Source organism: Saccharopolyspora taberi (genome assembly GCF_039534165.1).
Lineage (GTDB): Bacteria > Actinomycetota > Actinomycetes > Mycobacteriales > Pseudonocardiaceae > Saccharopolyspora_D > Saccharopolyspora_D taberi.
Genome location: NZ_BAAAUX010000031.1, coordinates 1 through 57,671, shown reverse-complemented (window position 1 = coordinate 57,671; position 57,671 = coordinate 1). Strand labels below are relative to the sequence as shown.

Here is a 57,671-nt window from a genome sequence, read left to right as displayed (position 1 = left end):
GTCCGAACAAGAGGTGTGGTGAACCGAGCCTCGGGCCTGGCGGCGGCACCGAACCGAAGCCCGATGCCGCCCAGCACGCCAGCTACGTGTCCTGCCTGAATCTTGCGACCCTCGCCAGTCCGAGGACGGCGCTACGAAGAGCTTAATAACGCCTGGTTGGAGCTTCTCCTTCAGGAGAACTACATGCCCTGCATGAATGAAAGTCGCACCCTGCTATGGTTCTCGACACAAGGTGATCTTGACAGGGGTGTCTGTGGTGAACCTGGAGCTCAGCGTTGGCGTCAAAGTGGACTCGGCACCGGTCGGTGAACACGTGGTGCCCACGGTGTCGTGTGGTTGTGCTGGCCGTCGTCGCGGCTGGGTTGCGGTCGCGTTGGCTTTGCTGCTGGGCGGGGTGAGCTTCTCCTCGTGGCCTGGCTCGTCCATGGCGGTGTCTGGCCGTGATCAGAAGCTGTGCCGCGCTGGGTATCGGCCTGGTCGCGGCCGTTTGTCGGTGCAACGCGGTAGTCACTGACTGTCATGTCGATGGGATGGAAGGGATGGTGTGGTGAGCGACGATTTGCCGCGTTCGTCGGAGGGTGCGCCTCCGGTGAGTGTGCAGGTGTGGGGGCCAGGGGCGTTGTTCACGCGCCCCGAGTTGAAGGCGGAGCGGGTGTCGTACCCGGTGATGACGCCGACAGCAGCCGTGGGCGTGTTGGAGTCGATCTATTGGAAGCCGGAGTTCACGTGGGTTCCGGTGGCGATCGATGTGCTCGCGCCGATCAAGCAGTTCACGCAGCGTCGTAACGAGACCACCGACATCGCGTCGGTGTCTTCGGCGTTGGCCGGGCGGACGGTGGATACGGTCGAGCATCGCACTCAGCGGCACGCGGTGTGCTTGAAGGATGTCGTCTACCGCATCCATGCCCATGTCGAGCTTCGCGAGCGTGCGACGAAGAAGTCGGCGGCCTATCGGGATCAGTTCCGGCGGCGGGTCGATCGGGGGCAGTGTTTTCACCAGCCGTACCTGGGCACGCGGGAGTTCAGCGCCTATTTCGGTCCCGTGGACGAGCGTGAGCGGATCTCGATGAGTGCGAAGCTCGGGGTGATGTTGCACAGCGTCCACCACCACAAGTCGAAGATTCAGTTCTCGTGGTTCAAGGCCAGGCTGGATGAGGGGCGGATGTGGATTCCTCGGGACGGCATGCGTGCCGGGGATCTAGTGGAGGCGTGAATGCTGTTGCAGCGTTTGGTCCGCTACGCCGAGGAGAACGTCACCACGCCGCCGTTTCACCGGGAACGGGAGTTCCTCTGGCGGCTCGACCTGTTCACCGACGGCAGGGCACCGGAGCTGACCAGCCTTCGCGAGCAGGACGGGAAACGGCGGGGGCAGCGACATGTCTCGCCGGCGGTGACCCGCACGGTCGGCGTGGCGCCGCAGCTGGGGGCTGACGACCTGCAGTACGTGTTCGGGTGGGGTGATGACACCACCAAGCCGCAGCGCGTGGCGGAATGCCATGAGCAGTTCGTCGCGTTGTTGCAGGAGTGGGCCGACAGCGCCCCCGATGACGTAGCCGCGCAGCAGGTACTCCGGTTCTACCGGGACGAGAACTTTCCCGCGCGCCGTGAGGAAGCGGGTGCGAAAGAGGGTGTGTTGATCGCGGTTGACGGGGAGCTGCTCATCAAGCGTCCGTCGCTGGTGAGGTTCTGGACGACGGAGGTTTCCCGCCGCAAGGGTGGTAAGAGCCCACGGACTGGGCTGTGCCTGGTGTGCGGGAAGTCCCAGCCGCTTGTGGAGTCGATGCCGAGCACTATTCCCAAGCGCCTGGTACCCGGTGCCGGCAACGATGTCGCGTTGGTCAGCGTGAACGCCTCGGTGTTCGGCTACGACCTGACCACCGGACTGGAGCACACTCCGATCTGCTTCACGTGCGGCAACGCTGTGGGAAGTGGGCTGACCCACCTGCTGGGTTCGGCACACGCGATGAATCTGGCAGGGCAGGACAGCCGGATGGTCTGGTGGGTCATCGGCGCCGACGAGCCCGACATCCTCAGCGGCTTCTCCTCGGGACCGGATCCGGGGCAGGTCGACCGCCTGCTGGACCGGCTGTGGTCGGGCGACCTCGCGCGTGCAGCTGATCTCGCCGAGTCCGTAGACAGCGATGAGCGGTTCTGCTCGCTGACCGTCGGGGGCAACGCCTCGCGAATCATGGTTCGCGACTGGATCGACATGCCGCTGCCGGTTGCGCTACTGCACATGGCGCGCTGGTACCGCGACATGCTCATGGCCACCCCTGCCCAGGACGAACCGGTCGCCTTCGGCTTGTGGCAGCTCGTGCTCGCTACCGGGCGTTGGGAGAGTCAACGTAACGGGACGGGCCGCTACGTCGAGATCGGCAAAAAAGACGGGCGGCGTCGTGAACACGTGCAGCGGGACCTGCTCGCTCGCGCGCTGCGCGGTGTACCGCTGCCGCTGTCTGTTCTGCACCACGTTCTGCACCGGATCGCCGCGGACGGCCGTATCGACGCGCCCCGTGCGGCGTTGGTGCGCCTGGCCCTGTGTGATCCCCGAGACGAGGAGTCCTCAGTGTCCGCTGGCCTCGATGAGAACAACGACGACCCCGCCTACCTGTACGGGCGGATCTTCGCGCACCTGGAAAAGATCCAGTACAAGGCACACGGGCGAGATGTCAACACGACCTTTGGCGACCGGTTCATGGCCGCCGCGATGGGCAACCCGACGTCCGCGGTGATGGCTGGCCGCAAGCTCGCTACCGCCTGGCTGAGCAAAATCCGCCGCAACCCGAAAACCCGCACCGCCGAACTGGCGCTACGGGCCACTTTGGACGAACTCTTCTACAAGATCAACCAGACGCAGCCTCTCGCCGGGTACTTGCCGGTACGGCGCCAGGCCCAGTTCGTCCTGGGCTACCACCATCAGCGCGCCGAGGACGCCCGCCAGGCCCGCGCCTACCGCGAGCAGCACGGCGACGCTTCCGGCGACGGCCCTGACGACGCCTAAGTTCCGCCATTCCCGGTACCACCCAAGCTGTCCTGAAACTTTTGAAAGGCTTCGCTATGACTCCCGATGTGCATGTCGACCCCGCTGTGCGCCACGACATGGTGTTGCTGTTCGACGTCGCCGACGGCAATCCCAACGGCGACCCCGACTTCAGTAACCGGCCCCGCATGGACGAGGAATCCGGCCACGGCCTGGTCACCGACGTCGCGATCAAACGCAAGATCCGCAATACCCTGCCCTTGGCGGCCGACGGCGACCCGCGCTACGGCATCTTCGTCGAGGCCGGTCAGGCACTGAACACCCGCCTGACCGAGTCGATGACCGCCAACAACATCGCAGTCAAGGGCAAAACGCAGCCCACGGCAGAGCAGAAGCAGGCCGCCCGGTCCTGGCTGACCAATCGCTACGCCGACATCCGCTTGTTCGGCGCGGTGCTGTCCACAGGAGACACCAAAGCACTCGGACAGATCTACGGTCCGCTGCAGGTCACCAACGCCCGCAGCATCGACCCGGTGGTGCCCCAGCAGCACACCATCACCCGCGTGACCCAAACCCGGCCAGAGGACATCGAGAAAGGCGAATCCACCGAGATGGGCGGCAAGTGGACCGTCCCCTACGCCCTCTACAAGGCGGAGATCTACTACTCGGCCGCCCGCGGCGGTCAGACCGGTGTGGACAGCCGGGACTTCGAACTGCTCTACCGCACCCTGGAGATGATGTTCGATCACGACCGCTCCGCCGCGCGCGGCACCATGACCGCTCGGGGACTGTACGTGTTCAGCCACGACAACGCCTTTGGAAACGCTCCCGCGCACAAACTGACCGAACGCGTCGACGTGCGGCGCAATGAGCAGACCACGCAGCCTGCCCGGTCGTTCACCGACTACGTCGTGTCCGTCGCCGACGACGGTCTGCCGTCGGGCGTAACTCTGACCAAGATCATCGCCTGAGGTGGTGGCAGCAGACGAACCGCCCAGCGAGCAGGCGTGGGCCAGCATCCCGATTTCGGCGATCGAGCACTTCGCCTACTGCCCTCGGCAGGCCGCGCTGATTCACGTTGAGCGGTACTTCTCCGACAACATCGACACCCAGCGCGGGCACTTGGCGCACGAGGTCGTCGACGCGGGTGGGCCGAGTCGGTCACGCGACGGGATACCGACGTGGACCTCACTGGAGGTCAGTGACCCGGAGTTGGGTGTGCACGGTGTCTGCGATCTGGTGGAGATCCGCGACGAGGGGCCGGTGCCGGTCGAGCACAAGTCCGGCAGCTATCGCCCTGGTGGTGCGGCGGACCTGCAGGTGGCGGCGCAGGTGATGTGCCTGCGCCGCATGTTTGCCGCGCCGGTGCCCCACGGCGTGGTCTTCGCTGGCCGCCGACGCCGCCGCTACGAGATCCCGGTCGATGCCGACCTGGAGGCGCGGCTTCGTGAGGTACTGGCACGCCTGCGTCAGGTGTTCCGGTCGGCGTCGTTGCCAGCCCCGGTCAACGACGCACGCTGCGTCCGGTGTTCGCTGCGGGACGGCTGTATGCCCGAAGTGCGTCTGGATGCTTCGTCGCTGTTCGTACCGCAACCGTTGGGACGGTGGGATGACTGAACTGCTGCGGACATTGTTCGTCACGACTCCAGGCACGAGCTTGCACCTGGAGGGCGACACGGTCCGCATCTATCACCCGGAACGGCCAGGTCGGCACGTGTTGCCCCTGGTCCGCATCGAGCAACTCGTGGTCTGGAAAGGAGTGGATGTCAGCAACGATCTGTTGCTGCGTTGCACCGAAGACGCCCGCGGGGTGACGTGGTTGTCCCGCAACGGCCGATTTCTCGGGCGCATGGGCGGGGCACAGACCGGCAACCCGTTGGTGCGCCTGGAACAGACTCGTGCCTACGACGACCCGGACCGGCGACTCGGGATCGCACAGGCGATTGTGGCGGGCAAGCTGCACAACTATCGCCAACTACTGTTGCGGATCGCACGAGATGCCACAGGTCCGCGCCAAACAGACATCCGTGCTCTCGCCGATCAGCACGCTGAGGCCCTGACCGCCGTTGCCGCCAGCAGTTCGTTGACTGAACTGCTGGGCATTGAAGGCATGGCGGCACGCAGCTACTTTCAGGCGATGCCGCTGCTGGCGCCGGGCGTTCCGCCGGGCCGCACCCGGCGCCCACCGCAGGACCCGTTCAACTGCGTGCTTTCCTTCGGCTACGGGATGCTGCGCGTCGCCGTCGTCGGAGCGCTCGAACACGTCGGGCTCGACCCCTACATCGGATACCTGCACGGCGTTCGCTCCGGCAAGCCCTCCCTTGCACTGGACCTCATGGAGGAACTCCGCCCGCTGCTCGTGGACCGGTTCGTGCTGACCTTGTTCAACCGCAAACGCATCTTGCCCTCCCACACCCGAAGCGATCCCGCCGGCGGGATCGCACTCACCGAGGACGGACGCGCGTTCGTCCTTGGTGAATGGTCGAAGGCCCGGGAACGGGAATGGAAACACACCGGACTCGATCGGGACGTACCGGCAGGACTGCTCCCTGTGGTCCAGGCCCGACTTTTCGCCCGCTACCTCCGCGGAGACCAACCCGCTTACACGCCCTGGGTGGCAGGCTGACATGGAACTGCTCATCACCTACGACGTCGACACCACCACGCCCGCTGGCGCGCGGCGCCTGCGTCGAGTCGCGAAGGTCTGCGAAGCCTACGGGCTCCGAGTCCAGCAGTCGGTGTTCGAGGTCGTCTGCACCGAGGTGGACTGGGAACTCATGCGCAGGCGTCTACTGGAGGTCATCGACCCCAGGCAGGACAGTATTCGCGTCTACCGGCTTAACGCTGGAACCTTCACCAAAGCCGAACCCCTCGGCCACTCACCCCCAGCACCCCACGACACCCCGCTCATCTACTAGCCGGGACACCTCCTCGGAGACCCAAGCGTCCGACGACACACCATGGCCTCCCCAAGTGGGAGCCGGGCGTGTCGGACACGGTTGGGTAACATTCCAGCGCCATGGACACCAACATCCCTGTTCTCGCAGGGTGGCGTCGGCCGCTCGCGGCCGACGAGGATCGCAACTGGTCGTCGGTGATGGGCGAGGTGCGGGAGCTGTTGTGGCGTCGGCCGCTCGCGGCCGACGAGGATCGCAACGAGGTCGAGCAGGCCCTGCAGGACTCCTGGATCCAGTGGCGTCGGCCGCTCGCAGCCGACGAGGATCGCAACTCCTACGGCGTGGCAGGCGGTTGGAACAGGGGTGTGTGGCGTCGGCCGCTCGCAGCCGACGAGGATCGCAACAGCACCGACAGGAACTCGATCTCGACGCCGTCCAATGTGGCGTCGGCCGCTCGCAGCCGACGAGGATCGCAACGATGCCGGGGCGATCGAGTCCACCCTGACCCTGGACGTGGCGTCGGCCGCTCGCGGCCGACGAGGATCGCAGCTGGCTTTACAACCTGGACATGGTCAGGATCGACGCGTCGTGTTGGTCGCTAGTGGCCCGGCGAGGGTCGAGATTGGGCCGTCGAACTCCTGTGAGTAGGAAGGCAGCGGCATCGGCGCTCCGCGGAAGCGCGGCGACGACCACCAATTCAGAAAGCCACGGCCGGTGCGGGTCGACCTCGCCCACCTCTTCCCGTGCCCGGCGACGATCCGCCCGTTCCCCGAAGGCTGGGACGTGCAGGCCGAGGTCCCGGCGAGCAAACCGGATGGTTGCGCACCACGACCGGCGCGTGGATCGCCGCGGTCCGGTTCACCATCCGGCGCGGCGGTGGCAGCGACGGAGGCATGCCGCACACCACGTGGGTGCCCGCAGACGCGATCCGGCTCCGCCACGATGCCCCCGCCCGGAAAGACCAGCACCCACGCCGACGCCCCACGCCGTTAGCACTGGTCGGGTTCGGCGTGGGGCGCGTTCGTCGTTCCTTCGCGCTGGCGGTTCAGTCGAGGTCGAGGACTGCGTTCGAGGGGTTGTCGAGCCACACGCGGTGTTTCCCGGCGTCGACGGTGAGGCCGAGGCGTTCGCGGGCCGGGCTGCCGAGCGCTTGCCATTGCTTGTGGGCGTGCTCGATGGTGTCCCACAGCCGGGCGGGGCCGCCTTGGCGAACGAGGTGCTGGCCGGGCTCTGGGGTGGTGTGGCAGACCCATGATCCGTCGGGGCGGATGAGCCAGGTTTCCGGTGTCGAGCCGTCGGTGGATGTGAACCCGATCCGGCTGTAGGGGCCGGTGTGCAGGGCGGCGAAGAACTCGAACTCCCGCCCCGTGGCGACCTCCACTGCGAGGTTGGTGGGTTCGGGTTCGGTGGCGGCAGCGTCCCGGTGCGGGATGGTAGCGGCGGGCAGCTGCGTGTCGCGGGTGGGCATGAACATGCCGGCGTCCGGCAGGAATGTGCCCTCGGCCCGGCCGTCGTGGTCGACGGTGAGCCGGGCGAGCAGCCCTCCGACGGTCAGCGGGGCCAGGATGATGCCGCCGGGACGGGCCTGCCCGATCCATTCGGCGGGAACGCGTTCCACTCCGACGGTGGCGATGATGCGGTCGAACGGTGCGTGCTCGGCCCAGCCGTCGCGGCCGTCGACGGCTGCCAGGTGGGGGGTGTGGCCGAGCTTGGCGAGTCGGTCGTGGGCGAGGTCGACCAGCACGGGGTCGACGTCGACGCTGGCGACGCGCTCGCTGCCCAATCGGTGGCAGAGCAAGGCGGCGTTGTAGCCGCTGCCGGTGCCGATCTCCAACACCCGGTGCCCGTCGTGGACGTCGAGGGCTTCGAGCATCAGCGCCATCAGCGATGGTGCCGAGCTGGACGAGGTCGGCTGCCCGCTGACGGTGTCACCGCGCCGCGCGGCGTTCACCCCGTCCGGGTTGTTGTCGATCTGGGTGACGTGCGCGGTGTTGCGGTAGACCCCGTCGCGCCATTCGTCGGTGCGCTCCAGCAGTCGCCATCCGGGCCGGTCGGTGCGCGGTTCGAAGTAGTACGGGACGAACAGGCCGCGGGGTGTGTCGCTGAACGCGGCGATCCAGGCGGGGTCGCGGAGGTAGCCGTCGGTGGTGAGCTGGGTGACGAGCTGGGCCCGCAGTGCTTCGGTTTCGGTCGTGGTGGTCACGGTGTCTCCTGGGTGAGGGCTCGGCGAGCGCGGTGGTGATCTGATCACGTACCGGGTGGTCCCAGGCCCATTGACCCGCCGGGTTTGCCTCCAGGAACCACCATCGGCCGTCGTGGTCGACGGAGAAGTCACACGCGGCGAACCGCAGGCCGAGGCGATCGAGCAGCATCACCAGGCGGGCCCGCACCTCGGCCGGTATCTCGACGTGGTGCCAGGTGTTCGCCCCGTGATCGACCCGCCAGTCCAGCGGCACCGCACCGGTGTCGGTGTGCGGGGCAACCGCGAACACCTGCCCGTCCACCCGCGTGACGCGCGCGTCAAATGCCTTGTCAATGCTGCGCTGCAACAGGATCGGGGCCACCCGTACCGACTCGGCGCGGCACTGCTCCGGGGTGACCTCGGTGGCGTAGAACAGCTGCGGTTCCCCGTTGGTCTCCACCGGGTTTCCCCGGAACGGCTTGTAGAGCACTGGGTGCGTGCGCTCGGCGAATTCGGCGGCCTGCTCCGGATCGTTGGTGATCAGGGTGTCCGGGACGGCCAGGCCCGCCTCGGCGGCCTGGGCGAGCTGGTAGGGCTTGTGCTCGGCGGCGTGCACCGCAGGGGGCCAGTTCACCCACGCGGTGCGGGGAAGGCTGCGAGAAGACCTCGCAGCCCCCACCGCTGTTCGGTTTCGATCCACTGGGCGGCATCCCTGCTCGCACCTTCGGGCGCGGTCGGGTTGGTGGGGCGCCGGTAGTAAAGGCCCGTCACGTCGTCGATCTTCACCGCGTGATGGCCGGTGGCCAGAACCCCGGACCAGCGTGCGCCGTCGAGCTCGGCGGACACGGTGAGATCACCGAGATCCGCGCGCACGAGCGGAACGCCGCGCTGGTTGAGTTCGTCGATCACCACATCCGCCGTGGCGTCGAAACGCTGGGTCAGGACGAGTACCGCCACGGGATCAGTCCTCGGTCCAATCCGAGTCGGTCTCGGGGCCCTGGTGCCCATCGGCGTTGGAGTTGGTCGTCGTCTGCCCGTCGGAGTGCCGGCACCACGGCGTGTCCACCCCGTTGTCGCCTGGCGTGAGCATGATCTGCCGCTCCGGGTCGAAGACCAGCCGGGTCAGATCGACCTCGCTGACCGGAATCGGCTTGCGGGCGGCGACTTCCAACCCGAACGCGGTGACCGGTGCACTCATGCTGCCATCCCCTTCTCTTCCGTACTTTTCTTGGTGATCCTCGGCGCGTTCCACCGGAGCGTGTACCTCTAGGCGGGTGGCGGTCCGGCGCGGTACCGCACAGCGACGGCCAACTCCGCCGGGCGCGGCAGGACCCCGGCGCGGTGGGATCGGTTGCGGCGTCGTGCCGCTCGTCGACCCGATCACAGCGGCCGTGCGCGGCTGTGCCGCGCCGGGGCCCTGAGAAGCTGACCAGGCAGCTGGAACGTCACTCGACGCTGCCCGGCCAGCGAGTCAGAGTTGCGGCCCGACTCCTTCCCAGTGCGGGACGCCGTTCGCGTCGTACCAGGGCTCACCTTCGCCGCTGCTGTCCTGCTCGGTGTCGTCGGGTTCCGGGTTGTCAGCCATACCGTCCTATTCCTCTATGTCCATAGTGGTCGATCGTCGATCAGTAACCGGGCATATTGCGCATGTAGCGCTTGATTTCCGCTCTCGCGTACCGCTTGGCGTCTTCGTCGGACGTCGACTCCCGTGTGGGCGGCGACGTCCTTTCCGGCTCCGGTTGCGGTTCCGGCCCTGGCTGCGGTTCTGGCTCCACTGATCACCTCCCCGGTGTTCTTCTCGTCGGTCGACCTGGGAACCGGCCGGACGGCGCGCCTGCGGGCGGTGCACCGACCAGCCGGACGACCTGGTGCCTGTCGGGGGGCTCGCAGACACCGGGCCGGACCTAGAGCCGCTTCACGCCTGCCAGAAGGCGTTGCAGCAGCAGGAGGTTCGGCTTCTCGTCCTCCCGAGGCAGGAACTCGCGTGGCAGCGGCAGGATCTCGGTCTGCATGTCGTCGGCGAGGTCGCCGCGGAACGTGACCTGTCCGCACCGCTGAAGCTGGACGTCGGCAGGCTCGGCCTCGACGTACTCGGCCAGCTCCGGCGCTGATCCTGTTCTTTCGGCGCTTTCCGGCTCCGTGCAACAGCGCCTCGCCCACCACACCGCCGCCGCGATGGCGGTGACGCCGAACACCACGATCAGAACGTCCATCGCTTCTGCCTTTCCAGCTCGTGGTTGGTGGCCGGGCCAGTGCAACGGGGTGTGCTGGCCCGGCCGTCCCGCGTCGCCTCTCAACGCGGGAATCAGTGGGGGACCGGCTGGGCCGTGCGCGGCCAATCGCCGACGGTTGACCTGGGCCGGTAGGTGAAGGGCCGACCCAGGTTCGGGGGCAGGAAGCACAGCCGGTCCGGTTGTAGGACCGCGATGGGAGCCTGGGTGTGTCCCGGTTCGGGAAGCCCGAGCGCCGCCCGGAGGGTCCATACCGCCGACGAGTGGTACTTCCACGACACCAACTCGGGAGCGAACGGATCAGAACCCGGCGTGGCCGACGTGCGGAACGCGGTGGCGTCCTGCTCGCCGCGCAGCATCACCACGTCGGCACAGGCCGGCCACCAGCGCACCGCCGCCACGACATCGGGACCGGTCTTCGGACCGAACACCCACACACCCCACGACTGGCGACGCAGCTCGGCCAACAAGTGATCAATCTCGGAAGAGTGCACGGTGCGCCGCCTCCTGCCAGTCGTCCTCGATGTCTGCCTGGTCGGCGGATGCGTTGCGAAAGTCCGGTAGCCACCCCAGCAAGGACGCCCACCCGAGCGCGAAGCCCAACGCCAGCACGGCGAAGACGATCAGAAGTGGTTGCGGCATAAAACAACCCTCGCGCCGATGAGCGGTCGCGAGGGTTGCAGATCATGACCCTGCGTGAAGGGGTGCAGAGTGCACCCCTGGGCAGGGGGTTACACGGTGAGCCCCAGGCGAGTCGCCAGGTGCCGAGCGTCGCGCTCCACCAAGCGCCCGCCACTCGTGACGAGTTCCCCGGCGATCCCGCGGCTGAGTGGGTGGCAGCGCATGGATTCCTCGGAGATGTCCGCCGCCCGCTGCAACGTTTGCAGTGCGGCGAGATGGTCCTTCTTCTGGTGGTAGCTGCGGCTCATCTCCAACCACAACCGGGCTCGTCGGTCGACCGAGGGGACCGAGTCGGGATCGACGGCGTCAGCGCGTTCGAGGGCCGCCGCTGACTTCCGCATATCCACGTGCACGCTGACCCCTGTCAACTGCGCGTTGGCCGGGCCGAACAGCGTCCACGGATGCGTGTAGCCCTGCGGCATCTTCTGCGCCATCTCGTCGCCCCGGTCCAGCGCGTGCAAGGCGTTGCCCGCTTCGCCCATGCGGGCCGCGGTGATCGCGGCGTGCAGCTTCACCGACCCCCACAAGGCCCGGGTGCTGTCCTTGCCGTCCGCAAGGAACGGCTCCAGCAGGTGGGCCGCGTCTTCAGCGAGTCGGTAGGCGTCCTCCTCCCGGCCGGTCGCCCGCCACACGTTCCCGAGTACCCACGCGGCCCCGGCCAGCGCCTCAGGCTGGTCGGATTCCTCGGCCGCCGCCATGCACCGATCCGCAGACAGCCACAGCAGCGCCGAGTCCGACACCCAGGCGAGCACCTGTTCGGCCAGCGCGTATGCGGAAGCCAACACCATATGCGCCGTACGGCGCTCCTTGCCGCTGGTGACTCGGGCGGCGCGGCGTGCATCCCGGATGATCTGCGGGAGGACAGAACCGGCCGAAGCACGTGGCGTCGGCGAGGTGTGCCAGAGGTGCCAGGCGTCGGCAACGCGGGTCAACAATGCCTGCACATCTGGCTCCGGACCGTCCGGAAGTTGAAGCTGTGCGACCTCGATGGCCTCGCGCAGGTCGGCGACGACCGGATGGCCCGCACGGCGTTCAAGCACGGCGGGAATTCCACCGGACCCGGTCAGGGTCGCCACGTCGACGTTCAACACGCCCGAAAGAGCGACCAGCATGTCCCAGCGCGGCGGCAGTCTGCGACCGCGCTCCACGTCTTTGAGCCACTGAGCGGACCGTCCCACCAGACCCGCGACGACGGGCCGAGTCTTCCCCTGGCGTTCCCGGATGGCTTGAATGCGGGCACCGATCGACAGGCCCGCGAGTTCGTCAGCGTGCATCGTGATCACCTCATCCGCCGGACCCCGCCGAAAGCCCCCGAGCGTCCCCGGGGGCCGTCCTCCGGCGGGAGGTGTCAACGAGCGTAGCGGAGGATCACTCCGCGATCATCGATCTGATCAGGCTTCGAGACCTGCGCAGACGCCTGGGCAGCCCCGTAGGCACTCAGTACTTGGTGTCGCCCACCGCGGCCTGCCGGTAGGCGGCACGTGCCCGCTCGTCGGCGGCCGACTTCCCGTAGCGCCCGACCATCTGGATGGACTTCCACCCGTTCAACCGCATGAGGTCTTGCTCCCGGCCGCCGGCGGCCAAGTAGTTGTGCGAGAACAGGTGCCGCATCAGGTGCGGGTAGATGTGCATGATGCCCGCCTGCTTGGCGCGCCTGCGAAGGATCTGCGCCATGCCCGATTCGGTCATCGGGCCCTGCTTGCCGATCCACAGCCGCTTGGTCCCGGCCGCCTGCGGGTGGCGCGCTCGCGCCCGGATGTACCGGCGCAGTGCGTTGCCCGTCTTGTTCCCGAACGGGATGGCTCGGGCGCGGCGGCCTTTGCCCATCACATCCGCGACGTCGGTGTTGAAATCGAGGTCGTCGACATCCAGTGGCGTGATCTCTCCGGCCCGCGGCCCCGAGTCGACGAGCAACCGGATGTACGCATGGTCCCGGCGGTCCTCGAAGCTGGGGCCCTTGCACGTCGCCAACAACGCGTTGATGGCGTCGTCGGAGACCAGCGGCACCGGCTGCTCGGGGACCTGCGGCGGTTTCAACCGGTCGAACGGGTTGGAGGAGATCCCCTTTTCGACCTCGTGGAGCCACCGGAACAGCTGTTGCAACGAGCGGTAGTGCCTGGCCACCGTCGCATCCGACAGCCGCTTGCCGGTGCGCTGGTTCGGCCGCGTTTGAAGGTGGACGATGAAGTCCTCATGTGCTCGTGGGTGATCGCGCTGGCCGAGGTCGTCACCTCGAGGTCGACGAGGAACCCCACGAACTCCTCGCCGGTGCTCAGGTAGGAGTCGATCGTGCTCGGCGCGGTGTTCGTGGCGCGCAGGTGGCGCCGCCAGTCCGTCAGCAGCTCGCCGAGGTCGTCGGGCGCGTCACTCTGCGAGTCCTGAGTAGTTGGCATGACCCGACATTAAGTCGGAAAATTCCTTGCTCGCTATACGCTGTGCACTACCCTCTTGTTTTATTTTGCCTGGTGGCGCCCCCAGCAGGACTCGAACCTGCGACCTAAGGATTAGAAGTCCTTTGCTCTATCCAGCTGAGCTATGGGGGCCCGCACAGCTCTCCGAACTGCAGGAAGCAGGGTAGCGGTAGGTCGGGGTCGGCGAGGTACCGACGCAGCACCGTTGCCGAGCCGGTATCGAACGGCAAGCCGATCGACAGCGATCAGGCCGCCGGGAGCCTGCCCAGCGCGGCCTTCGTGAGCCGGAACAGCTGGTCGGAGGTGTCGGCGGCGGTCGCGCCCTGCTTCGACAGCAGGGTCACCAGCGTCTGGTCCCGGCGCACCGCGGTGGTCGCGGTGCACGTCTGGTGCGCCTCGATGTACTCGCAGTAGAGCCAGCTCGAGTACCCCTCGATGTCCACCGGCACACCGCGGGACTGCCGGGCCGCGGCCTCGGCGAGCGGCACGTGGTAGCCCGCCGCCGCGGCGTCCTGCGGACCGCCGCCGACCGGGTGCGAGCAGGTCCGCGGGGTGGGATTGCCCGGCCGGGGCGGGCCGGTCGCTCCGCCGGCCAGCGCGAGGTCTTCGGGCGCGAGCAGTGCGCACGGGTCCACGTCGGTCCGCCGGGGCTGCGGGATGCGGACGTCGGCCGCCGGTGCGGACGTCCGCTCGGAGTCCTGGAAGCCCGCCGCCGGGATCGGCTCGCCCGGGATCGCCATCGCGCACCCGCTGAGCACAGACGCGAGCCCGATGGGAAGGGTGAGCGCGCGGCTGCTGCGGGTGAGGTTCACGGGGTTCACCGTAGCGTCGCCGCATCTGCCCGACCACGGCGCTCGGCCACCGCCTCCCACCTGGTGCCTCCGGCTCGCCGGTTACGCTCGGTGCGTGTCATCCGAGGCCACCTCCACCCAAGGCGGGCGAGCGGGATCCGGCGTGGTGGGCGTGCTGGTCGCCACCGCCGGTGTGCTGGCCGCGCTGGTCGCCGCAGCGCTGACCGCGGTCTCCGCGAGCGACGCCTACACGATCTACGGCCTGCCGGATCCCGGCCCGGTCACGCACTACGGCCTGCCGGTCGTGCGCGTGCTCGCCGAATCCGCCGCGGTCGTCTGCATCGGCTCGCTGCTGCTGGCCGCCTTCGGCATCCCCGCGAAGCGCTCCGGTGCGCTCGCCGCCGACGGCTACGCCGCCGTGCGCGCCGCGGGCTGGGCGGCCGGTGTCTGGTGCGTCGGGGCGGTGCTGATGGTCGCGTTCACCGCGGCCGACGCCACCGGGCGCCCGGTGCACGAGGTCCTCGACACCGAAGTGCTGTTCGGCCTCATCGACGCGCTGGAAGAGGCCAAGGCGTGGACGCTGACCGCGCTGATCGCGTTCGTGCTCGCGCTCGCCTGCCGCGTGGTGCTGTCCTGGGGCTGGACGACGGTGCTGTTCGCAGGCTCGCTGGCGGCGCTGTTCCCGGTGATCGCGACCGGTCACTCCGCCAGCGGCGGCGCCCACGACATCGCCACCAACAGCCTGCTGTTCCACCTCTTCGGCGCCGCGCTGTGGGTCGGCGGCCTGGTCGCGCTGCTCGCGCACGCCGCGCGCCGCGGTGCCCACCTCGGGCTGGTGACCCGCCGGTACTCGGCGATCGCGCTGGTGTGCTGGATCGCGCTCGCCCTCTCGGGCGTCATCAACGCCCTGGTCCGGGTGCCGCTCGCCGACGTCTTCACGACCACCTACGGACTGCTGGTGCTGCTGAAGATCGCGGGCCTGCTGGCGCTGGGCGCGTTCGGCTACTTCCAGCGGCGGCGCGCGGTGGCGCGCATCGACGAGGGCAGCGGATCCCTGGTGCGGTTGGGCGCGGTCGAGGTCCTGGTGATGTTCGCGACGATCGGCGTCGCGGTCGCGCTCGGGCGCACCCCGCCACCGTCCGAGATCGGCGCGGTCCCGGGCAAGACCGAGCTGCTGATCGGCTATCCGCTCGACGCCCCGCCGACGCTGCTGCGGCTGCTGTTCGACGTCCGCTTCGACCTGGTCTACGGCACGTTGGCACTTGCGCTGGCCGTGCTCTACCTGGTCGGCGTGCGCAGGCTGCGCGCGCGGGGCGACGCCTGGCCGGTCGGGCGCACGGTCGCCTGGCTCTGCGGCTGCGCGACGATCTTGGTTGCGACCTCGGCCGGGGTCGGCAAGTACGCCCCCGGGGTGTTCAGCGTGCACATGGGCCAGCACATGCTGATGTCGATGCTCGCCCCGCCGCTGCTGGTGCTGGGCGGACCGACCTCGCTGGCGCTGCGGGTGTTCAAGCCCGCGGGCAAGGGACGGCCCCCGGGCGTCCGCGAGTGGCTGCTGGCGTTCCTGCACTCGCCGCTGACCAGGGTGCTGACCAACCCGATCATCGCCCTGGTGCTGTTCGTCGGCTCGTTCTACGCGCTGTACTTCTCCGGCCTGTTCGACATCGCGCTCAGCCAGCACTGGGCGCACCTGGCGATGAACGCGCACTTCCTGCTGGTGGGCTACGTCTTCTACTGGCCGGTGATCGGGGTCGATCCGGCGCCGAGGCCGTTGCCCGCGCTGGGCAAGGTCGGCATGGTGTTCGCCTCGATGCCGTTCCACGCGTTCTTCGGCATCGCCCTGATGATGTCGTCGACGGTCATCGGCGCGAACTTCTACCGCAGCCTCGACCTGCCGTGGATGACCGACCTGCTCGCCGACCAGCGGCTCGGCGGCGGGCTGGCGTGGGCCTCCGGCGAGGTCCCGCTGATCGTCGTGATGCTTGCGCTGCTGATCCAGTGGTCCCGGGCGGACAACCGCGCGGCGCGGCGGATGGACCGCAAGGCCGATGCCGACGGCGACGCCGATCTCACCGCCTACAACGAGATGCTCAAGCGGATGGCCGAGGGCGAGCCGCGTCAGGAGCGGTGAGTTATCCACAGGCACCTGGTTTGTCCACAGAGCGTGAAACTGGGCTCGCAATCCGTGTTCTTCCCGTAGCAAGCTGGATCTCGGGCCGGGTCAAGGGGATCCGGCGGCTGCGGAAGGAGAACGGCGATGTTCCAGATGTTCGCGTCGGTGCCGAGTGCGTCCCGTCACCACGACAGCACCTCCGCTGACCGGACCGGTCGGATCGGCCGCTGCCGGCAGCGGCAGGCACGGGCTTGCGGCGTACCCGAGCCGCGGGGGCCGGCCGCCCCGGCGATCACGGCCTGACCAGGACCGACACCGATCGGAAGGAGGTGGTGCGAAGGGTGCGGTCCGGAGGAGGCGGCGGCAGCGGTCCGATGGGTGACCGCGGTGAAGGGTCCGGCACGGGGCGCAACTACGATTCGTCCCATGGCCGAGTTCATCTACACCATGAAAAAGGTGCGCAAGGCGCACGGGGACAAGGTCATCCTCGATGACGCGACCATCCAGTTCTACCCGGGCGCCAAGATCGGCGTTGTCGGCCCCAACGGCGCCGGCAAGTCGACGGTGCTGCGCATCATGGCGGGACTCGACCAGCCGAACAACGGTGAGGCGTTCCTCTCGCCCGGTTACACCGTCGGCATCATGCAGCAGGAACCTCCGCTGAACGAGGAGAAGACGGTCCTCGGCAACGTCGAGGAGGGCGTCGGCGAGATCAAGGTGAAGCTCAACCGCTTCAACGAGATCGCCGAGCAGCTCGCCACCGACTACTCCGACGAGCTGATGGAGGAGATGGGCAAGCTCCAGGAGGACCTGGACCACGCCGACGCCTGGGAGCTGGACTCCCAGCTGGAGCAGGCGATGGACGCCCTGCGCTGCCCGCCGCCCGACGCCGAGGTCAAGCACCTGTCCGGGGGAGAGCGGCGCCGGGTCGCGCTGTGCAAGCTGCTGCTCAGCAAGCCCGACCTGTTGCTGCTGGACGAGCCGACCAACCACCTGGACGCCGAGAGCGTGCTGTGGCTGGAGCAGCACCTCGCCAACTACCCGGGCGCCGTGCTCGCCGTCACCCACGACCGGTACTTCCTGGACAACGTCGCGGGCTGGATCCTGGAGCTCGACCGCGGTCGCACCTACCCGTACGAGGGCAACTACTCGACCTACCTGGAGAAGAAGGCCGAGCGGCTGGCCGTGCAGGGCAAGCGCGACGCCAAGCTCCAGAAGCGCCTGAAGGACGAGCTGGAGTGGGTCCGCTCCAACGCCAAGGCCCGCCAGACCAAGTCGCGTTCCCGGCTGGAGCGCTACGAGGAGATGGCCACGGAGGCGGAGAAGACCCGCAAGCTCGACTTCGAGGAGATCCAGATCCCGCCGGGGCCCCGCCTGGGCAACGTCGTGGTCGAGGTCGACGACCTCGAGAAGGGCTTCGGCGACAACCAGCTGATCGACGGGCTGTCGTTCAACCTGCCGCGCAACGGCATCGTCGGTGTCATCGGCCCCAACGGTGTCGGCAAGACGACGCTGTTCAAGACCATCGTCGGTCTGGAGCAGCCGGACTCGGGCACGGTGAAGGTCGGCGACACCGTCAAGCTGTCCTATGTGGACCAGAACCGGGCCAACATCGACCCGGACAAGAACGTCTGGCAGGTCGTCTCCGACGGTCTGGACTACATCCAGGTCGGCCAGGTCGAGATGCCGTCGCGCGCCTACGTCAGCGCGTTCGGCTTCAAGGGCCCGGACCAGCAGAAGCCCGCGGGCGTGCTCTCCGGTGGTGAGCGCAACCGGCTGAACCTGGCGTTGACGCTCAAGGAGGGCGGCAACCTGATCCTGCTGGACGAGCCGACCAACGATCTCGACGTCGAGACGCTGAGCTCGCTGGAGAACGCGCTGGAGCAGTTCCCCGGCTGCGCCGTGGTGATCTCGCACGACCGCTGGTTCCTCGACCGCGTCGCCACCCACATCCTCGCGTGGGAGGGAGATGACGAGAATCCGGCCAAGTGGTTCTGGTTCGAGGGTAACTTCGAGGGCTACGAGAAGAACAAGATCGAGCGGCTCGGCCAGGAGGCCGCCCGCCCGCATCGCGTGACCCACCGGAAGTTGACTCGGGGCTGAACTGGGAGGCGCCTTGGCCGGCAGCGTGCAGGGATCCCCACCCGGCGGTGCGGCACTGGAGTTGCTCGACCCCGCGCGGCAGATGCGCTGGCGGGTGCCAGAGCTGGCCCTGGTGCTCAGCGACCGGGCGGTGGCGCAAGCCAGGCGCACGGGTGACCGTGCCGTGCGGCTGCGCGCCGAGGCGCTGGCGCTGTTCGCGACGAACCGGCTCGGTCGCGGTGTGTCCGCGACCGGCCGGGCCATCGGTGCGGTCCGCGACGCTGAGTCGACGGGAGAGTCCGACCTGGCGGCCGAGCTGCGGGTGGAGCTGGCGTACTGCGCCCGCAGCGCGGGCAGCCACGAGGTCGCGGTCCGGGTGCTGCGTCCGGTCCTGGACCGGGAGCAGCTGGAGCCGCTGGTGCGGGCGCACGCGCTGCTCGCGCTCGCGGCGGCGTTACCCGCGCATCGCACCGACAGCGAACGGGCCGACGCGCTCGACGAAGCCGAACGGCTTTACGCTGCGGCGACCGAGCTGAGCCGCGACACCAACCGGATCCTGCGCGCCCGCGTCAGCACCGCCCGCGCCGGGCACCACCGCAGGCAGGGGCAGTTCCTGGAGGCGGTGGCCACGGCCGACGGCGGACTGGAGCTGCTGGAACGGCTCGGTGACCCGGCCGCTGACTCCGGTGAGATCCACGCCCGGCTGGTGCTGGAACGGGTGCAGTCGCTGCTCGAACTCGGCCGCAGCGCCGAGGCGGTCGAAGCGGCGGCGGACGTGCTGGGCCGACCGGTTCGCGCAGCAGCGGCCGGCCCCTCGGGCTGGCTGCGGCTGGCGCTGGCCACCCGGGTGTACCAGCCGGAAGGCGCGCACCGGCTCGCGGTCCAGGTCCTCAACGACGGGGTCGCGATCGCCGAGCGGCACAAGCTGGACGGGCTGCTCGCGGAGACGCTGGGCGCACTGTCCAACATCCACGAGCGGGCCGAGGAACTGACCGAAGCGCTGACTGCTCTGCGCCGTGCGTACGCGGCCGATCGCCGGTGGCGGGCGGCCGTGCACAGTGCCCGGTTGCGGTTGCTGGAGGAGTTCCCCGCGCTGGTGGGCGCAGACCTGCCCGCGCCCGCGTACCAGCAGCTGCCGGTCCAGCGGCGGCAGCCCGCACCGGGACCGTCCACTTCGACGCCGCACAGCCGGTCTCAGCCTGGTTCTGCGGCGCAGACCCCGCCTGCTTCTTCGGGGCAGTTCCCGGAATTCGGCGCGGCGCGGTACCAGCAGCTCGCCGAAGCCGGGGACGCGGGCCGACGCCCGCGACGCCGCAGGCGGAAGGAACCCGAGGCCGAACCTCAGGAGTGGCCCCAGGCTTCCGCCGCGCCTTCGCCCGCATCTGCCGCGCCTTCTCCTGCATCCGCCGCGCCTTCGCCCGCAGTGGAATCGTTTTCCCCCGCCGTGGAATCGCGTGCGGGAGCGGCGGAAAGCGCGCCTGCGCCGGGGTCTCGCGCGGAGCGGCGGGCGGCTGTGGAGCGGTCGGTTGCCAGCGAGCCCCGAGTTGCCAGCGAGGCTCGAGTGGCCAACGAGGCTCGAATAGCTGGCGAATCTCGAGTGGCTGGCGAGCACTTGGCCGACGAGTCTCGAGTGGCTGGCGAGTCCCGAATGGCTGGCGAGCACGGAGTGGCCGACCAACGCCGAGCGGCGGGAGAGCACCGGGCGACGCGAGAGCGATCGGAGCCTGCGGAGCGGTCGTCGGCAGGAGAGCGGCCTGTGGCAGGAGAGTGGTCAGCGGCAGGAGTGCGCTCGGAGGCAGGAGTGCGTTCGGCGGCCCAAACGCCCACCGCGGGTCGTCCCGGGGGAGGGCTGGCTGCGGCGCGGTTAGCCGCTGAGCAGCTGAGCGCGGTCCTGATGGGCGGCGAACCGAAGGCAGCGCCGTCCGCCGGGCCGATGCCGTCCGCCGAGCCAAGGACGTCCGCCGAGCAAAGGCCGTCCGCCGAGCCAGCACCCCCCTCGGGCCCAGCGCCATCCGCCAGGCCAGCGTCATCCGCCAGGCCAGCGCCGTCCGCCGCGTCGGCGGAGCCCGCCGAACCGGCGCCGTCCCGCCATCGGTCCGGCGACACCGACTGGGCTGGCGACAGCGACTGGTCTGGCGACAGTCACGTGTCTGACGACAGCCACCGTTCCGGCGACAGCGACATCCGCGACGCCGCGCGCAGGCTGATGGCGACGCTGACGAGCAGGAACACCGAGCAGCACGAGCGCGAGGCCGAGCGGTTCGCGAAGGCCCAGCGCGAGGCGGAGTCGAGCGTGCGCGACGACTCCGCGGCGTCGTATCCCGCGCCCGCGCACCCCGTCTCGTCATACCCAGCCTCGTCATACCCAGCTTCGTCGCACTCGGCCGAGCAGGAGACCGAGCTGCCGGACTTCCCCGCGTACGACCAGACCTCGTCGGCCGCGTCGAGCTTCTCGTTCCCCGACGAGCCGACCGAGCCCGAAGTCGCCGCGTGGCCGGGGTGGGACCGGGCACCTCAGGAGCCGTCGAGCCTTCGGGAGCCGGGCTCGCGGGGGCCGTCGAGCGCCCAGGAGTCGTTTGGCCTGCGGGAGCCGTTGGGCTCGCGGGAATCGTCGGGGCCTCAGGAGCCGTCGAGCTTGCACGAGCCGTTGGGCTCGCAGGCTTCGTTGGGCTCGTGGGAGCCGTCGAGCCCACTTGAGCCGTCGAGCTCGCAGGACCCGGCGCGCTTGCAGGATCCGTTGGGCCTGCGAGCACCGTCGGAGCCGGAGGCGCCGGACGTCACGGCGATCATGCCGGTCATCGCGGTCCCGGCGGAGTCCGAACCGGCTCTCCCGGAGCCCGCGCGCGAATCTTCGCTTCCGCCACGGGAATCCGGTGAGCGGACCGGGCTCGCCGCGCACGCCGCCGGGTGGCCGAGCTTCGACGAGCAGGGCTCCGGACCCGCCGACGCCGCTGAGCCGGAGGCGCGGCACGAGGGGGGCCGGAGGTCTCGCGGCAAGTCGCTGGCCGAGATCCGGGCCGCCCTCCAGTTATTGGAGGACGCGCGGCCGTCCGGGCGTTCGGGCGGCCGTCGGCGCGCTCGGCACGCCGAGCCCGACGACGTTGACGACGAGGCTCACTTCGAGTTCGACTCCGCCCCTCCCTTCGACTCCGCCGCTTCCTTCGGCTCCCCTTCTTCTTTCGACTCTCCCGCTTCTCCGGACCTTCCGGCCGGCAGCGCGGGCACCGCCGGTTCCAGCAACGCAGGCAGCTCCGAGCGCTGGCCCTTCGACTTCGGGCTCGGCCGGTCCAGTTCCACTGCGGACACCGCGACCTCGGGCTCCGGTCCGTCCACCGCCGACTCCGGGTTCGCTTCGCTCGGTGACTCGGACCCGGCTTCCGCTCCGCCGATGTCCGCTTCGGCAGCCGCCCCCGGCTCGGAGCCCCCCGCCGACCCCGAGCCCCAGGCAGAAGCCACCCACCCCGAGTTCGCGCCGCCGGAACCACCGCCCGCTCCCGTCGCCGACCTCCCGGCCCTGCGGGAGGTCGGCGAGCGCGCGGCCAGGGACGAGCCAGTCGGCGAGATCGGGCTCGCCGACCTCCTCGCCGAGGCGCTCGTCGCCTACGAGAACGGCCGCCGCAGCGAGGCCGAGTCCCGCCGGTCCGGAGCGTCACCGGCCGGACACGCTGAGTCCGGTGTGGCTGGAATCACGGGTGCCCACGCCGCCCCCGCCACCCCCCGTTCGTCCACATCGGACAGTGAGTTGACCGCTCCGCCCGCCCGGCACCGGCGGGCCGCGATCGACAGCGCCACAGGTGATCCGCAGTCCTGGACTCCGCAGGGTTACTGATCATTTCGCTCACCGTCATCGATTGGACGCCCGTTCGCCCTCCGCTCCGCCCAGGACCTGGCAGGCTTAGGGTGGAACTCGTGTTGGCACAACGAGGTGCCGTCAAGCATGGAGCTGCCTGAAGATGACCTCGAATCCCGGACAGTTGAACCGCGAACAACCATCTGCCGGACCTTCCGAGACCCCCGAGCGGACCCGCAACCGCCTGCTGGACCGGGCGGTCGAGTCCGCTCCGGAGCTCGCCGAGCTGCTGTGGACCTACTACCGCCACGTCCCGGCCGACGAACTCGTCGACGACGAGCCCGCCGACCTGGTCGGCGCGCTGCGGTCGCACCGCCAGCTGGCCGCGACCAGGGTCGCCGGACGGCCGGTGGTCAAGATCTTCAACCCCACCCGTGCCGATGACGGCTGGCAGAACCCGGCGACCGTGGTGCAGATCGTCACCGACGACATGCCCTACCTGGTCGACTCGGTGATCGCGGAGCTGGGCCGGGACGGCGCCGAGGTGCAGCGCATCGTCCACCCCATCGTCGTCGTCCGCCGCGACGTCGCCGGTGACCTGCTGGAGGTGCTCCCGGGCGCGGACCCGTCCGCCCCGCCCGCCGACGCGATGGTCGAGTCGTGGATGTTCGTCGAGGTCGACCAGATCTCCGGCACCGACCGGCTCCACGAGCTGGAACACGGCCTCGTCGACGTGCTCAACGACGTGCGCGAGGTGGTCGAGGACACCGAGAAGATGATCCAGACCGCCCGCGGCCTGGCCGACTCGCTGGAGAGCTCCCCGCCGCCGCTGGAGGGCGACCAGATCCACGACGGCGCCCAGCTGCTGCGCTGGCTGGCCGACGGCCACTTCACCTTCCTCGGCTACCGCCACAACGAGCTCGTCGACGGCGACGAGCCCGCGTTGCGCGCGGTGCTGGCCTCCGGCCTCGGCGTGCTGCGGGCCGACAGCGTCGCCGCCCGCGCCCTGACGGCCGGACCGGACGCCCGCGCCAACGCGCTGTCGAAGGACCTGCTGGTGCTCACCCAGGCCAGCGCACCGTCCACTGTGCACCGCGCGGTGCACCCCTACTACGTCGGCGTCAAGACCTTCGACAGCGCGGGCCGGGTCACCGGCGAGCACCGCTTCCTCGGCCTGTTCACCACCACCGCGCTGCACGAGAACGTGCTGGACATCCCGGTCATCGAGCGCCGGGTCCGGGAGATCATCCACAACGCCGGCTTCCCGCTGGAGTCCTACTCCGGCCAGCGGATGCTGGAGGAGATCCAGAACTACCCGCGCACCGAGCTGTTCTCCACCGACCAGCACACGCTGGAGGAGACCATCACCGGCGTGCTGGCCCTGGCCGAGCGCCGCAAGCTCAAGCCGTTCGTCCGCCGCGACCCCTACGGCCGGTTCTTCTCCTGCCTGGTCTACCTGCCGCGGGACCGCTACACGACCAGCTCGCGGCTGGCGATGCAGGAGGTGCTGCTCGACGAGCTCGGCGGCACCAGCGTCGAGTACAGCACCAGGGTCGGCGAGTCGATGCTGGCCCGGGTGCACTTCATGGTGCACGCCGACCCCGAGCACCAGGTCGAGCCGGACCTGACCCGCCTGCAGGAGCGGCTCAGCGACGCGATCCACACCTGGGACGACCAGATGGTCGACGAGGTCGACGCCCAGCAGCCCGACAGCAGGCGCGACGGGCAGCGGCTGCGGCGCGGCTCGGAGGCGATCAGCGAGGTCGGGCAGCGCTACGCGGCGTCCTTCCCGGAGGCGTACAAGGAGGACTTCACCGCCGTCGAGGGCCTGGTCGACCTGCGCCGCCTGGAGTCGCTGGCCGGGCCGCGGGACGTGCGGATGTCGTTCTACACCGCGCGCGAGGCCGGGCCGGGGGAGCGCCGGTTCAAGATCTACGTCGGCGGCGAGCGGGTCATCCTGTCCCGGGTGCTGCCGGTGCTGCAGAGCATGGGCGTGGAGGTCGTCGACGAGCGGCCCTACGAGGTCATCTCCGAGGACGGCAGCCAGTACTGGATCTACGACTTCGGCCTGCGGCTGGAGCCGTCCCTGCTGGAGTCCGGCGCGGAGCGGCTGGACACGCTGCGCGAGCGGTTCGAGGACGCCTTCCGCGCGGCCTGGCAGGGCGAGGCCGAGGTCGACCGGTTCAACTCGCTGGTGCTGCGCGCCGGGCTGGACTGGCGGCAGGCCGCGGTGCTGCGCGCCTACGCCAAGTACCTGCGCCAGACCGGCATCAACTACAGCCAGGACTACATCGAGGACGCGATCCTCGCGCACCGGTCCACCACGATCGCGCTGACCAGGCTGTTCGAGGTCCGCTTCGACCCGGCGCTGGGCGCTGACGAGCGCGTCGCGCACGAGGACGACCTGGTCGCCGAGGTCGTGAAGCTGATCGACGACGTCACCAGCCTCGACGCCGACCGGATCCTGCGCAGCTACCTGAGCCTGATCCGGGCCACGCTGCGCACGAACTACTTCGTCGACGGCGGCACCCGGCCGTACCTGGCGCTGAAGCTGGAGCCGCAGGAGATCCCCGGGCTGCCAGAGCCGCGCCCGCAGTTCGAGATCTTCGTGTACTCGCCCCGGATGGAGGGCGTGCACCTGCGGTTCGGTTCCGTCGCCCGCGGTGGTCTGCGCTGGTCGGACCGGCGGGAGGACTTCCGCACCGAGATCCTGGGCCTGGTCAAGGCGCAGGCGGTGAAGAACGCGGTGATCGTGCCGGTCGGCGCGAAGGGCGGGTTCGTCGTCAAGCGCCCGCCGACGCCCACCGGTGACCCGGGCGCCGACCGCGAGGCCGCGCTGGGCGAGGGCATCGCCTGCTACCGGATGTTCATCTCCGGCCTGCTCGACCTGACCGACAACCTGGTCGGCGGACAGGTCGACCCGCCGCGCGAGGTGGTGCGCCACGACGGCGACGACACCTACCTGGTGGTCGCCGCCGACAAGGGCACCGCGGCGTTCTCAGACATCGCCAACGACGTGGCCAAGTCCTACGGCTTCTGGCTCGGCGACGCGTTCGCCTCCGGCGGCTCGGTCGGCTACGACCACAAGGCCATGGGCATCACCGCCAAGGGCGCGTGGGAGAGCGTCAAGCGCCACTTCCGCGAGCTCGGCGTCAACACCCAGACCGACGACTTCACCGTGGTCGGCGTGGGTGACATGGGCGGTGACGTGTTCGGCAACGGCATGCTGCTGTCCGAGCACATCAAGCTGGTCGCCGCGTTCAACCACATGCACGTGTTCATCGACCCCGACCCGGATCCGGCGGTGTCGTTCGCCGAGCGCAGGCGGCTGTTCGAGCTGCCCCGGTCGACCTGGGACGACTACGACCGCAGCAAGATCAGCGAGGGCGGCGGGGTCTGGTCCCGGTCGCTGAAGTCGATCCCGCTCAACCCGCGCATCCGGCAGGTGCTGGGCATCGACGAGTCGGTGGCGCAGCTGGCCCCGGCGGAGCTGATCAAGGCGATCCTGCTGGCCCCGGCCGACCTGCTGTGGAACGGCGGCATCGGCACCTACGTCAAGGCCGCCTCCGAGACCCACGGCGAAGTCGGCGACAAGGCCAACGACGCGGTCCGGGTCAACGGCGGGGACCTGCGGGTCAAGGTCGTCGGCGAGGGCGGGAACCTCGGCCTGACCCAGCTCGGGCGCATCGAGTTCGCCCGCGCTGGCGGCAAGGTCAACACCGACGCGCTGGACAACTCGGCGGGCGTGGACTGCTCGGACCACGAGGTCAACATCAAGATCCTGCTCGACCACCTGGTCGCCGAGGGCAGGCTGGGCGCCGAGCAGCGCAACGAGCTGCTGGCCGAGATGACCGACGAGGTCTCCGACCTGGTGCTGGCCGACAACTTCCGGCAGAACGCGGTGCTGGGCGTCTCCCGCGCCCACGCGGGACCGATGGTCTCGGTGCACGCCCGGCAGATCAGCTCGCTGGAGCGCAACAACGGCCTGGACCGCGAGCTGGAGGCGCTGCCGACGGCCAAGGCGCTGCGGGAGCGGGAGAAGACCGGCGAGGGCCTCAGCTCCCCGGAGCTGGCGACGCTGATGGCGCACGTGAAGCTGGCGCTCAAGCGCGAGGTGCTCGACAGCGACCTGCCCGACGCCGACGCGTTCAGCAGGCGGATCGGGGACTACTTCCCGCAGCCGCTGCGCGAGCGCTACGGCGACGCGGTCCCGGCGCACCCGCTGCGCCGCGAGATCACCACGACGCTGCTGGTCAACGAGGTCGTGGACGGCGCGGGCATCTCGTACGCGTTCCGGCTGGCCGAGGAGATCAGCGCGTCGGCCACCGACGCGGTCCGCGCCTACGCGGTGGTCACCGAGGTCTACGGCCTGCACGAGCTGTGGCGCCGGATCGACGAGCTCGCCAACGCGGTGCCCAGCTCGGTGGCCGACGACATGGTGCTGGAGAGCCGCAGGCTGCTCGACCGCGCGGCGCGGTGGCTGCTGTCGAACCGGCCGCAGCCGCTGGCCATCGGCGCCGAGATCGCCCGGTTCCGGCCGGTGGTCGCCGACCTGTCCGGTTCGGTCCGGGGGCTGCTGCACGGCAAGGCCGCCGAGGGCGCCGCGGAGAAGCTCGACTGGATGGTGGCCGCGGGCGTGCCCACCGACCTGGCCGAGTCGATCGCGGTGCTGCTGGACTCCTACGCGCTGCTGGACATCACCGAGGTCGCCGAGCTCGCCGAGCGCGACGCCGGGGTCAGCCACGAGCGCAGCCCGCGGGAGAGCGCGGAGCTGTACTACACGCTGGCCGAGCACCTCGACGTCGAGCGGATGCTGCTGGCGGTCAACGAGCTCGAACGCGGCAACCGGTGGCACTCGCTGGCGCGGCTGGCGCTGCGGGACGATCTCTACGCGTCGCTGCGCGAGATCACCATCGACGTGCTGCGGACCAGCGAGCCGGAGGACAGCCCGGACGACAAGATCTCCCGCTGGGAGGCGGCCAACGCCTCGCGGCTGGGGCGGTCGCGGTCGGCGCTGGAGGAGATCAAGAAGTCCGGCAGGCTGGACCTGGCGACGTTGTCGGTGGCGACCCGCCAGCTGCGCAGCATGGTGCGATGAGCCGGTGCGTGCCGGTCCCGCCCGGGACCGGCACGCGCGAACATTGGAGGAAGCCGAGTGGGTGCGTTCGTAGCCGAGGTGGCGCTGCGCTGGTCGGACATGGATGCCTTCGGGCACGTCAACCACGCCAGGACGGTTACCCTGCTGGAAGAGGCGCGGGCGGAGCTGCTGTTCGGCGAGGCGGGCAGGCAGGGCCTGCTCGGCATGGCCGAGGGCATGGTGGTGGCGCGGGTCGCGATCGACTACCACGCGCCGCTGGTGTACTCGGCGGGCTCGCTGCGGGTCGGGCTGTCCGTGCGCGAGCTGAAGGCGGCTTCCTTCCTGGTCGACTACTCCGCCTACGCCCACGACTCGGTCCTGGTGGCGTCCGCGGAGACGTTGATGGTCCCGTACGACCTGCGGGCGGCGCGCCCGCGGCGGCTCACCGCCGACGAGCGCGCCTTCCTCGCCGAGTGGCAGGTGGAAGCGGAGGACAGGCGTGCCTGAACTGCGGATCGCCGACCCGGTCGAGCGGGAGGACCTCGGCGCGTTCGTCGCACGGGCCGTGCGGCTGGACGGTCAGGCGGTGCTGCGCCTGCGCAACCGCCCAGGCAACGACCGGCTGGACGTCTGGGCGGCGACACCGTTCGACGCCCTGTGCACCCGGGCGGTCGAGGGCTCGGTGGAGCCGTCCGACCTGACCGTGTCGGGCAGCGAACTGCTCGCGACGCTGACCGTGGCCGGCGGGCCGGTCATGGACCCCGGCCCGCCGCGGGACCTGCTGTGGCGCTCGGAGCTGCCGCCCGCGAGCGCCTGGCAGCGGGTGGACGACCTGCCCGCGCGGCTGGTGGGGGAGGTCGCCGAACGCGGCATCGACGTGGCCAAGGAGAACGTCGGGCCCAAGGGCACCCCGCCCGCGTCGCTGCTGGACCAGGAGGTCTTCACCGTCAGCGGCTCCGGCTTCGACGTCAAGGTGCCGCTGCGCTGCCTGTTCGTGCTGTCCGGGATGGGGTTCCTGGTCCCGTCGCCGTCCGAGGACGAGATCGTGCGGGTCAGCGCGACGGACTCCTGGCTGCGTCTGGACTCCCGGTTCGGCGCCGTTGTCCGGCGTCGACACGCCCTGCTCCCGCTGCTGATGTGACCGCCGCTGACGTGACCGCTGCTGACGTGCCTACTGCTGACGTGCCCGCCGCTGACGTCACCGGGCGGCGGTTGATCTTCGCGACGATCCACCGCACGCCCTCGCTCACCGCCGCCTCCAGCGGGCCCCGGGCGAAGTACCGCCGCCACACCAGGGCGAACAGGATCGAGAACGCCAGGAACAGCTCCGCCATGTAGATGTTGAGGAAGGCCACGAAGCCCTCCGGCCGGTGCCCGTCCGGCGGGAAGGCGGGCAGGTCCGGGATGTCGTGCGGCAGCGCCGGCCCCATGCTCGCGAGCTTGGCCAGGAAGTCCGGCACCCCGCTCAGCGGCCAGCCGCCGACCACGATCTGCCAGGCCATCACGCCCGCGTGCAGCGCGTACAGCGTCAGCGCCATCGAACCGGCCTTCGCCAGCGGCGACAGCCAGCGCCCGGCCCGCTCGGCCAGCTCCAGGCACGCGGGCAGGATCACCAGCACCACGCCCAGCGAACCCAGCAGCTCGAAGGTCGTGCCGCTGTGCGGCGTGTGCGCCAGCAGCCAGTCCGGGTGCTCGATCGGGACCGTGCCCTGCGCCGACAGATCCGGCAGCCCGCCGACCGCCGCGACCAGTCCGTCCGAACCCCAGTAGCTGGCGCAGGCCAGCACCAGCCCGCTGCCCGCCAGCCACAGCCGCACCTTCGGCGAGCGCAGGTCCAGCCGCCCGACGGCCATTCCCGCCAGCACCAGCGACAGGTACGAGGCCGCCGGGTAGAAACCGAGCAGCAGCAGGTCGAACAAGCCGAGTTCGGCGATCAGGTGGCCGGGGTCGACCGCGTTCACCGCGTCCACCACGCCCCGCGCCACGTCGTCGTGCGCCATCCACGTCCGCAGCAGGAACGACAGCTGCGGACCGACCAGCGCGGCGACCACCGCCGAGATCCCCAGCCCCCGGGCCGACATCCGCACGAACGGCACCGCCAGCAGGAAGTACAGCCCGTAGAACGCGATGATCACGGTCAGCAGGAACCCGGTGGCCTCGGTCGCCTTGGCCAGCGCCACCCCGAACACCAGCAGCAGCCCCGCCCGCACCGCGATCCGCAGCCGCGCGTCGCGCAGCGCGGCACCGGTCGGCGGGACGTCGCGGCCGGACAGCATCGCCAGCGACACCCCGGCCAGGAAGGTGAACAGCGCCGTCGACCGGCCGCTGGAGATCTCGGCCACCACGATCTCCGGGTGGCCCTCCACGAACGGCACCCCGAAGTGGATGTTGAACATCCCGAACACCGCGACGAACCTCGCGATGTCGATGCCGATCAGTCGGCGTTTCCGCTCAGCAGGCGGTTTTCCGGTGCGCGGCGCGGGAAGGGAGGTGGAGGTCATGATGTCCAGTTGGCTCGGGGCTGCCGTCCGGAATGTATCGAGCCGACGGCGTTCCGCCTCGGCGCAGGGGGCGTATCCGAGGCAGGGCTCACATCTTGTCGATCAGCAAAGCCAGACCGCACTCCCCTCGGGCAGTTGTCCCCCGATCAGTGGCCTGCTGGAGAGCAGGACCTCGCCCGGTGGCACCGGCACCGGTTCCGAGGTCGTGTTCAGCGCGCAGGTCAGCTCGCTGCCCGCGCGCCGGAAGGCCAGGCAGCCGTCCGGCGCGCCGAACCACTCGACCTCGTCACCGCGGAACGCCGGGTGCTCGTTGCGCAGCTCCAGCGCCCGCCGGTACAGCGACAGCGTCGAGTGCGGATCCTCCAGCTGCGACTCGACGGTGAACGGCGCCCACTCCGCCGAGATCGACGGCCACTCGCCCTCGGCGGCCGAGAAGCCGAACGGCGGCTTCTCGCCCTCCCACGGCATCGGCATCCGCTGGGTGCCGGGGAGCCCGAGCTCCTCGCCGTGCCGCAGGCACACCGCCCCCGGCAGGCCGAGCTGCACCAGCGCCATCGCCCGCACCGGTGTCAGCGCCGCCTCGTCCCGCGCGGTCTCGCGGGTGGCCATCGCCCACGCGGGCCGCGGATCACCGGCGAACAGGACGCGGGTGATCGCGTCCTGCACCGCCTCCGCGTCGAACCCGGCCACCGCCAGGTCGAGGTTGAACCCGAGCTGCCAGCCGGGCCCGCTGCCGATCACCACCCGCTCCGGGTAGCGGTCCACGACCGCGCGGACCGGTTCGGACGCGCCCTCGCGCGGATCCAGGTGGAAGCCGTCGACGCCGAGGTCCAGCCAGGCGCCCAGCACCTCCCGCGGATCGTCGCGCGCGGGGTCGAGGTCCATCGCGACCATCAGCCGGATCCCGGCGTGGTGCGCCTCGCTCAGCAGCGCCTCCAGCGACTCCGGCTCGTAGTCGAGGCCGCCGACGCCGGAGAGCACGATCGCGTCGACGCCGAGCAGTTCCAGGTATCCCAGCCTGGAAAGCACGCCGTCGAGGTCGCCGACGCCGTCACCGTCGGCGTCGGCGAAGGAGCGGACGTCGACCCGGTAGAAGACCGAGTCCCGCCACCAGCCCGCCCCGGATCGGTGTTCTGTCATGTCGTCCGCACCAGGGTCAGAACCACGCGTTCACCATGCTCTGGGCCGCCATCTCGAAGTACTGCCACAACTGGTCGCGCTGCTCGGCCGTCAGGTCCGCCTCGTCGACCGCGATCCGCATGCAGCGCAGCCAGGCGTCCCGTTCCGCGAGGCCGATCTTGAACGGGGCGTGCCGCATCCGCAACCGGGGGTGCCCGCGGCGGTCCGAGTAGGTGTGCGGGCCTCCCCAGTACTGCATGAGGAACAGCCGCAGCCGCTCCTCGGCAGGGCCCAGGTCCTCCTCCGGGTACATCGGCCGGAGCAGCTCGTCCCTGGCCACCTCCTGGTAGAAGCGGGCCACGATGCGGTGGAAGGTCTGCTCGCCGCCGACCTGTTCGTAGAAGGTCTCCAAGCTAGTCACGGTTCCATCCTGCTAGGTCACCGTCGCGGGTGTCACGCCTGGCTGGGACTCGTCGGCAGCACCGGGCGGCCGTTCGGATACGGAGGGTGGATCTCCTCGTCGTCGTACGCGCGCTTGATCTCCGCGCGCAGCCGCCGCTGCACCGACCACTGCTTGCCGGGGCGGACCTTGGTGGTCAGCCGCAGCGTGATGGTGTCGGAGGTGATCTGGTCGACGCCCAGCATCTCCGGCGGCTCCAGCACGTCCTGCGACAGCGGCTCGCGGCCCGCGGCATCGGTGGCGACCTTGGTGGCCACCTCGATCGCCTTCTCCACGTCGGAGTTGTGCGAGACCGGGAAGTCGACCACGGCCACGGCGAAGCCCTGGCTGGAGTTGCCGACCCGCAGGATCTCGCCGTTGCGGACGTACCAGACGGTGCCGTTGATGTCGCGCAGCGTGGTGACCCGCAGGCCCACTGCCTCGACGGTGCCGGTCGCCTCGCCGAGGTCGACGACGTCACCGACGCCGTACTGGTCCTCGACCATCATGAACATCCCGGACAGGAAGTCCCGGACGAGGTTCTGGGCGCCGAAGGCGACCGCGACACCGAGCACACCGGCCGACGCCAGCACCGGGCCGAGCTCGACGTTGAACACCTTCAGCACGTACATCGTCGCGATCCCGAAGATCAGGAACGAGGCGATCGACTTCAGCACCGAGCCGATGGTGCGGGCCCGCTGCTTGCGCCGCTCGGACATCAGCTCGGCGGTCAGGGTGTCGCTGCGGCGTTCCTTCAGCGGCTGCAACAGCTTCGGGGTCTTGCCGTCGCCCTGGGTCAGCTTGTTGATCGTGCGGTGCACGAACCAGCGCGCCGCGAACGCGACGACGAGGATGATCGCGATGTTCAGCGGCTTCGCGATGAGCAGCTCGGCGTAGCCGGCCAGCCACTGGTTGCCGGTCAGGTCGTTGACTGTCTTGCACCAGCTGCCGGCCTCCTGCACGCACGGGGGCGGGGTCAGCAGCGCGGGGATCATGGGTTCGGGGGTTTCCATGCCTGGTCTTTCTCGGGCCTGGTCGATCCGCGGCCTCGGTCCGGGGGTAGATCCTGGCGGAAGACCACGGGGGACCGGCACCACCGGCGGTGTTTCGTGGACGCCCCGCCGCCCACGACGCACCGCCGGTGCTACCGCTGGTCTTCTCCGACCGGTCCGGGTCTCAGCTGAGCGCGAGCCCGGTGGCCTCCGCGAGGAAGGCGAGCTGGTCGGTCGCCAACCCCACCGTACGGGACACCGAGCGGGCGGAATGTCCCACCTCGGTCTCCCTGCGGAGCAGGACCGGCCGTTTGCCCGGGTCCGAGGCGGTGGCGTGCTGGAGCGCCGCGCACATCTTGCGGGCGTGGTTGGGGTCGACCCGGGTGTCCGACTCGAACACCGTGAACAGCACGGACGGGTACTGGGTCTGCGGCTCCACCGCGTGGTACGGCGAGTACGACAGCAGCCAGCCGAGCTCCTCGGCGTCGTCGGCGGTGCCGTACTCCTCGTTCCAGGTGCGGCCGAGCAGGAACTGCTCGTAGCGGACCATGTCGAGCAGTGGCGCGGAACACACGACCGCCCGGTACAGCTCCGGCCGCTGGGTCAGCGCGGCACCGACCAGCAGGCCGCCGTTGGAACCACCGGTGATGCCGAGCTGGTCCGAGGTCGTCCAGCCCTCGGTGATCAGGTGCTGCGCGGCGGCGTGGAAGTCGTCGAAGACGTTCTGCTTGCTCTCGCGCATGCCCGCGCGGTGCCACTGCTCGCCTTCCTCGCCGCCACCGCGCAGCGACGGCAGCGCCCAGACGCCGCCCGCCGCGACCCACGCCAGCGCCGAGGGGGAGTAGCCGGGCTCCATCGACAGCGAGAAGCCGCCGTAGCCGGTCATCAGCGCCGGGCGCGGCTGGTCCGGGGTGGCGCTCGGGCTGAGGAGGAACATCCGGACCGTGGTGCCGTCCGGCGAGGTGTAGGCGACCTGGCTGGTGTGCACGTCGGGCAGCTCGACCGCGCCGGGCGCGCGTTCGGCGAGCGAGGTCTCACCGGTGGCCCGGGAGTAGGTGTGCACGCACGACGGGGTCGCGAAGTCGGTCCAGCCGAGCCAGAGCAGGTCCCGGTTGGCGCCGGTGGCGTCGTCGGCCGCGGTGATCGACGTGACCTGGCCGGTGCCCGGCAGCGGGACGACGTCGGTGCGCTCGCCGGTCGCCGGGTCGTGCAGCGTCACCTCGGACACCGCGTGCCGGGTGCGCAGCACCGCGAGCCGGGGGTCGCCGTCACCGGTGTCGAACCAGCGGACGGCCTCCAGGACCGAGTCGGGCTCCTCGGCGACCAGCTCGGTCCAGTCGGCCGGGTCCGGGCGCTCCGGGTCGGCCACGCACAGCCGCCAGCGCGGCGCGTCCAGCGTGGTCTGGACGTACATCCGGCCGTCCCGCTCGACCCACGCCCCGGCGCGGACGCCGTCGGAGGTGTCGAGGATGCGGTGCAGCCGCGGCACCTCGGCGCCGTCGGAGAGGTCGGCGATCCACACCGAGTCGCGGCGGGCGGTACCGGGGCTGCCGTGGATCAGCAGCCAGCGGCCGTCGTCGGAGACCGAGGTGCCGAAGTAGAAGGTGTGGTGCAGGCCCTCGCCGTGGACCAGCAGGTCCTGCTCGGGGTCGGCGCCCACCCGGTGCCGCCAGACCCGGCGGTGGAACTGCTCCTCGCCCTCCGGGACCGACTCCGGGGGCAGCCGCCGCACGTAGAAGTACTCCTCGCCGCCGGGCAGCCACGAGATCGACGAGTAGCGGCAGCGGTCGATCGGGCCCTCGACCAGCTCGCCGGTGGTCACGTCGACGACGTGCAGCAGCGACTCCTCGTCACCGCCGACCGAGATCTGGTAGGCGAGCAGGTCGCCTTCGAGGCTGGGGGACCAGCGGTCGAGCGTGGTCCGGCCGGACGGGTCGAGCTCGGTGACGTCCAGCAGCACCCGCTCGCTGCCGTCGGCCTCCCGCACGTGCAGCGCGGGGAACTCCTGGCCGGGCAGGCGGCGGGTGAAGAACGCCCGTTCGCCGCGCCACAGCGGCGCGCCCACCGAGCCCGCCGCGAGCAGCGACCGCATCCGCTCGGCGACCGCTTCGCGGCCGGGCAGCGCGTCCAGCCAGTCGCGGGCCAGCTCGTCCTGGGTCCGGGACCACGCCTGGCACCGGGGATCCTCGGCGTCCTCCAGCCAGCGGTACGGGTCGGCGATGCGGTGGCCGTGGAGCTCGTCGACGACGTCGGCTCGTTCGGCGTCGGGATAGGTCAGCACAACTTCGGTCACGTCCGCCGACAATACGTGTGTTCACCCGAGTTTCGACGGCGCGAAACTGATCATTCCGGTGTTCGACGCGCACGGCGATGATCGGATTCACCGACCGGACGCACTCCGTTCACCCAGGATTGCGCAACCGCTTCGCAACACGTGGCGAATCACACGTGCGTTCGGCCGGACAAATGTGTTCGACTATTGCCCGGTACCCGGTGGAGGTGGTCGCGTGCCCGACCGACAACCGACCCCACAATGGACTCCGAAAGGCGCAGTCACGGGGCTGGCGCCGTGGAGCCCGCTGTGCTCGGCGCAAGGCCGGGGGAGTGGACCGCCGCAGGTGGTCGCCGATCGGCCGCCCGGTCACCCGCCGGGCTGGCGCAAGCGGCGCGTGCTGCTGCTCAACACCACGTTCGAGCCGCTGACCGCGCTGCCGCTGCGCAGGGCCATCGTGCTGGTCGTCTGCGGCAAGGCCGAGGTCGTGCACGGGGACTCGGCCGGGATGGTGCTGCACTCGGCGACCAGCAGCGTCGAGGTGCCGTCGGTGATCCGGTTGAGCAACTTCGTGCGGGTGCCCTACCGAGGGCGGGTGCCGCTGACCAGGTCGGCGCTGATGCTGCGGGACAACCACCGCTGCGTCTACTGCGGCGCGCGGGCCGAGACGATCGACCACGTCGTGCCGAGGAGCCGGGGCGGCCCGCACTCGTGGGAGAACTGCGTGGCCAGCTGCACCAAGTGCAACCACCGCAAGGCGGACAAGACCCTGGCCGAGCTGGGCTGGCGGTTGCCGGTGGCCCCGCACGCCCCGCGCGGACGGCACTGGCGGCTGCTGGCCGGGCTGTCGGAGACCGACCCGCTGTGGCTGCCGTACCTGGGTGAGCCGGCCGCCTAGCGGACACCGGCGAACCGGCCGCTGCGCGAGCTGATCCGCACGCCCTGGCGGGCGCTGATCCGCACGCCGCGTTCCGCGCGGCTGATCCGCACGCCTTGCTGCCCGCTGATGCGGACCCCGCGCTGCTGACCGCTGATCCTGACGCCACTGGTGCCGCTGATGCGGACACCCTGTTTCCCGCTGATGCGGACGCCCTGCTGCCCGCTGATGCGGACTCCGCTGGTCCCGCTGATGCGGACGCCCTGCTGCCCGCTGATGCGGACTCCGCTGGTCCCGCTGATGCGGACGCCCTGCTGCCCGCTGATGCGGACTCCGCTGGTCCCGCTGATGCGCACGCCCTGCTGCCCGCTGATGCGGACCCCGCTGGTCCCGCTGATGCGCACGCCCTGCTGCCCGCTGATGCGGACCCCGCTGGTCCCGCTGATGCGCACGCCCTGCTGCCCGCTGATGCGGACCCCGCTGGTCCCGCTGATCCGCACGCCCTGCTGCCCGCTGATGCGGACCCCACTGGTCCCGCTGATCCGCACACCCTGTCGACCGCTGATGCGAACGCCGCTGCACCCACTGATCCGCACCCCGCTCGCCCCGCTGATCCGCACGCCACGGCCCTCGCCGCTGATCCGAACCCCGCGCTCCTGCCCGCTGATCCGAACGCCGCTCGCCCCGCTGATCCGGACACCCTGCCGACCGCTGATCCGAACCCCGCGGTCCCGGCCGCTGATCCGAACTCCCCGATCGTGATTGCTAATGCGCACACCGTGTTCAAGCAGTGGCTGATTAATCATCGGAAGAGTGAGGCCGTTGCTCTGAGTGGCGGTTTCGATGATCGACATTGTGTGCCTCCTGCATTCAAAATGAGCTTTGAACGGATATGATCAAATATGCAAGACCCATACAGGTGAAAAACTAGAAGCACAAAACGCCAAGAACAAGCCGCCAAGTTGCCGCCGGTTGCAACCTTCTGGTTGGACTCCATTCGGACGCGCGCGTTCGACCGAACGAGTTACTTTGTGTGACTCAGATCACACAGACCGTTTGGTTGCGCGAGATCGTCCGCAGACTTCGCCTGGCATATACCAGCAAGAACGCGGGAAGCGGACACCGCCGGTGTCGGAACCGGTTCGCGCGGTGACCGGGGGTCGGCGGGGGCGGCTGCGGAGCCGGTGGTCGTGGCCCACAACGCCGATGTCATCGGATACCGTAACCGCTGTGACTGTCGTGGAGACTCTGCTTGTCCTGGCGGTGATCCCAGCGGCCATCTACGGTCTGATCACGCTCATCGCGTTGTGGCCCAGGCTCAGCCGCCCCCGCTACAAGACCGGCCAGGAGTGGGACTTCGCTCCGGTGTTCTGGGTGGCCAACCCGGCCGGGGTGAGCACGACGCCGGTGGCCGACGTGGAGTCCGAGGACGGACCGGCCGGTACTGCCCGGGGAGGCGCACGTGGCAACTGGTGAGATCACCGGGACCTCCGAGAGCTCGGAGCTCGGTGCTGGTGAGGCGCTGATGGCCACCGGCAGGCTGTCGATCGCGCGCAAGGTCGAGCCGGAGCGCCCGAAGCTGCCGTTCAGCACCGGCCAGCTGTCCCGGCTGGACGAGGCACTGACCCTGTCCAGCCGGACCACCGGCCTGGAGTTCGCGATCTACCTCGGCGACCTGGGCGAGGACGCCCGCCGGTCGGCCGAGGAGGTCCACGCCAACCTCGGCGCGCGGGCGCCGGAGGGCGTGCTGATCGCGGTCTCCCCCGGCCAGCGCAAGTTCGAGATCGTGACCGGCGAGGAAGCCTTCCGGCGCATCCCGGACCGCAGCTGCCAGCTCGCGGCGATGAGCATGGTCGCCTCCTTCAAGGAGGGCGAGCTGATCGACGGTCTGATCAGCGCCCTGCGGATGCTCGCCGACACGGCGGGAACCCGGTTCACCCCGCAGCACTGACCGCTACAGCAGGCCGAAGCTCTGGAAGTGCTTGAACATCTCGTACGCCGACGAGGTGACGGCCACGGCTCCGGCCTGCTGGGCCTGCATCCCGTACTGCTGCTCCATGCGCTGCCCGCAGTAGATGATCACCGGGGTGTCCACGCCGATGTCGCGCAGTTCGTTGAGCAGCGACATCCCCGCGTCCGTGCGGTAGCGGCCGTCCTCGCTGCGGGACATGTCCGACACGATCAGCCGGTACGGGCGCTCGGCGATCTCGGCCAGCGCCGCACCGGTCGTCGACACCATCGACACCCGCACGCCGTTGTCCCGCAGCTGCCCGACGAGCAGCGCGTGCGACTCCGGCCTCTCGGCCACCCACAGCACCGCGAACGGCTCCGGCCCGACCGGGGCGTTGACCGGCGGTAGCGCGCTTTCCTCCAGCTCCGAGCCGAGCCGCTCCGGCGCCTCCTCCGCGGGCGCCTCCGGCACGGGCTCGCCGCGCTCCTTGGCGTCCAGCTCCCTGCTGAGCAGGCTCAGCTGGCGCTGGAGGTCCTGGATCATCTCGTTCTGCTGGTCGTTGAGCTCGTGCATGGTGAGCTTCTGCCCGCCGACCTCGAACTCCAGCTCCCGCTTCTCCGCGGTCTTGAGCACCCGCCCGATCCCGCGGCGGAACACGAAGATCGCCAGCAGCGTGATCAGCGGCCACAGGATCTGGGCGAGCGACGAGATCAACTCAGGCATCGCGGGCTCCACTGCGGACCAGGGCGTTGGACCAGGCCAGCTTACGTGCGGTGACGCCGCGGGCACCGAACGTGAGGAGACGTGTCCGTGAGCCTTCCGGGCACTGCACCCGAAAGGCTCACGGACGTCGTGGTCAGGAGCGGTCGAACTCCCGCGCGGCCAGCGCCCGCACGATCCCCGCCCGGCCCTCGGACACCAGCCGCCGCAGCGCGGGCGCGTGGTCGCCCTCCAGCCAGCGGTCGGCCGCCGCGACGGTCTCCTCCGTGACCGCCCACGACGGGAACAACCCGATCACCGTGGGCTGCGCCCGCTCGCTGGAGCGGCGGTGCCACACCTCGTCGATCTCGTCGAAGTAGCGCCCCACGTACGGGGCCAGCAGGTCGCGCTGGCCGGGGTGCTGGAACCCGGAGATGATCGCGTCGCTGACGGCGTTGGGCAGCTGGTCGTCGTGCACGGCGCGCTGCCACGCCTTCTCCTTGGACTCCGGCGTCGGGATCAGCGACCGCGCCCGCTCGGCCCGCCTGCGGCCGGTCGCGGTCCGGTCGCGCTCCAGCTCCGCGTCGATCTCGGCCTCGCCCGCAGCGCCGTGCGCGACCAGCGCCTGGAGCAGGCCCCACCGCAGGTCGGTGTCGACGGTCAGGCCCGGCAGCGGAGCGGAACCGTCCAGCCAGCCGCGCAGGACCGAGACCTGCTCGTCGCCGAGGACCGAGCTGGTCAGCGAGTTGACGAACGCGAGCTGGTGGTCCGAGCCCGGCTCGGCGGCCCGCGCCAGCTCCAGCAGCCGGGTGGCGAACCGCCGCCAGCCCTCGGGCTGCCAGGACGGGTCGGCGTAGGACGCGAGCGCGGTCTGGGTCTGCAGCAGCACCCGCTGCACCACGCCGATCTCGCTCTCCGCGCCGATGCCGGTGTCGGCGGAGCTGCCGAGCACCAGGCTGACGAAGTCGCGGGCCTTGAGCTCGGCCTCCCTGGTCATCTCCCAGGCGGTCGACCAGCACAGCGCCCGCGGCAGCGACTCGTCGAAGTCGCCGATCCGGTCGATCAGGGTGGCCAGCGACTCCGGGTCGAGCCGCATCGTGCAGTAGGTGAGGTCGTCGTCGTTGACCAGGACCAGCTTGCCGCGGTCGACGCCGACCAGGTCCGGCACCTCGGTGCGCTCACCGGTGACGTCCAGCTCCACCCGGTGGGTGCGCACCAGCTTGCCGGTCGCGGGGTCGTCGTCGTAGACGCCGATCGCCAGCCGGTGCGTGCGGTACTCGCCCGCACCGGGGCGCGCGGGGCTCTGCAGCACCGTGAACGCGGTGAAGCGGCCCTGGTCGTCGGTGCTGAACCTGGGCCGGATCATGTTCAGCCCGGTGGTCTGCAGCCACTGCGCGCTCCACCACGACAGGTCGCGGCCGGAGGCCTCCTCCAGCGCGGTCAGCAGGTCGTCGAGGGTCGCATTGCCCCAGGCGTGCCGGTCGAAGTAGACCTTGAGCCCGGCCAGGAAGTTGTCCAGCCCGACGTAGGCGACCAGCTGCTTGAGCACCGAGGCGCCCTTGGCGTAGGTGATGCCGTCGAAGTTGACCTCGACCGCCTGCAGGTCGGCGATGTCGGCGGCCACCGGGTGCGTGGAGGGCAGCTGGTCCTGCCGGTAGGCCCAGGACTTCTCGACGCTGGCGAAGGTGGTCCAGGCGTGGGTGTACTCGGTGGCGCCGACCTGGGCGAGCACGCTGGCCCAGGTCGCGAACGACTCGTTCAGCCACAGGTCGTCCCACCAGCGCATGGTCACCAGGTCGCCGAACCACATGTGCGCCATCTCGTGCAGCACGGTCTCGGCGCGGCGCTCGTAGAGGTAGCCGGTGACCTTCGAGCGGAAGACGTAGTCCTCCAGGAACGTCACGCAGCCCGCGTTCTCCATCGCGCCCGCGTTGAACTCCGGCACGAAGCACTGGTCGTACTTTCCGAACGGGTACGGCACGCCGAACGCCTTGTGGAAGAAGCCGAAGCCCTGCTTGGTCTCGGTGAACAGCCGTTCGGCGTCGAGGTGCTCGGCCAGCGACGCGCGGCAGTAGATGCCCAGCGGGATCTCGTCCTGGCCGTCCTCGCCGGGGAAGACGTCGCGCCACTCGGCGTAGGGCCCGGCCACCAGCGCGACCAGGTAGGTCGACATCGGCCTGGTGGTCTCGAAGACGTGCCGCCGCACCGCGCCCGCGTCCTCGGTGGCGGCCTGCGCGTTGGAGATCACCTTCCAGTCCGCGGGAGCGGTCACCGTCAGCTGGTAGGTGGCCTTCAGGTCGGGCTGGTCGAAGCAGGTGAACATCCGCTTCGCGTCGGCGGTCTCGAACTGGCTGTAGAGGTAGACGCCGCCGTCGACCGGGTCGATGAAGCGGTGCAGGCCCTCGCCGGTGTTGGTGTACTCGCAGTCGGCGCGCACGACGAGCTCGTTGTCGACGGCCAGGTCCGGCAGCCGGATGCCCTCGGACTCGTCGTAGCCGGACACGTCGAGCTCGGTGCCGTTGAGCACGGCGCTGTGCACCCGGCCCGCCACCAGGTCGATCCAGGTCTCGGCACCGGGCCGCGAGCTGCGGAACCGCACGGTGGTGGTGGAGCCGAAGGTCTCCACCTCCGGTCCACCCGCGCCGTCGGACAGATCCAGGTCGACCACGTAGGACTGGACCTCCAGCAGCGCCGCGCGCTGCTCGGCCTGCTCGCGGGTGAGGTTCGGCGGGGCCACGGATCACCTCGTTGCTCGTCGGGGAGCCGGCGCTGGAGGCGCACCGGCGGGGCTCAGGCATCAAATCACGTCCTGGCGACCGCGCGCCGCCCGGTGGTGGCCGGTGATCGGCGCGGCCGGGAAGAGACCGGACGCGGGTGTGGTTACTACGAATACCAACCCCTGGGCCGCTCCGGGGAAAGATCACGGAGGTTTCCGATGACCGCTGCCAGCCGCCCGAGCGTCGACTTCTACTTCGACCCCGCCTGCCCCTTCGCCTGGGTCTCGTCGCGCTGGATCCTGGAGGTGGAGAAGGTTCGCGACATCGACCTGCACTTCCGGGTGATGAGCCTGTCCGTGCTCAACGAGGGCAGGGACCTGCCCGCCGACTACCGCGAGCTGCTGGACCGGGCGTGGGGGCCGGTCCGCGTCGCGATCGCCGCGGCCAAGCACCACGGCGACGAGGTCCTGGCGCCGCTGTACACCGCGCTGGGAACCCGCATCCACAACGAGGGCAGCAAGGACTACGAGAAGGTGATCGCGGACTCGCTGGCCGAGGTGGGCCTGCCCGCGTCGCTGGCCGAGGCCGCCACCAGCACCGAGTACGACGAGGAGCTGCGGGCCAGCCACCACGCCGGGATGGACCCGGTGGGCGACGAGGTCGGCACGCCGACGATCCACGTCGACGGGGTGGCGTTCTTCGGCCCGGTGATCAGCCGCATCCCGCGCGGGGAGGACGCGGGCAAGATCTTCGACGGTGCCCTGCAGCTCGCGAGCTACCCGTACTTCTTCGAGCTGAAGCGGACCCGCACCGAGTCGCCCCAGTACGACTGAGGCCCGGTACGGCTGCGCCCCAGTACGACTGCGCTGCGGTACGGCTCAGCCGCGGTCAAATCCGGCGCAAGTTCGGCCACTGCCGGGGATCGGGGCGGTTTCCTCCGGGAACCTGCTGTGACAGGCTCGATGTGACGTCAGTCGTTGTCACAGTCATGGAGGAACGATGGCCGCGTCCAGCACCAGCACCGACCACGTCATCGGCGGTGCGCGCGTCGGCGGGTCCGGCGCGCGCATCGACGTGGTCAACCCGGCGACCGAGCAGGTCATCGGCTCGGTACCGGAGGGGACGCGGGCGGAGGCCGACGCCGCCGTGGCGGCGGCCCGCGCGGCGTTCGCGGGCTGGGCGGACACGCCGACCGCGGAGCGCTCGGCGGTGGTCCGGCGGATCTCGGAGGGCATCGCGGCCCGGCGGGACGAGATCGCGGCGACCGTGACCGCGGAGCTGGGCTCGCCGATCTCGTTCTCCACCAACGTGCACGCGGGCGTGCCGGTGGCGACCTCGGCGGGCATCGCGGACCTGCTCGACACCGGTTTCGCCTGGACCGAGGAGATCGGCAACTCGCTGGTCGTGCGGGAGCCGGTCGGCGTGGTCGCGGCGATCACGCCGTGGAACTACCCGCTGCACCAGATCGTCGCCAAGGTCGCACCGGCGCTGGCGGCCGGGTGCACGGTGGTCCTCAAACCCAGCGAGGTCGCTCCGCTCACGGCCGCGATCTTCGCGGAAATCGTCGCGGGCGCGGGAGTTCCGGACGGGGTGTTCAACCTCGTGCACGGCACCGGACCGGTCGTGGGCGAGGCGCTGGCGGCGCACCCGGACGTCGACATGGTCTCGTTCACCGGGTCGACCCGCGCGGGCCGCCGGGTGTCGGAGGTGGCGGCGGGAACGGTCAAGCGGGTCGCGCTGGAGCTGGGCGGCAAGTCGGCGAACGTGGTGCTCGACGACGCCGACCTCACCAAGGCGGTGAAGCTGGGCGTCGCGGGCTGCTTCCCCAACGCCGGGCAGAGCTGCAACGCCCTGTCCCGTCTGCTGGTCCCCGCGTCCCGCTACGACGAGGCGGTCGACCTGGCGGTCGCGGCGGCGGCGAAGTACACCGTCGGCGACCCCACGGCGGAGTCGACCCGGATCGGCCCGCTGGTCTCGGGCGTGCAGCGCGACCGGGTCCTGGGCTACATCCGGACCGGGATCGCCGAGGGCGCCCGCCTGGTCGCGGGCGGCCCGGACCGGCCGGAGGGGCTGGACACCGGGTACTACGTGCGGCCGACCGTTTTCGCCGACGTGAAGCCGGACATGACGATCGCCCGCGAGGAGATCTTCGGCCCGGTGCTGTCGATCCTGTCCTATGTGGACGAGGACGAGGCGGTCCGGATCGCCAATGACAGCGAGTACGGGCTGTCGGGCGCGGTCTTCGGCTCGGAGGAGCGGGCGCTCGCGGTGGCGCGGCGGCTCCGCACCGGCCAGGTGGCCGTCAACGGCGGGGCCTTCAACCCGCAGGCGCCGTTCGGCGGGTACAAGCAGTCCGGCAACGGGCGTGAGTTCGGCCGGTTCGGGCTGGAGGAGTTCCTGGAGATCAAGGCTATTCAGCGATAGCTGCCGGTGGACTCGTCGCGCGTCGCGGAACCTCAGGCGCTGCGGGACCTGAGAGCCGCGCTGCCGCGGTCGCCCCTGGCTACGATCGGGGTGTGATCGAGATCCGCGACCTGCACCCGTGGCCGTCGACGGAGGACGAGGCCGTGGCGATCCAGGCGCGGCTGGCGCCGCTGGTCCGCCTTGACGGCCTCCCGGAGCAGGTGCGCACGGCCGCGGGGCTCGACGTCGCCTACGCCGATGACGAGCTCGTCGCGGCCGTGACCGTCCTTGACGTCGAGTCACTGTCCGTTGTGGACTCCGCCGTGGTGCGCGGGATACCGGAATTCCCTTACGTCCCAGGGCTGTTCGCCTTCCGCGAAGCGCCGCCGCTGCTGTCGGCGCTCTCCGAGCTGTCCGTGACGCCGGACGTGCTGGTGTGCGACGGCCAGGGCCTGGCGCATCCGCGCCGGTTCGGCCTGGCCTGCCACCTGGGGCTGCTGACGGACCTGCCGAGCATCGGCGTCGGCAAGACCGCGATGGGCCGCTACGAGCCGCCGGGCGAGGAGCGCGGCGCGTGGACGCCGCTGCGGCTCGACGACGACGTCGTCGGGCGCGCGCTGCGCACGCAGCGCGGCATCAAGCCGGTGTTCGTCTCGGTGGGACACCGCTGCACGCTCGACGCGGCGTGCGACCTCGTGCTGCGGCTCGCACCGAAGTACCGGCTGCCCGAGACCACCCGGACCGCGGACCGGCTGGGGCGAGCCGCCGGCCGATGAGTCAGCCCTGGCCGCGCAGCCGGAGCCACTCGGGGACCTCGTCCCGCGGGTAGGTCTCCAGCTCCTCCCGGAAGAACTCGGCAGGCGGGGTGTGGTCCCAGTCGGGCTCGTCGGTCCAGTTGTACTCGACGCCGACCTTGGCGAAGTGCACCAGGTGGTAGCGCGCCGAGAACCAGGTGCCCTCGCCCTCCCGGTACATGCCGTGGCGCAGCCCGGCGAACGCGCCCAGCACCTCGTCGGGCGGTTGCCAGGGCTGCACCTGCCCCATCAGGTTGATCAGCTGCACCGGCATCTCCACGTAGCTGCCGACCGAGCGGAAGGTGATGAACAGCTGCTCCCAGTTCGCGGGCAGGGTGTGGATCAGCTGGGTGGTCACGCCTTCCAGCAGTTCGTCGATCTGCGCCGGGTTCAGCGGTACCCGCGGTGTTGGCATCAGTGCGGCTCCTTGCCGGCTTCGGCGATCCGGTCCAGCAACCACTCCGGCGTGGTGTGCCGGTCGCGGGGGAACATCTCCAGGTCCTCGACGTAGCAGGCCGGGTCGATCGGCGGGTTCCACCGCGGCTCGAAGTCGTAGTTGTAGTGGAAGTCGATCGTGGCCGGGGCGTTGATCGTGATCCGCGCGGAGAACCACGCGCCCCGCTCCGGCGTGTGCAGCAGCATCCGCAGCTTGGCCAGGATGACGTTGAGGTCATCGGGGGGCGCGACCTCGGGGGACGAACCGTCGTCCATCACGACCGTCAGCGACAGCTCCTGGACCGGCACCGTCATCTTGCTCAGCAGGTCGATGCGCCGCCAGCCCTGCTCGGGGGCCAGGTCCAGCATCCGGCCGCCGAGCTCCTGGAGCAGCTCGTCATGCGTCCCGCTTCCGGAAGTCGGCGGGCCAGAGGCTGACGTTGCGCTCATTGTTGTAGCTCCTGATGTGGGTGGTGACGTTGCCGTTGTCGTCCTCTTCGCGCCACCTGGCCATGTAGGTGTGCGGGTCGTGGCGATCCTCGTCACGGAGGGTGAAGATGTCTTCCCTCCCGTGCACGGTACCGCCGCCACCCTGGTCGCCCTGGGCCTGGGCCTGCGGGTCCGGGGCGCCGCCGTCCTGGGCGTCGGACATCTCGGTGTCCGCACCGGAGTCCGCCGCCTGGTCGGCGTCCTTCATCTCGACGTCGGTGCTGCCCGGAGGACTGCTGATGCCGGTGTTGGCCAGCCCGCTGGTCACCGCGTTCATCGCGGCCCGGTGCTCGTGGGCGGCGTCCTGCCTGCGCTCCCCGGCGTACCAGCTCTCGTCGGGGTCGAACCTGGCGTCGGCCTCCTCCTTGGCGCCGACGTTGCTGTTCTGCATCCGGTCCTGGGCCGACTGGCCGATCGCCTCGCCGTGACCACCGCGCGCGGTTCCGCTGTGGTGACCACCGTCGTCGATGTTCTTCTTCTCGGTCTTCCCGCTCTTGGTCTTCTCCTCTTCCTTGCCGCCGAGCGCGCCGACCTCGCTCTGCGCGGTGCCGTCCCGGCGGACGTTGGACGCGCCCTCCGGCCGGTACTCCGCGTTCGTGCTGATGGTGTTGCCGTGCTTGTCGGTGACGTGCACGGCACGGCCGTCGTCGACGCTCACGACCGCGTTGCGCGGCGGGTAGTTCAGGTCGGGGTTGAACGGGCGACCGGTGTGCAGGTGGGTGACCTTGCCGTTGGCGTCGGTCTGGTACGTGCTGATGGGATGGCCGTCGCCGTCGACCACGGTGATCCGCGTGTTCGGCGGGAGGTCCTTGCGGGTCACGAACGGGTCCTTCGCCGACACCGGCTTGCTGATCGCGTCGCGGTGCGCGGGGTCGAGCTTGTCGGTGTCGCCGGAGAAGCCCTTCGGCTCCTTCTTCGGCTTCTTCTTGTCGTCGGACTGGTCGCCGTCGGCCTTGCCCTTGCCCTTGTCGGGCTTGGCGTCCGCCCCGGCGCCGTCGCCGGGCTTGGCGCCGTCGCCCGGTTTGGTCCCATCGCCCGGCTGGGCGCCGTCGCTGGGTTTGCCACCGTCATCGGGCTTGCTCCCGTCGGCAGGCTTGGCCCCGTCACTCGGCTTGGTCCCATCGCCCGCCCCGGCGCCGTCGCCGGCCGTGGCGCCGTCGCCGGGCTTCGGCTTCGGCGGGGCGACCAGCTCGTGCGAGTACTCGAGCGTCCGCGCGGGCTGCGGCCAGTTGCCGTAAGGGTCCTTCTGCATGCCCGTGCCGTAGAACCCGTCGGCGGTGATGTCGACCCCGGCCTTGAACCCGGCCTGGATCTCGGCGTTGGTGCGCGCACGCTGACCGGAAGGCGCCTCCACGTGCGTGATGCGCCCCTTGTCGTCGGTGTAGAAGGTCCCGCGGTACTGGCCGAACTCGTCGTGCACCACGTTCTTGGAGCTGGGCTTGAGCTTCGTGCCGCCCTTGGGCGCGGTCGGCTCGCCCTTGTTGTCCGTGTAGAGCCGGTTGAACGCCTTGTTCTGCTTGATGTCCTTGTGCGGAACGGTCTCCTGGGTGGCAGGCGGTTCGAAGTGCCTCGACGGCTCGGGAACACCCTGGTCACCGACGCGGAACTCCTGGAACTGCGGACCCTGGTTGATCCGGAAGTTCGCGTCCGGGATCTTGTCCGCCAGCTCCGGGTTGTTCGGGGTGTTGTCGGTGTCGACCCATTTGACCTTGCCGTTGGCGTCGGTCTGGAAGCTGCCGCGGTCGGCGCCGCTGGAGTCCGTCACGTGGTACCGCGTGTTCGGTTCCAGGTCGGTGCGCCGGCTGAACGGCTCGTCCGGCCTGGGCGCCAGCTTGTCGCCCTGGCCGACGCTGACCGACTTGCCCGGCGTGGGCGGCGAGGTGATCTTCGCCGGGTGCGAGACCGTCATCTTGCCGTGCACGGTCTTGACGCCGGCCTGCTTCACCATGGCCGGCTTGCCGTTGGCGTCGGTCCGGTGCGAGTCGTAGCGGTTGCCGACCTGGACCCGGTAGGCGGCACCCGGGACCGGCGACGCGATCTCCGGGTTGTTGTGGTGCCGGTTGTTGGGCGCGACGGCGTCGACGTGCGTGACCTTGCCGTTGGCGTCGGTGTACACGCGACTGCGGATGCTGCCGTCCTCCCCGCGCACGTTGTACCTGGTGTTGGGGTCGAGCGTCTGACCGCCGGAGGTGAACGAGGAACTGGTTCCCTGGACGGTCTGCTCGCCGCCGTGGTCGGGTGCCTTCCACGGCGGACGCAGCTGGAGCTGGGGGTCGAGCTCGCTGCTGAGCGGGTTCTTGATCTCGCCGCTGTTGCGCATCTCCCACGGGGCGGGCGCTTGCGGCTGGGCGTTCTGCTGCGGCGCGTTCGGATCCTGCTGCTGGCTCGCACCCGACTGCTGGGTGCCGGGCTGCGGAGTGCCTTGCTGCGGAGTGCCCGGCTGCTGGGTGCCGGGAGTGCCCGGCTGAGCCGTGCTCTGCTGCGGCGCGTTCGGCCCCGGCCGCTGGCCGTCCCCGCCCTGGCCGGGACGGCTGTCGTCGCCGATCCGCAGCCGGGGCCGCTTGTCGCTTTCGCCGGTGGCCGGCGAGTCCTCGGCACGCCGCTTCTTCGAGTCGTCCCCGCGGGCCTCGGCGTCCCCGGTGTTCTGCCCGGAGCCGTCCTTCGGCGGGTGGAATCCGCTGTCGCTGGCCCGCGAAGTGCTGCCGTCGGGGTGGAAGGTGTCCCAGCCGCCGTTCGGCGGCCAGCCCGGCCTGCCGTCCGGTCCCATGGAGCTGGCGAACACCTGGCCGTTGCTGTCGGTCCAGGCGAGGCCGCGCGGGGCGGTGACCGGGACGCCGAGCTCGTTCGCCAGGTCGCGGGCCAGACCGCTGGTGCCGGAGTCGCAGGCGATCAGCCGGACCGGCTTGCTGCCGTCCCAGTTCGGATCGCGCCGCATCATGTCGGCGAACTCCTTGGCGGTGAAGGTGTTCTCGCCGATGCGGACGCGGCCGTCGGGCAGCGCGTGGACGTCGACGCTGTGGTGCACGCCGTCGTCGGGCGTGCGGCGCGCGAGGTCCTGCATGCCCGGGTCGGTGTGGTACGACGACCCGCCGGGTGTCTGGTCCCGGGTGCCTTCGGCCGCGTCGATCTGCTCCTGCCGCTCCTGAGGAACCACGTCGCCGTGGTCTTCACCGCGAGCGGCCTCGGTCTTCGGCTGATCAGTGCTGGTGTCCGCGACCTCCCGCCGCGGGTCGGATTCACCGCGGTCGAGGTGGTTCTCGCGGTGGAGCGAGGGGCGCTTGTCACCGTCGACCTGGACCGCCGGGACGCCGAGCCGTTGCGCCACACCGGGAATCGCCTTGTCCGAACCGAATCCGGGGTGCGTGTGGGTGTGGGACGCGCCGACGAGGGCGACGTACTTGCCAGGCTGACCCGCGCGGTCGGCCTTGATCGTGCTGTCGGCGAGCACGTTCATGCGGGAGGCGCGGTGCTTCTGCGCGGGCGTCGGCCCGGGGCCGGAATGTCCTTCGACAGGAAGGTTCTTGGGCGTCCGGGCCGCGGTGTCGTCGACCCCGACGACGCGGATCCCGTTGGCGCGGGCGTCTTCGAGCAGCCGCCCCAGGCCCTGTGAATTCAGGTTGTGGGAGCGGTCGTAAGTCTCGGTGAAGCTCTGCAGCTCCGTGGGCATCTTGCCGTCGGAGAGGTAGTTGTCCACAAGCGACTGGTGGTCGCTGGTGCGGAGCGCTTCGAGGTAGATGGTGTCGACGCCGGCCTGCTTGAGCTGGCCCATGTTGTCGTGCAGGTAGTCCCAGGCGTGCGTGTCGCCGTGGGACTCGCTGACGATGAAACCGTCGTTGTCCTTGAGCAGCGCGTCGACGGGGGACTTCGAGTTGCCGAGCTCGTGGTCCAGCCTGTTGAGCTCGGCGTCGGAGAACTTGCTGTCGTAGGCGTTGTACAGCTCGGCGTTGTTGGTCCGGGCCGCCTCGGCGTCCAGCTTGCCGACAGCGGTGTCCAGGTGGCTGTTGTACTCGCTGGTCGCGAACCGCTCGTGGAACTTGTCGGACGGCTGGGCGCCGAGATCCTTCTGGTCGAGGTAGGAGATGTCCTTCAGCGCGTTCTTGATCTCGTACGGCCTGCCGGTGTCCGGGTTGACCTTGCTGCCGTAGAGGTCGGACAGCTCCTGGTAGCTGTGGTCGATCTCGATCCTGCTGGGCCGGCCCGTGCGCTCGACCCAGCGGACCTTCGGGTCGTTGAGCTCGTCGACCGCGCCCTTGAGCCGCTTGCGGACCGCGTCGGGGTCCTGGCCAGCCTTCTCCGCCAGCTTCTTCGTCTCGCCGATGTCGATGGAGTACGCCTTGGCCGGGCGCTGGTCGGAGCCGGGGTCGCTGTCCTTGGACAGGACCGGCCCGCGCGGCGAGGCGTCGACCGGCGGGGCGGTCGAGCTGCTGGGGGTGACTTCCTCGGGTGCGTTGCGGTTCAGCGCGGCGAGCTGCCGGTCCCGCTCGGCCTGGAGCCGGGCCTGCTCCCGGGGGTCGGTCGTGTCGTTGATCGACTCGCCGGCCATCCGGTTGATGTAGTCGGCCTGCTTCTGCGTGATGGAGCTGTCGAACGAGAGGTTCTGGTCACCCGCCCGGTACATCTCGAAGAAGCCGTTGTTCTTGCTCTCGGTCAGCGGGGCCTGGAAGTCCGCGGCGGCCTCGAACGAGACGTCGGTGGTGCCGTCCTTGAGCACGACGGTGGAGTAGTGGGTGCCCCAGCCGAACTGGCCGCGCGCGTCGCCGAAGGACTTGAAGTGGTTCTGGCCGATCGGCGGCTGTCCGTCGTGGACGGTGTTGAGCTGGTCGGCGGTGAGCCCGTTGATCCGCTGCGCGGCGTTCTTGCAGTCGTTGGGCATGGTGATCGACAGCTGGTCGACCGACAGCTCGTCCCGGATCCGGGCGTCGTAGTCGTTGGCCATCTTGCCGAACAGCGCCTGGTAGTCGCCCCAGGACGGTTTCCCGCCCCCGGGCGGGTTGAGGACGTTGACCGCCTCCGGGGTGCCCATCCACTCGGGACCGAGCTTGTTGGTGATCTCGGAGACGATCCGGTTGTGGTGCGCCGCGCCGACCACCGAGGCGGGGTCGGGCCGGGACGTCAGCGAGAACTTCGACTTGGCGTCCTCGGCGTCCTTCCAGGTGTTGTACGTCTGGTGCTGGAGGTCGACGATCTCGATCAGCGAGTTGTTCAGGGAGTCGCGGTACGCGTCGAGCTTCTGCTGCCGCTGCCCGGGGGTGTCGCCCTCGACCGGGTTGAACCGGGCTTCCTCGGGGGTGACCTTGTCGGCCCGGAACACCGGACGCACCTCGTGCAGGTTCGACCCGGGGTGCAGCGGCGGGCCGGCCTCCAGCGTGATCCGGGCGTCGGGCGATTGCCGGAGCGCCTGCGCGGCGGAGTCGATGGTGGCCTGGTCGGCGTACGCCTTCTTGCCGCCACCGCCCTCCAGCGCGAGGTGACCGTTGTCCGACACGCGCAGCGTGCTTACGTCGGTACCGAGCTCCTGCGCGACCTTGTCGGCGAAGTCGCTGGTGTTCTGGTCGGCGTCGCGGGACATCAGGGTGACGGGCTTGTCGCCGAAGCCGGGGTCGGACCGGAGGGCGTCGGCGAACTCCTTGGGGGTCAGCGTCTGGTCGCCGACCCGGATGGTGTTGCCGTCCGGCGAGCCGGAGACGAAGGCGCCGTACTGGTCGTCGCCGAGGCGGATGTTCTGCGCGGCGCGGGTGTGGTCGCTGCCGCCGTCGCAGTGGAAGACCCGGCCGCCGTCGAACTGCTCGCTGTTGCGGGCGACGTTGTCAGGGGTGCTTTCTGGGGTTCTCGTGCTTGCTGTGTTTTCGGGGTCTGTGTTTTCCGGGCCTGCTGTGTTTTTCGGGCCGTCTGCGCCGGGGTTCGGGGTGTCCTGAGTGGACGGTCCGCCCCTGGGACGGGCCGAGCTGTCGGGCTGCTGGGTGTCCGGCGTGCGTTGCTGCGGGGTGCTTAGCTGCTGGGTTTCCGGCGTGCGCTGTTGCGGGGCGTGCTGCTGCGGGCTGTCTGGCGTCCGCTGCTGCGGCATCTGCTGCTGAGCGCCGGGTGCGTGCTGCTGTGGTGGCGTGTGCTGCGGTGCCGGGCCGCGCGGCACGGCACCATCGGGCCGTCCGCTGGCGCTGTCGGGCCGCCCGCTGGCGTTGTCTGGCCGCCCGCCGGACCGGTCCGTCCGCGATCCGCCTTCCGACCGACCACTTTCCGGCCGCCCGGCTTCAGGCCGCGCGCCCTCCGGACGTCCGCCTTCCGGACCGCGCGAGCGCGACCCGGAGTCCGGGCTACCGCCCACAGGCCCAGCGGCTGCCCCAGGAGACCCCGCGGTTCCGGTCCAACCAGCACCGCTGCCCGGACGGCTACTGCCGCCTCCGGGCGAGGCGCCGCCCGGAGCCGCGCCGCCGGGAGCACCGCCCGCGGCGGGCGGAGCACCCATGGCTCCGCCTGCCGGGGTGTTGTTGCCCGCAGGACTGCTGCTTCCTGCCGGTCCACTGTTGCCCGCAGGCCCGTGGTTGGTAGGGGTGGCCGCTCCTGCACCGGCAGCAGCGGGCGGGGGAGCTGCGGCACCCGCGTCCGGACGAGCCGGTGCGTCCACACCGGACGCAGTCGTGCTCGCCGGGGTGCTGGGACTCCGGGTGGCGTCGCCGCCCCCGTGTGAAACCCCCGCTCCGCCGGTAGAACCACCACCGCCGGCGGACCCACCATGCGGCGCGCCACTGGAACCATTGGAGCCATCGGAACCGCTGGAGCCACTGGCGCCGCTGGAGCCATCGGAACCGCCGGAATGCGATCCCTGCCCCGCAGCACTGCCGACTGAAGCACTGCCGTCCGAAGCACTGCCGCCGGACGACCCGCTGTCGTTCGTACCCGACTGGCCCGTGTGTCCGGAGCCGCTCTCGCCGGAGGTCGATCCGCCGGCCCCCGAGTCGCCACCGCTGGGTGCGCTGTACGAGGCCGCCCCGCCGCCGGAGGGAGAATCGCCGCCGGCGGACGGGCTGCTGCCGGTCGGTGAACCGCCGCCAGAACCACCGTCCGACGACGAACCTCCACCAGACCCGCCATCCGACGAGCCGCTACCGGAGCTTCCGCCGGAGGGCGAGCCGCTGTCGGACGAGCCAGAGCCGCCGGTTGCCCCGGCCCCGCCGGCACCGCCGTCGGTCGCCCCAGCGCCACCAGACCCGCCATCCGACGACCCGGCCCCGCCGGAACCGCCGTCACCGGAACCCGATCCGCCGCTGCCCGAAGAACCCGAACCACCCGCGTCGACATCCGGCACGTTGATCTTGTCTGCGATGTGTCCGGCGCCGGCGCCGATGCCGCCCATTCCGGCGCCGGTGACGCCGCCGGACATGGCGCCGGTGCCGACGTCGCCCCAGTCGACTTTGCCTTCGGTGATCAGCTGTTCGGCGACGCTGCCGACCGCGCCTTCGGCCGCTCCGGTGACGCCTTCCTTGACGGCCTCCTTGCCGATGTTCTTCGCGACGCTCTCGCTCGCGTTGCCCGCCGCGTCACCCGCCGCCCGGCCGGCGTTGCCAGCGGCTTCGCCTGCCGCGTCCCCGGCCGCCCGGCCCGCGTTGCCCGCGGCTCCGCCCGCGGCATCGCCGACCGCGTCGCCGCCCATGCGGCCGACCGACTTGCCGACGCCCTCGAAGACGCCTCCGACCGTGCCGCCGATGGCGCCGCTGATCGCGGCCTCGCCGAACTTGCCGCCGTCGAAGCCCTTGCGCTCGCCGGAGGCGATCTGGATGCCCTGCACCGCGAACTCGATGGCGAGCGAAGTCGCCATCTCGATGGCCACGTTCTTGGCGATGCTCATCACGAGCTGCTTGAAGATCTGCCAGACAACAGCGCGGGTGATGCCCTGCGCGATCGGGATCCCCGCGGTCGACGTGCCGAACGAGAAGAAGGCGGCTGCGATCATGGCTGCGATCTGGATCGCGAGCGCGATCAGCGAGGCGATGATCGTGAGCTTGGTGTGCTCGACTTCCAGCGCGCTGTTGTCGCAGCTCTCCGCGAGCTTGTCGCAGGCTTCCTTGAGCTTCGGAAGTGCCGCTTCGCCGCCCTCGCCGATGTCCTTCCACAGCTTGGCGAAGGCGTCGGCGGTCTGGCCCTCCATCGCGCCCTTGGCGTGCTCGGCACCACCGTTGCCGACGGCCGTCACCTCGTCGAGCCCGCTGGCGGCCTCCCGCCACGCGTCGGCGAGCCGACGCAGCGCGTCCTCGTCACCTTCGGGCCAGGACTGGCCGACGACGATGGGGAACAACCACTTGACGTCGTCGGGCATTTCGATCGACACGCGAGTTCAGCTCCCCAGCCGTTATTTCGGGACGTTGGCGATGTTCTCGGCGGACTCCGAGTCACGCCGTTCGACGTCGTCGGCGGTCTGCTTCAGGTTGGCCTGGATGTCGCCGAGCGCCTTGGCGATCTTCTTGATGCCTTCTTCGACGTCCTTGGCCGATTTCTCGTAGCCCTTGGCGAATTCCTGGCCGGCTTCGTCGTTGCCCCAGCACTTGCCTTCGGCGTCGAGCGCACCTTTGAGCTTCTGGTGGACGGATTCGCAGTCCTGACCGGCGTTGCCGATCTTGGTGCCACCGGCCCGGATTTCCCCGGGCTCCATCCGCATCGGCTTGCTCACCAGGGACGCCTCCCGTCCGCGTAGGCGTCGTCGAAGTCGTCATCGAGGTCGTCGTCCGGATCGGCCCGCCTGGACGGCGGCTCCTCACCGGTGCGCGCGGCCCGCTCGGCCTCGGGGTCGGGCGGCGTGAACAGGGGAGTGTTGTTGAAGAAGTCCTGGAGCATCGGTGCGCCGTCGACGATGCTCGGCAGATCCGGCGTCTCGGCCAGCCCGGCGAAGTCGGCTTGAAGCGACTGCTGCGCGGTACCGGTGGCCTCGCGGATCAGGCTCGTGATGGTGGTCGCGAGCCGGTCCGGCGTGCCGCGCTCGAACGCCTTCGGCGAGAGTTCGAGCTTCTGCAGCGTTCCCGAGGCGTCGACGATGACGGTGACCAGCCCGTCCTCGGAAGTGATCTCGTGGGTCCGCTGCGCCGCTTCCGCCTGCTTCTCCTGGATTTCGGCGGTGCGCCTGCGCAAATCCGACAACATGCTGTCGATCTGCCCGCGCAGAGCGGCATTGCGGTTCTCCAGCTCCTGCCGCCTGGCGGCCGGATCCGATTCGTCGCGTGCGGACACTGCTAGCACCCCATCCTGCTCGATCTCCGTACACCATCCCCCAAGCACGCTGGGTAACTCTCGGCGAACCCGCAGTGAACGCGCGCTTGGCGGGGGATTGGTAGTACTTATCTCAGGATGACCCGTGGGTGCCCGGGCGTATTCCACGGGGTCGGTTCATGGGGCCGTTCGGTCGCGATTGTTGGGCCGAACAGGGCAGTTCCGGTTCGGCGAATATCTGTTCTGACCGTTATGCCGGGAAGGCGCGGGCGGCCGTCACAAACGGGCGCTGAGCCAGGAGGGGATGTTCTCGTCGCTGCGCGGGAACATCTCAAGCTCCTGCGCGAAGCTCTCGTCCGGAGCGCTCCACGGCGGTTCGTGGTCCCGGTTGTAGAGGATCTCGTAGTTGTCCGGCGGCCGGAGCCGGAAGAGCGCCGAGAACCAGGTCCCGAGTTCCTCCCTGGCCATGCCGACGCGCAGCTTCCAGAAAATGGCGTCGACCTCGGCGGGCGGCTCCCAGGTGACGGCATTGCCGTTGCTGTCGTGGACACCGACGCCGAGTTCGACGTGCCTGCCCACCGACATGAACTCGATCGCGATGACCTGCCAGTCCTCGGGCGCGGAGGAAAGCACGGTGGAAGCCAGGGAATCGAGCAGGTCCTTCTGCTCTTCGGGCCCGAGATCGCTCGGCTGGGTCATCGGAAGCTCCTGTGCGGGTGTGCGAGGTGGCCGGGCGGGAGGCAGTTCACTCTACTCACGTGATCCTCGGTCGTTCCGGTAGCCTTCCTCGAACTCCGCCGCCTCGACCAGGCGCTGGCGCAGCCATTCGGGAAGGTGCTGCGGATCGCGGGGGAACTCCTCGACATCCATGCTGAACACGGTCGGGGCGACCGGTGGCGACCACTGTGGATCATCGGTGAAGTTGAAGCGGAAATCCGCCGCGCGGCCACGCCTCAGCGTGACGTGCACGGACAACCAGGTTCCCTGTCCGGGCTCGTACATCCTGGCGCGCAGTGTCCGCATGAGCGCCACCACGCCGTCGGGCAGCGGCATGAGCAACGCGCCGCCGTTGGCGGTGGTGCCACTCATGTCGGCCTGGCAGATGCTGCTGCTCCCGCGGAAGTCGAGATGGATCTCCGCCCAGTCCGCCGGTGCGTCCTCCCGCAGCAGCCGTTCCACCTCGCGCAGGAGTTCGTCAGGTGCGCTTGCGCTTGCGGCTGGATCCATCGTTGTCATCCGATCCGCGCTTTCCGGGTTGCGCGTCATTGTAGTCGTCCCACTTGCCGTAGTTGAACTTCGGAACGTTCGGGAACACGGCCTGCTTCACCCTCGAAACGCCCTTTTCGTCGGTCTCGATCCACCGGTAGGTGACCTCGCGCGGAATGCCGTCCGGGCCGCGCGGCGCGATCACCTCGATCCGGTCGACGCTGCACCCCGGCTTGCCCGCGTAGTCGGACAGATACGCCTCGAGGTTGCGCCAGGACGCTTCGTTGGTCATGCCCTCCTTGTCGTGCCCGCTGTTGGAAGCGGCCATCTGCGGGAACATGTTGATGAACTCGCCCGGCCCGCCTGCTTCGTGCGCGGCCATGTGGCCGCCGGCCCAGTGGTACTTCCGGTACACCGGCTGGCCGTCATCGTCGAACACCGGGCGGCCCTGCTCGTCGAGGACCTGCTGGTCCTGCTCGCGGTACACGGCGCGGCCCTGGTCGCCGGCCTTGTCCTGCGACCATTCGTCGCGGTAGTACCGGTTGTCGTCCTGGTTGCCGTTCGCGTCCTTGAAAGCAGACGGTGTGTCCTTGTAGTGGGGTGTGCCCGACATGCGTTCGGTCTCGCCCCGGTCGTTGGTGTTGAACGTCCAGTTGTCGTCCACCCGGTACTGCGCGTTGCCCGCCGGCTTCCGGAGTTCGGGGTTCGGTCGCACGTAGTCGGAAGCCGTGGTGTCGACCTCCGCCCACTTGATCTTTCCGGTGCTGTCGGTGAAGAAGCTGCCCCGGCCCTTGACGTCGTACCGGGTGTTCGGCTTGAGCAAGCCCTTGTCGGACAGACTGCTCAGCGGGGTGTTCTTGCCGAGGTTGCGCAGCTGCCGCGGCTTGTTCGAGCTGTCCGGGATGTCGACCGGGCTCTTGCCGTCCTTGTGGTCGGCGGCGCGGACGAAGTCCGAGTCCGGGGGCCGCGTCCACTGGGCGGCCGGAGCGGGCAGGCCGGTGTCGCTTCCGCCGTACCGGGACGGAGTGGCGTTGGGATCGATGGTCTGGATGAGGACCCGCGGAGGTGGGGGGTCGAAAGGCGGACCGGTGCGGTCGCCCCGAGCCTCGGCGTCCTCCGGCCGGTCGCCCACGTCCTCGCCGTCCTTCGACGGGTGGAAGCCGTCGTTGCCGGCGGGTTCGGTGGTGCCGTCGGGGTGGTGGGTGTCCCAGCCGCCGTCCGGGGGCCAGGTCGGGCCGCCGTCGGCGGCGCGGGAGCTGGAGAAGACGTTGCCGTTGCTGTCGGACCAGGCCAGGCCGCGCGGGGCGGTGACGGGGACGCCGAGTTCGTTGGCGAGGTCCCGGGCCAGGCCGCTGTTGCCGGCGTCGCATGAGAGCAGGCGGATGGGTTTGGTGCCGTCCCAGTTCGGGTCGCGGCGCATCATGTCGGCGAATTCCTTCGGGGTGAAGGTCTGGTCGCCGATGCGGACGCGGCCGTCGGGCAAGGCGTGGACGTCGACGGTGTGGTGGATGCCGTCGTCCGGGACCCTGCTCGCCAGGTCCCGCATGTTCGGGTCGTCGTGGTACGACGAGCCCGCGTCGGTCCTGTCGCGGGTCGCTTCGGCCTGCTCGATCTGATGCTGGCGTTCCGGGGTGCCGGGGTCCGCGTCCGTCTTGTCGTGCGGGGTGGCGGGGTCGCGGTCCTTCGGGGCGTCGGTTTCGGGGCGGTGGTCGGGGGTGTCTTTGGGCTTGGTGGCGTCCGGTTGGTTCGCGTCGGGCTTCGTGGACGGGTCCGTGGTGGCCGTGTCGGGTTTGGACGCCGAGTCGGGGGTCGTGGCGTCCGGGCGCGGTCCGTCCGGGTGGGAGGTGTCGGGGCGCGAGGTGTCCGGACGGGAGGCGTCGGGACGGGATGTGTCGGGGCGGGAGTTGTCCGGGCGCGAGGCGTCGGGACGGGATGTGTCCGGATGGGAGGCGTCCGGCCGCGAGGCGTCGGGACGGGAGGTGTCGGAGCGGGAGCTGTCTGGGCGCGAGGCGTCGGGGCGGGAGGCATCCGGCCGCGAGGCGTCGGGACGAGATGCGTCGGGACGGGAGCTGTCCGGGCGCGAGGCATCCGGACGGGAACCGTCTGGGCGGGAGCCGTCAGGACGCGGGCCGTCGGGGCGTGCGGCATCGGGCCGGGAGCTGTCCGGCCGGGAACCGTCGGGCCGGGAACTGTCCGGCCGGGAACCGTCGGGCCGAGGCCCCTCCGGCCGGGAACCCACGCCCTCCGGGCGCGGCCCCGGCCCGCCCGGACGCTGTCCGGCCGGACCCTCCGGGCGTGCGCCCGGACCCTGGGCGCCCTCCGGGCGCGGGGACGCGCCCGGCCCCTG

General features: G+C 70.2%; 44 protein-coding genes, 1 tRNA gene and 1 CRISPR repeat array (1 of these 46 running past the window's edge). Of the genes, 19 read left to right on the top strand and 26 right to left on the bottom strand.

All coding sequences use genetic code 11. The features are described from left to right. The 7 genes from cas3 to cas2 form a co-directional block, all read left to right on the top strand. Positions 1-22, top strand: partial view of a CRISPR-associated helicase Cas3' gene (cas3, locus tag ABD691_RS30425; protein ID WP_344685634.1) — the 3' end only. It extends 2,192 nt beyond the left edge of the window; only the last 22 of its 2,214 coding nucleotides appear in the window; its start codon lies off the left edge, out of view; the stop codon is at positions 20-22. 525 nt (positions 23-547) lie between these two features. Next, entirely contained in the window at positions 548-1,213 is a 666-nt protein-coding gene (gene cas5c / locus ABD691_RS30420) for a type I-C CRISPR-associated protein Cas5c (RefSeq protein ID WP_344685632.1), read from the top strand. Beyond that, positions 1,214-3,001, top strand: a complete 1,788-nt coding sequence (gene cas8c / locus ABD691_RS30415; RefSeq protein WP_344685630.1) for a type I-C CRISPR-associated protein Cas8c/Csd1 — start codon at positions 1,214-1,216, stop codon at positions 2,999-3,001. It begins immediately after the preceding gene. A 56-nt stretch (positions 3,002-3,057) separates the two neighbouring features. Then, on the top strand, positions 3,058-3,951 hold the full coding sequence (gene cas7c, locus ABD691_RS30410) for a type I-C CRISPR-associated protein Cas7/Csd2 (RefSeq protein ID WP_344685628.1): 894 nt from the start codon (positions 3,058-3,060) through the stop codon (positions 3,949-3,951). 4 nt (positions 3,952-3,955) lie between these two features. Next, a complete protein-coding gene (gene cas4, locus ABD691_RS30405) occupies positions 3,956-4,597 on the top strand; it encodes a CRISPR-associated protein Cas4 (protein ID WP_344685626.1) in 642 nt (213 codons plus the stop codon). After that, positions 4,590-5,606 carry a CRISPR-associated endonuclease Cas1 gene (gene cas1, locus ABD691_RS30400; protein ID WP_344685624.1) on the top strand — a complete coding sequence of 339 codons (1,017 nt, stop codon included), beginning with the start codon at positions 4,590-4,592 and terminating at the stop codon, positions 5,604-5,606. The genes cas4 and cas1 overlap by 8 nt, the downstream gene beginning before the upstream one ends. Before the next feature lies 1 nt (position 5,607). Further along, complete coding sequence (cas2, locus tag ABD691_RS30395) at positions 5,608-5,898, top strand: CRISPR-associated endonuclease Cas2 (protein WP_344685622.1); 291 nt, start codon at positions 5,608-5,610, stop codon at positions 5,896-5,898. A 130-nt stretch (positions 5,899-6,028) separates the two neighbouring features. Continuing rightward, a CRISPR array of direct repeats spans positions 6,029-6,427; the repeat unit is 37 nt; unit sequence GTGGCGTCGGCCGCTCGCAGCCGACGAGGATCGCAAC. 495 nt (positions 6,428-6,922) lie between these two features. On the opposite strand, the gene tgmC is transcribed toward cas2, so the two are convergent. The 10 genes from tgmC to ABD691_RS30345 form a co-directional block, all read right to left on the bottom strand. Beyond that, positions 6,923-8,080, bottom strand: coding sequence for an ATP-grasp peptide maturase system methyltransferase (gene tgmC, locus ABD691_RS30390; protein ID WP_344685620.1), 1,158 nt, complete (start codon positions 8,078-8,080; stop codon positions 6,923-6,925). 609 nt (positions 8,081-8,689) lie between these two features. Then, a complete protein-coding gene (locus tag ABD691_RS30385; protein ID WP_344685618.1) occupies positions 8,690-9,016 on the bottom strand; it encodes an MvdC/MvdD family ATP grasp protein in 327 nt (108 codons plus the stop codon). Positions 9,017-9,020: 4 nt separating this feature from the next. Beyond that, positions 9,021-9,257, bottom strand: a complete 237-nt coding sequence (locus ABD691_RS30380; protein ID WP_344685616.1) for a hypothetical protein — start codon at positions 9,255-9,257, stop codon at positions 9,021-9,023. Between the two features lie 706 nt (positions 9,258-9,963). Continuing rightward, entirely contained in the window at positions 9,964-10,272 is a 309-nt protein-coding gene (locus tag ABD691_RS30375; protein WP_344685614.1) for a hypothetical protein, read from the bottom strand. A 92-nt stretch (positions 10,273-10,364) separates the two neighbouring features. Then, the gene (locus ABD691_RS30370) at positions 10,365-10,721 is read right to left on the bottom strand and encodes a hypothetical protein (protein WP_344685612.1); all 357 of its coding nucleotides are present in this window, start codon (positions 10,719-10,721) and stop codon (positions 10,365-10,367) included. Between the two features lie 43 nt (positions 10,722-10,764). Further along, complete coding sequence (locus ABD691_RS30365) at positions 10,765-10,932, bottom strand: hypothetical protein (RefSeq protein WP_344685610.1); 168 nt, start codon at positions 10,930-10,932, stop codon at positions 10,765-10,767. A gap of 89 nt (positions 10,933-11,021) precedes the next feature. Further along, entirely contained in the window at positions 11,022-12,245 is a 1,224-nt protein-coding gene (locus ABD691_RS30360; RefSeq protein WP_344685609.1) for a helix-turn-helix domain-containing protein, read from the bottom strand. A 163-nt stretch (positions 12,246-12,408) separates the two neighbouring features. After that, positions 12,409-13,095, bottom strand: a complete 687-nt coding sequence (locus ABD691_RS30355; RefSeq protein ID WP_344685608.1) for a tyrosine-type recombinase/integrase — start codon at positions 13,093-13,095, stop codon at positions 12,409-12,411. Positions 13,096-13,437: 342 nt separating this feature from the next. After that, a tRNA-Arg gene (locus ABD691_RS30350) sits at positions 13,438-13,514 on the bottom strand. Positions 13,515-13,627: 113 nt separating this feature from the next. Next, the gene (locus ABD691_RS30345) at positions 13,628-14,194 is read right to left on the bottom strand and encodes a DUF3558 family protein (RefSeq protein WP_344685606.1); all 567 of its coding nucleotides are present in this window, start codon (positions 14,192-14,194) and stop codon (positions 13,628-13,630) included. Between the two features lie 94 nt (positions 14,195-14,288). On the opposite strand from ABD691_RS30345, the gene ABD691_RS30340 reads away from it, so the two are divergent. The 6 genes from ABD691_RS30340 (at position 14,289) to ABD691_RS30315 (ending at position 28,376) form a co-directional block, all read left to right on the top strand. Continuing rightward, positions 14,289-16,304 (top strand): bifunctional copper resistance protein CopD/cytochrome c oxidase assembly protein, encoded by a 2,016-nt coding sequence (locus tag ABD691_RS30340; RefSeq protein ID WP_344685605.1) that lies wholly within the window; start codon positions 14,289-14,291, stop codon positions 16,302-16,304. Positions 16,305-16,712: 408 nt separating this feature from the next. Next, a complete protein-coding gene (ettA, locus tag ABD691_RS30335; RefSeq protein ID WP_344685604.1) occupies positions 16,713-18,389 on the top strand; it encodes an energy-dependent translational throttle protein EttA in 1,677 nt (558 codons plus the stop codon). Positions 18,390-18,402: 13 nt separating this feature from the next. Continuing rightward, positions 18,403-22,197, top strand: a complete 3,795-nt coding sequence (locus ABD691_RS30330) for a hypothetical protein (RefSeq protein WP_344685603.1) — start codon at positions 18,403-18,405, stop codon at positions 22,195-22,197. A 124-nt stretch (positions 22,198-22,321) separates the two neighbouring features. Then, on the top strand, positions 22,322-27,256 hold the full coding sequence (locus tag ABD691_RS30325) for an NAD-glutamate dehydrogenase (RefSeq protein ID WP_344685600.1): 4,935 nt from the start codon (positions 22,322-22,324) through the stop codon (positions 27,254-27,256). 57 nt (positions 27,257-27,313) lie between these two features. Further along, entirely contained in the window at positions 27,314-27,742 is a 429-nt protein-coding gene (locus ABD691_RS30320) for an acyl-CoA thioesterase (RefSeq protein WP_344685597.1), read from the top strand. Beyond that, positions 27,735-28,376: a DUF8010 domain-containing protein gene (locus tag ABD691_RS30315; protein WP_344685596.1), complete on the top strand. Its 642-nt coding sequence runs from the start codon at positions 27,735-27,737 to the stop codon at positions 28,374-28,376. Before ABD691_RS30320 ends, ABD691_RS30315 begins: the two co-directional genes overlap by 8 nt. Here the strand turns inward: ABD691_RS30315 and ABD691_RS30310 are convergent. From ABD691_RS30310 to ABD691_RS30290, 5 genes are all read right to left on the bottom strand, one after another. Continuing rightward, positions 28,288-29,736 (bottom strand): heparan-alpha-glucosaminide N-acetyltransferase domain-containing protein, encoded by a 1,449-nt coding sequence (locus ABD691_RS30310; protein ID WP_344685594.1) that lies wholly within the window; start codon positions 29,734-29,736, stop codon positions 28,288-28,290. The two genes, ABD691_RS30315 and ABD691_RS30310, sit on opposite strands and share 89 nt — an antisense overlap. Before the next feature lie 102 nt (positions 29,737-29,838). Beyond that, on the bottom strand, positions 29,839-30,876 hold the full coding sequence (locus ABD691_RS30305) for an alpha-amylase family glycosyl hydrolase (RefSeq protein WP_344685592.1): 1,038 nt from the start codon (positions 30,874-30,876) through the stop codon (positions 29,839-29,841). Positions 30,877-30,892: 16 nt separating this feature from the next. Beyond that, positions 30,893-31,276, bottom strand: coding sequence for a globin (locus ABD691_RS30300; RefSeq protein WP_344685591.1), 384 nt, complete (start codon positions 31,274-31,276; stop codon positions 30,893-30,895). 32 nt (positions 31,277-31,308) lie between these two features. Continuing rightward, positions 31,309-32,289, bottom strand: coding sequence for a mechanosensitive ion channel family protein (locus tag ABD691_RS30295; RefSeq protein WP_344685637.1), 981 nt, complete (start codon positions 32,287-32,289; stop codon positions 31,309-31,311). Between the two features lie 181 nt (positions 32,290-32,470). Beyond that, positions 32,471-34,579 carry a prolyl oligopeptidase family serine peptidase gene (locus ABD691_RS30290; RefSeq protein WP_344685589.1) on the bottom strand — a complete coding sequence of 703 codons (2,109 nt, stop codon included), beginning with the start codon at positions 34,577-34,579 and terminating at the stop codon, positions 32,471-32,473. Positions 34,580-34,904: 325 nt separating this feature from the next. Between ABD691_RS30290 and ABD691_RS30285 the strand changes: the two genes are divergently transcribed. Next, the gene (locus ABD691_RS30285; protein WP_344685587.1) at positions 34,905-35,456 is read left to right on the top strand and encodes an HNH endonuclease; all 552 of its coding nucleotides are present in this window, start codon (positions 34,905-34,907) and stop codon (positions 35,454-35,456) included. On the opposite strand, the gene ABD691_RS30280 is transcribed toward ABD691_RS30285, so the two are convergent. Further along, positions 35,453-35,983 carry a right-handed parallel beta-helix repeat-containing protein gene (locus ABD691_RS30280; RefSeq protein ID WP_344685585.1) on the bottom strand — a complete coding sequence of 177 codons (531 nt, stop codon included), beginning with the start codon at positions 35,981-35,983 and terminating at the stop codon, positions 35,453-35,455. The two genes, ABD691_RS30285 and ABD691_RS30280, sit on opposite strands and share 4 nt — an antisense overlap. A gap of 682 nt (positions 35,984-36,665) precedes the next feature. On the opposite strand from ABD691_RS30280, the gene ctaJ reads away from it, so the two are divergent. Both ctaJ and ABD691_RS30270 read left to right on the top strand, forming a co-directional pair. Next, positions 36,666-36,911: an aa3-type cytochrome oxidase subunit CtaJ gene (ctaJ, locus tag ABD691_RS30275; protein ID WP_344685583.1), complete on the top strand. Its 246-nt coding sequence runs from the start codon at positions 36,666-36,668 to the stop codon at positions 36,909-36,911. Continuing rightward, positions 36,898-37,386 carry a DUF5130 family protein gene (locus ABD691_RS30270; RefSeq protein ID WP_344685580.1) on the top strand — a complete coding sequence of 163 codons (489 nt, stop codon included), beginning with the start codon at positions 36,898-36,900 and terminating at the stop codon, positions 37,384-37,386. The genes ctaJ and ABD691_RS30270 overlap by 14 nt, the downstream gene beginning before the upstream one ends. Before the next feature lie 3 nt (positions 37,387-37,389). Here ABD691_RS30270 and ABD691_RS30265 read toward each other — a convergent pair whose 3' ends face one another. Then, positions 37,390-38,109 (bottom strand): DNA-binding transcriptional response regulator, encoded by a 720-nt coding sequence (locus tag ABD691_RS30265; RefSeq protein ID WP_344685579.1) that lies wholly within the window; start codon positions 38,107-38,109, stop codon positions 37,390-37,392. A 133-nt stretch (positions 38,110-38,242) separates the two neighbouring features. Then, positions 38,243-40,822 carry an aminopeptidase N gene (gene pepN / locus ABD691_RS30260; protein WP_344685577.1) on the bottom strand — a complete coding sequence of 860 codons (2,580 nt, stop codon included), beginning with the start codon at positions 40,820-40,822 and terminating at the stop codon, positions 38,243-38,245. 198 nt (positions 40,823-41,020) lie between these two features. Here pepN and ABD691_RS30255 point away from each other — a divergent pair, with 198 nt between their 5' ends. The 3 genes from ABD691_RS30255 (at position 41,021) to ABD691_RS30245 (ending at position 43,981) form a co-directional block, all read left to right on the top strand. Beyond that, on the top strand, positions 41,021-41,635 hold the full coding sequence (locus tag ABD691_RS30255; RefSeq protein ID WP_344685575.1) for a mycothiol-dependent nitroreductase Rv2466c family protein: 615 nt from the start codon (positions 41,021-41,023) through the stop codon (positions 41,633-41,635). Between the two features lie 166 nt (positions 41,636-41,801). Next, complete coding sequence (locus ABD691_RS30250; protein ID WP_344685573.1) at positions 41,802-43,226, top strand: aldehyde dehydrogenase family protein; 1,425 nt, start codon at positions 41,802-41,804, stop codon at positions 43,224-43,226. A 95-nt stretch (positions 43,227-43,321) separates the two neighbouring features. Continuing rightward, positions 43,322-43,981, top strand: coding sequence for an endonuclease V (locus ABD691_RS30245; protein WP_344685636.1), 660 nt, complete (start codon positions 43,322-43,324; stop codon positions 43,979-43,981). 1 nt (position 43,982) lies between these two features. Here the strand turns inward: ABD691_RS30245 and ABD691_RS30240 are convergent, their stop codons facing one another. The 8 genes from ABD691_RS30240 to ABD691_RS30205 form a co-directional block, all read right to left on the bottom strand. Continuing rightward, on the bottom strand, positions 43,983-44,414 hold the full coding sequence (locus tag ABD691_RS30240) for a hypothetical protein (protein ID WP_344685571.1): 432 nt from the start codon (positions 44,412-44,414) through the stop codon (positions 43,983-43,985). Continuing rightward, entirely contained in the window at positions 44,414-44,884 is a 471-nt protein-coding gene (locus ABD691_RS30235) for a hypothetical protein (protein WP_344685569.1), read from the bottom strand. Before ABD691_RS30235 ends, ABD691_RS30240 begins: the two co-directional genes overlap by 1 nt. Next, entirely contained in the window at positions 44,832-53,246 is an 8,415-nt protein-coding gene (locus ABD691_RS30230) for a WXG100-like domain-containing protein (protein ID WP_344685567.1), read from the bottom strand. The genes ABD691_RS30235 and ABD691_RS30230 overlap by 53 nt, the downstream gene beginning before the upstream one ends. 21 nt (positions 53,247-53,267) lie before the next feature. After that, positions 53,268-53,585: a WXG100 family type VII secretion target gene (locus ABD691_RS30225; protein WP_344685565.1), complete on the bottom strand. Its 318-nt coding sequence runs from the start codon at positions 53,583-53,585 to the stop codon at positions 53,268-53,270. Continuing rightward, a complete protein-coding gene (locus ABD691_RS30220; protein ID WP_344685564.1) occupies positions 53,582-54,139 on the bottom strand; it encodes a YbaB/EbfC family nucleoid-associated protein in 558 nt (185 codons plus the stop codon). Before ABD691_RS30220 ends, ABD691_RS30225 begins: the two co-directional genes overlap by 4 nt. A 255-nt stretch (positions 54,140-54,394) precedes the next feature. Then, positions 54,395-54,817 (bottom strand): hypothetical protein, encoded by a 423-nt coding sequence (locus ABD691_RS30215; RefSeq protein ID WP_344685563.1) that lies wholly within the window; start codon positions 54,815-54,817, stop codon positions 54,395-54,397. Positions 54,818-54,868: 51 nt separating this feature from the next. Further along, entirely contained in the window at positions 54,869-55,297 is a 429-nt protein-coding gene (locus ABD691_RS30210) for a hypothetical protein (protein ID WP_344685562.1), read from the bottom strand. 16 nt (positions 55,298-55,313) lie between these two features. Then, positions 55,314-57,671, bottom strand: a 2,358-nt coding sequence (locus ABD691_RS30205; RefSeq protein WP_486374898.1) for a DNA/RNA non-specific endonuclease, incomplete at its 5' end; no start/stop codon positions are given.

What these genes read in the sequence shown, in the direction of transcription:
- cas8c (WP_344685630.1), top strand. Translation starts at nt 1,214, where the DNA reads ATGCTGTTGCAGCGTTTGGTCCGCTACGCCGAGGAGAACGTCACCACG.
- cas7c (WP_344685628.1), top strand. Translation starts at nt 3,058, where the DNA reads ATGACTCCCGATGTGCATGTCGACCCCGCTGTGCGCCACGACATGGTG.
- cas1 (WP_344685624.1), top strand. Translation starts at nt 4,590, where the DNA reads ATGACTGAACTGCTGCGGACATTGTTCGTCACGACTCCAGGCACGAGC.
- cas2 (WP_344685622.1), top strand. Translation starts at nt 5,608, where the DNA reads ATGGAACTGCTCATCACCTACGACGTCGACACCACCACGCCCGCTGGC.
- ABD691_RS30380 (WP_344685616.1), bottom strand. Translation starts at nt 9,257, where the DNA reads ATGAGTGCACCGGTCACCGCGTTCGGGTTGGAAGTCGCCGCCCGCAAG.
- ABD691_RS30375 (WP_344685614.1), bottom strand. Translation starts at nt 10,272, where the DNA reads ATGGACGTTCTGATCGTGGTGTTCGGCGTCACCGCCATCGCGGCGGCG.
- ABD691_RS30365 (WP_344685610.1), bottom strand. Translation starts at nt 10,932, where the DNA reads ATGCCGCAACCACTTCTGATCGTCTTCGCCGTGCTGGCGTTGGGCTTC.
- ABD691_RS30360 (WP_344685609.1), bottom strand. Translation starts at nt 12,245, where the DNA reads ATGCACGCTGACGAACTCGCGGGCCTGTCGATCGGTGCCCGCATTCAA.
- ettA (WP_344685604.1), top strand. Translation starts at nt 16,713, where the DNA reads ATGGCCGAGTTCATCTACACCATGAAAAAGGTGCGCAAGGCGCACGGG.
- ABD691_RS30325 (WP_344685600.1), top strand. Translation starts at nt 22,322, where the DNA reads ATGACCTCGAATCCCGGACAGTTGAACCGCGAACAACCATCTGCCGGA.
- ABD691_RS30310 (WP_344685594.1), bottom strand. Translation starts at nt 29,736, where the DNA reads ATGACCTCCACCTCCCTTCCCGCGCCGCGCACCGGAAAACCGCCTGCT.
- ABD691_RS30305 (WP_344685592.1), bottom strand. Translation starts at nt 30,876, where the DNA reads ATGACAGAACACCGATCCGGGGCGGGCTGGTGGCGGGACTCGGTCTTC.
- ABD691_RS30295 (WP_344685637.1), bottom strand. Translation starts at nt 32,289, where the DNA reads ATGATCCCCGCGCTGCTGACCCCGCCCCCGTGCGTGCAGGAGGCCGGC.
- ABD691_RS30265 (WP_344685579.1), bottom strand. Translation starts at nt 38,109, where the DNA reads ATGCCTGAGTTGATCTCGTCGCTCGCCCAGATCCTGTGGCCGCTGATC.
- ABD691_RS30255 (WP_344685575.1), top strand. Translation starts at nt 41,021, where the DNA reads ATGACCGCTGCCAGCCGCCCGAGCGTCGACTTCTACTTCGACCCCGCC.
- ABD691_RS30250 (WP_344685573.1), top strand. Translation starts at nt 41,802, where the DNA reads ATGGCCGCGTCCAGCACCAGCACCGACCACGTCATCGGCGGTGCGCGC.
- ABD691_RS30240 (WP_344685571.1), bottom strand. Translation starts at nt 44,414, where the DNA reads ATGCCAACACCGCGGGTACCGCTGAACCCGGCGCAGATCGACGAACTG.
- ABD691_RS30235 (WP_344685569.1), bottom strand. Translation starts at nt 44,884, where the DNA reads ATGAGCGCAACGTCAGCCTCTGGCCCGCCGACTTCCGGAAGCGGGACG.
- ABD691_RS30215 (WP_344685563.1), bottom strand. Translation starts at nt 54,817, where the DNA reads ATGACCCAGCCGAGCGATCTCGGGCCCGAAGAGCAGAAGGACCTGCTC.